Source organism: Streptomyces daghestanicus (assembly GCF_020521275.1).
Taxonomy (GTDB): Bacteria; Actinomycetota; Actinomycetes; order Streptomycetales; family Streptomycetaceae; genus Streptomyces; species Streptomyces griseoviridis.
The window spans coordinates 57,672-115,342 of sequence record NZ_BNDX01000009.1; the positions used below are offsets into that span (position 1 = coordinate 57,672).

The 57,671-nt window shown below is 73.0% G+C and carries 41 protein-coding genes and 2 pseudogenes (2 of these 43 cut by a window edge); 22 read left to right on the top strand and 21 right to left on the bottom strand.

Annotated elements, in window-relative coordinates; genetic code table 11:
• From Sdagh_RS18410 to Sdagh_RS18495, 18 genes and pseudogenes are all read left to right on the top strand, one after another.
• A protein-coding gene (locus tag Sdagh_RS18410) for a glutamate ABC transporter substrate-binding protein (RefSeq protein ID WP_226535404.1) crosses the window boundary here: on the top strand, nt 1–38 show its end. 910 nt of this gene lie to the left of the window's left edge; the window shows 38 of its 948 coding nt (coding positions 911–948); the start codon falls outside the window, past its left edge; the stop codon is at nt 36–38.
• A 3-nt stretch (nt 39–41) separates the two neighbouring features.
• Nucleotides 42–689 carry an amino acid ABC transporter permease gene (locus Sdagh_RS18415; RefSeq protein ID WP_190078235.1) on the top strand — a complete coding sequence of 216 codons (648 nt, stop codon included), beginning with the start codon at nt 42–44 and terminating at the stop codon, nt 687–689.
• Complete coding sequence (locus Sdagh_RS18420; protein ID WP_190078234.1) at nt 686–1,675, top strand: amino acid ABC transporter permease; 990 nt, start codon at nt 686–688, stop codon at nt 1,673–1,675. The genes Sdagh_RS18415 and Sdagh_RS18420 overlap by 4 nt, the downstream gene beginning before the upstream one ends.
• Nucleotides 1,676–1,846: 171 nt before the next feature.
• Nucleotides 1,847–2,602, top strand: coding sequence for a class II glutamine amidotransferase (locus tag Sdagh_RS18425; protein ID WP_189422232.1), 756 nt, complete (start codon nt 1,847–1,849; stop codon nt 2,600–2,602).
• Nucleotides 2,603–2,646: 44 nt separating this feature from the next.
• Nucleotides 2,647–3,267 carry a helix-turn-helix transcriptional regulator gene (locus Sdagh_RS18430; protein ID WP_189422231.1) on the top strand — a complete coding sequence of 207 codons (621 nt, stop codon included), beginning with the start codon at nt 2,647–2,649 and terminating at the stop codon, nt 3,265–3,267.
• Nucleotides 3,268–3,514: 247 nt separating this feature from the next.
• Nucleotides 3,515–4,477 (top strand): hypothetical protein, encoded by a 963-nt coding sequence (locus Sdagh_RS18435; RefSeq protein WP_190078233.1) that lies wholly within the window; start codon nt 3,515–3,517, stop codon nt 4,475–4,477.
• Between the two features lie 165 nt (nt 4,478–4,642).
• Nucleotides 4,643–8,578 carry a type VII secretion protein EccCa gene (gene eccCa / locus Sdagh_RS18440; RefSeq protein ID WP_308288751.1) on the top strand — a complete coding sequence of 1,312 codons (3,936 nt, stop codon included), beginning with the start codon at nt 4,643–4,645 and terminating at the stop codon, nt 8,576–8,578.
• A 56-nt stretch (nt 8,579–8,634) separates the two neighbouring features.
• Nucleotides 8,635–10,035, top strand: a complete 1,401-nt coding sequence (gene eccD, locus Sdagh_RS18445) for a type VII secretion integral membrane protein EccD (RefSeq protein WP_190078231.1) — start codon at nt 8,635–8,637, stop codon at nt 10,033–10,035.
• Between the two features lie 9 nt (nt 10,036–10,044).
• A complete protein-coding gene (eccB, locus tag Sdagh_RS18450) occupies nt 10,045–11,415 on the top strand; it encodes a type VII secretion protein EccB (RefSeq protein ID WP_190078230.1) in 1,371 nt (456 codons plus the stop codon).
• Between the two features lies 1 nt (nt 11,416).
• Entirely contained in the window at nt 11,417–14,380 is a 2,964-nt protein-coding gene (locus tag Sdagh_RS18455; RefSeq protein WP_190078229.1) for a collagen-like domain-containing protein, read from the top strand.
• A gap of 46 nt (nt 14,381–14,426) precedes the next feature.
• Nucleotides 14,427–17,756 (top strand): right-handed parallel beta-helix repeat-containing protein, encoded by a 3,330-nt coding sequence (locus Sdagh_RS18460; RefSeq protein WP_190078228.1) that lies wholly within the window; start codon nt 14,427–14,429, stop codon nt 17,754–17,756.
• A 151-nt stretch (nt 17,757–17,907) separates the two neighbouring features.
• On the top strand, nt 17,908–18,246 hold the full coding sequence (locus Sdagh_RS18465) for a WXG100 family type VII secretion target (protein ID WP_264201193.1): 339 nt from the start codon (nt 17,908–17,910) through the stop codon (nt 18,244–18,246).
• 10 nt (nt 18,247–18,256) lie between these two features.
• Nucleotides 18,257–18,547 (top strand): hypothetical protein, encoded by a 291-nt coding sequence (locus tag Sdagh_RS18470; protein WP_189422223.1) that lies wholly within the window; start codon nt 18,257–18,259, stop codon nt 18,545–18,547.
• A 2-nt stretch (nt 18,548–18,549) separates the two neighbouring features.
• Nucleotides 18,550–19,230, top strand: coding sequence for a hypothetical protein (locus Sdagh_RS18475; protein ID WP_189422222.1), 681 nt, complete (start codon nt 18,550–18,552; stop codon nt 19,228–19,230).
• Between the two features lie 109 nt (nt 19,231–19,339).
• Nucleotides 19,340–23,026: a WXG100 family type VII secretion target gene (locus tag Sdagh_RS18480; RefSeq protein WP_226535406.1), complete on the top strand. Its 3,687-nt coding sequence runs from the start codon at nt 19,340–19,342 to the stop codon at nt 23,024–23,026.
• 63 nt (nt 23,027–23,089) lie between these two features.
• Nucleotides 23,090–23,593 carry an SseB family protein gene (locus Sdagh_RS18485; RefSeq protein WP_190078724.1) on the top strand — a complete coding sequence of 168 codons (504 nt, stop codon included), beginning with the start codon at nt 23,090–23,092 and terminating at the stop codon, nt 23,591–23,593.
• Between the two features lie 138 nt (nt 23,594–23,731).
• A pseudogene (locus Sdagh_RS37010) lies at nt 23,732–24,112 on the top strand (cysteine/serine endopeptidase inhibitor); the annotation flags it as partial.
• Nucleotides 24,113–25,171: 1,059 nt separating this feature from the next.
• Nucleotides 25,172–25,942 carry a polysaccharide lyase family 7 protein gene (locus Sdagh_RS18495; protein WP_190078727.1) on the top strand — a complete coding sequence of 257 codons (771 nt, stop codon included), beginning with the start codon at nt 25,172–25,174 and terminating at the stop codon, nt 25,940–25,942.
• A 58-nt stretch (nt 25,943–26,000) separates the two neighbouring features.
• On the opposite strand, the gene Sdagh_RS18500 is transcribed toward Sdagh_RS18495, so the two are convergent.
• The 14 genes from Sdagh_RS18500 to Sdagh_RS18565 form a co-directional block, all read right to left on the bottom strand.
• The gene (locus Sdagh_RS18500) at nt 26,001–27,176 is read right to left on the bottom strand and encodes a sugar ABC transporter substrate-binding protein (RefSeq protein WP_226535408.1); all 1,176 of its coding nucleotides are present in this window, start codon (nt 27,174–27,176) and stop codon (nt 26,001–26,003) included.
• Between the two features lie 177 nt (nt 27,177–27,353).
• Nucleotides 27,354–28,118: an alpha/beta hydrolase gene (locus tag Sdagh_RS18505; RefSeq protein ID WP_226535409.1), complete on the bottom strand. Its 765-nt coding sequence runs from the start codon at nt 28,116–28,118 to the stop codon at nt 27,354–27,356.
• Between the two features lie 82 nt (nt 28,119–28,200).
• On the bottom strand, nt 28,201–30,951 hold the full coding sequence (locus Sdagh_RS18510; protein WP_226535411.1) for a helix-turn-helix transcriptional regulator: 2,751 nt from the start codon (nt 30,949–30,951) through the stop codon (nt 28,201–28,203).
• Between the two features lie 186 nt (nt 30,952–31,137).
• On the bottom strand, nt 31,138–32,241 hold the full coding sequence (locus Sdagh_RS18515) for a helix-turn-helix domain-containing protein (RefSeq protein ID WP_189422217.1): 1,104 nt from the start codon (nt 32,239–32,241) through the stop codon (nt 31,138–31,140).
• Nucleotides 32,242–32,364: 123 nt separating this feature from the next.
• Nucleotides 32,365–33,207 (bottom strand): fumarylacetoacetate hydrolase family protein, encoded by an 843-nt coding sequence (locus Sdagh_RS18520; RefSeq protein ID WP_189422216.1) that lies wholly within the window; start codon nt 33,205–33,207, stop codon nt 32,365–32,367.
• A 43-nt stretch (nt 33,208–33,250) separates the two neighbouring features.
• A complete protein-coding gene (locus Sdagh_RS18525; RefSeq protein WP_190078721.1) occupies nt 33,251–36,178 on the bottom strand; it encodes an FAD-binding and (Fe-S)-binding domain-containing protein in 2,928 nt (975 codons plus the stop codon).
• A gap of 131 nt (nt 36,179–36,309) precedes the next feature.
• Nucleotides 36,310–37,035, bottom strand: a complete 726-nt coding sequence (locus Sdagh_RS18530; protein ID WP_190078800.1) for an alpha/beta fold hydrolase — start codon at nt 37,033–37,035, stop codon at nt 36,310–36,312.
• Nucleotides 37,036–37,120: 85 nt separating this feature from the next.
• The gene (locus tag Sdagh_RS18535) at nt 37,121–37,996 is read right to left on the bottom strand and encodes an alpha/beta fold hydrolase (protein ID WP_189425187.1); all 876 of its coding nucleotides are present in this window, start codon (nt 37,994–37,996) and stop codon (nt 37,121–37,123) included.
• A 166-nt stretch (nt 37,997–38,162) separates the two neighbouring features.
• Nucleotides 38,163–38,438 carry a WhiB family transcriptional regulator gene (locus Sdagh_RS18540; RefSeq protein WP_306887966.1) on the bottom strand — a complete coding sequence of 92 codons (276 nt, stop codon included), beginning with the start codon at nt 38,436–38,438 and terminating at the stop codon, nt 38,163–38,165.
• A 6-nt stretch (nt 38,439–38,444) separates the two neighbouring features.
• Entirely contained in the window at nt 38,445–38,816 is a 372-nt protein-coding gene (locus tag Sdagh_RS18545; RefSeq protein WP_189425183.1) for a dehydratase, read from the bottom strand.
• Between the two features lie 181 nt (nt 38,817–38,997).
• Nucleotides 38,998–39,483 carry a DUF1269 domain-containing protein gene (locus Sdagh_RS18550; protein ID WP_189425182.1) on the bottom strand — a complete coding sequence of 162 codons (486 nt, stop codon included), beginning with the start codon at nt 39,481–39,483 and terminating at the stop codon, nt 38,998–39,000.
• 128 nt (nt 39,484–39,611) lie between these two features.
• Nucleotides 39,612–41,933, bottom strand: coding sequence for a helix-turn-helix domain-containing protein (locus Sdagh_RS18555; protein WP_308288752.1), 2,322 nt, complete (start codon nt 41,931–41,933; stop codon nt 39,612–39,614).
• 153 nt (nt 41,934–42,086) lie between these two features.
• A complete protein-coding gene (locus tag Sdagh_RS18560) occupies nt 42,087–44,444 on the bottom strand; it encodes an ATP-binding protein (protein WP_226535413.1) in 2,358 nt (785 codons plus the stop codon).
• A gap of 229 nt (nt 44,445–44,673) precedes the next feature.
• The gene (locus tag Sdagh_RS18565) at nt 44,674–45,072 is read right to left on the bottom strand and encodes an SsgA family sporulation/cell division regulator (protein WP_190012285.1); all 399 of its coding nucleotides are present in this window, start codon (nt 45,070–45,072) and stop codon (nt 44,674–44,676) included.
• 412 nt (nt 45,073–45,484) lie between these two features.
• Between Sdagh_RS18565 and Sdagh_RS18570 the strand changes: the two genes are divergently transcribed.
• Nucleotides 45,485–46,477, top strand: a complete 993-nt coding sequence (locus Sdagh_RS18570) for a helix-turn-helix domain-containing protein (protein WP_190078736.1) — start codon at nt 45,485–45,487, stop codon at nt 46,475–46,477.
• 80 nt (nt 46,478–46,557) lie between these two features.
• On the opposite strand, the gene Sdagh_RS18575 is transcribed toward Sdagh_RS18570, so the two are convergent.
• The 5 genes and pseudogenes from Sdagh_RS18575 to Sdagh_RS18595 all read right to left on the bottom strand — a co-directional run bounded on the left by Sdagh_RS18575 (nt 46,558) and on the right by Sdagh_RS18595 (nt 50,772).
• The gene (locus Sdagh_RS18575) at nt 46,558–47,979 is read right to left on the bottom strand and encodes an MFS transporter (protein WP_190078735.1); all 1,422 of its coding nucleotides are present in this window, start codon (nt 47,977–47,979) and stop codon (nt 46,558–46,560) included.
• 130 nt (nt 47,980–48,109) lie between these two features.
• Nucleotides 48,110–48,946: a PrsW family intramembrane metalloprotease gene (locus tag Sdagh_RS18580; RefSeq protein WP_226535415.1), complete on the bottom strand. Its 837-nt coding sequence runs from the start codon at nt 48,944–48,946 to the stop codon at nt 48,110–48,112.
• A 107-nt stretch (nt 48,947–49,053) separates the two neighbouring features.
• Nucleotides 49,054–49,245, bottom strand: a pseudogene (locus Sdagh_RS18585) (ClpB D2-like domain containing protein); the annotation flags it as partial.
• An 85-nt stretch (nt 49,246–49,330) separates the two neighbouring features.
• Entirely contained in the window at nt 49,331–49,681 is a 351-nt protein-coding gene (locus tag Sdagh_RS18590; protein WP_189425171.1) for a UBP-type zinc finger domain-containing protein, read from the bottom strand.
• Nucleotides 49,682–49,800: 119 nt separating this feature from the next.
• Entirely contained in the window at nt 49,801–50,772 is a 972-nt protein-coding gene (locus tag Sdagh_RS18595) for an alpha/beta hydrolase (RefSeq protein WP_226535417.1), read from the bottom strand.
• A 339-nt stretch (nt 50,773–51,111) separates the two neighbouring features.
• On the opposite strand from Sdagh_RS18595, the gene Sdagh_RS18600 reads away from it, so the two are divergent.
• Nucleotides 51,112–52,071, top strand: a complete 960-nt coding sequence (locus tag Sdagh_RS18600) for a cation diffusion facilitator family transporter (protein WP_189418094.1) — start codon at nt 51,112–51,114, stop codon at nt 52,069–52,071.
• Nucleotides 52,072–52,077: 6 nt separating this feature from the next.
• Here Sdagh_RS18600 and lplAB read toward each other — a convergent pair whose 3' ends face one another.
• On the bottom strand, nt 52,078–53,142 hold the full coding sequence (gene lplAB, locus Sdagh_RS18605) for a lipoate-protein ligase LplAB (RefSeq protein ID WP_189418095.1): 1,065 nt from the start codon (nt 53,140–53,142) through the stop codon (nt 52,078–52,080).
• 129 nt (nt 53,143–53,271) lie between these two features.
• Nucleotides 53,272–55,209 (bottom strand): glycerophosphodiester phosphodiesterase family protein, encoded by a 1,938-nt coding sequence (locus Sdagh_RS18610; protein ID WP_226535418.1) that lies wholly within the window; start codon nt 55,207–55,209, stop codon nt 53,272–53,274.
• Between the two features lie 234 nt (nt 55,210–55,443).
• Between Sdagh_RS18610 and Sdagh_RS18615 the strand changes: the two genes are divergently transcribed.
• Both Sdagh_RS18615 and Sdagh_RS18620 read left to right on the top strand, forming a co-directional pair.
• Complete coding sequence (locus tag Sdagh_RS18615; RefSeq protein ID WP_189418097.1) at nt 55,444–56,292, top strand: inositol monophosphatase family protein; 849 nt, start codon at nt 55,444–55,446, stop codon at nt 56,290–56,292.
• 720 nt (nt 56,293–57,012) lie between these two features.
• On the top strand, nt 57,013–57,671 hold the 5' end (the start) of the coding sequence (locus Sdagh_RS18620) for a phytoene desaturase family protein (protein WP_189418099.1). The gene runs 751 nt beyond the window's last position; 659 of the gene's 1,410 nt are visible here — the first part of the coding sequence; its start codon is at nt 57,013–57,015; the stop codon falls past the right edge of the window.

Consider the following 57,671-nt stretch of genomic DNA (forward strand, 5'->3'; position numbering starts at 1 on the left):
TGCCCGGACCGGTGCCCACCCCGCCCGCCATCGGCTGAGCCGTGCACGTCCTCACCTCCCACCCCGGCGTCTTCGCCCACGGCCTGCTCGTCACCCTGCACCTCAGCGCCGCCACCTTCCTGCTCGCCACCGCCGTGGGACTGCTGCTGGCCGTGTGCCGGATCTGCCCGGTGCGCCCCCTGCGCCTGTTCGCCGCGCTGTACGTGTCGGCGGTGCGCGGCGTCCCGCTCCTCGTGCTGCTGACCCTGTTCGTGTTCGGGCTGCCGGAGATCGGCGTCGTCTACTCGCTGTTCTGGACCGTCGTCACCGCGATGGGCCTGTACTGGGCGGCGTTCCTCTGCGAGACCGTGCGGGCCGGCGTCCGGTCGGTGCCGCCCGGCCAGACGGAGGCGGCGCGCGCCCTCGGTCTGACCTTCGGCCAGGTACTGCGCTGTGTCGTCGTCCCCCAGGCACTGCGGGCCACGGTCCAGCCGCTGGCGTCCCTGCTGATCGCCGTGGTGCTCAACTCCTCGCTGGCCGCGGCCGTCGGCGTCACCCAGGAACTCACCGGCCAGACCGTGCTGCTCGACCAGCGGTACGCCCAGCCCCTGTTCACGTTCGCCGCCGCCGCCGCGTGCTACGTCCTGCTCACCCTCGCGATCGGCCGCACCGCGGCCGTTCTCGAACGACGACTGGCGGTACTGCGATGACCTCGTCCCTGCGGGAGCCGCGTACCGAGCACCTGTACGGCGAGGACGCGTACCCGGACCGCCCGCCCCGCGCGCGGTCCGGCACCACGGCGGCCGGCCGGGGCACCCGGCAGCGCCTCCCGCACCGGCTCTCCGCCGCCCTGGACCACATCGACGGTGACGACCTGCGGCTCTTCGACGAGCCCGGGCCGCGCGCCAGGCGCCGTGCCGCGGTCCTCACGGCCGCCTCCCTCGTCCTGTTCACGGCCCTGCTCGCCTGGGTGCTGCGCCAGTTCGCGGCGCACGGCCAGCTCGACCCCGCCAAGTGGCGGCTCTTCGGGCAGTGGCCGGTGCTCCGCTACCTGCTCGACAGCCTGGCGGCCACCGTCCAGGTCACCCTGGTCAGCGGGGCGATCGCCCTGCCCCTCGGCATCCTGCTGGCGCTGGCCCGGCTCAGCGGCACCGGCTGGCTGAGCCGCCCGGCCGCCACGTACGTGGAGGTCCTGCGGGCCGTTCCCCTGCTGCTGCTGGTCTACGCCTTCCTGCTCGGCCTGCCCGCGGCGGGCCTGCGGCTGCCGCTGTTCTGGCAGTTGGTGTGGCCCATCGCGCTGACCAACGCGGCGGTCTTCGCGGAGATCTTCCGGGCCGCTGTCCGGGCCCTGCCCGCCGGACAGCGGGAGGCCGCCCTGGCGCTGGGCTTCGGCCACGCCCAGACCCTCAGGCTGGTCCTGCTGCCGCAGGCCGCGCGGCAGAGCGCGCCCGCGCTCGTCAGCCAGTCGGTGCGGCTGCTGAAGGACTCGACCCTCGGTTACGTCGTCAGCTTCCTCGAACTGCTCAACGCGGCCAAGGTACTGGGGGAGTTCAACCACACCGTCATCCAGAGCCACCTGGTGGTGGCCCTGGTCTTCGTCGTCGTCAACGGGGCACTGGCCCACGGCGCGGCCCGCCTCGAACGGCGACCGGCCGGCCGCCGGACCACTGCCCGGGCGGCGCGACCGCCCGGCTGACCCTCCTCCGGGCACCCGCCCGGACACCCCGTCCCACCCCACGTCCGACTCCCGGGCGTGGCCGTACCGCCACCGGCGGCGGCCACGCCACCGGGCGGTCCGGCCTGCCCGCGCACCTCCCGCGCCCGGCCGCCCCTCCCGGCCCCACGTCCCGCCAAGGAGCAGCCCGCCATGTGCCGACTCATCGGCGCCGTCTCACGACAGACCTTCCCGCTGCGCGACCTGTTCGCCGACGACCTCGAACCGTTCCTGGAGCTGGCCGAGGAACACGGCGACGGCTGGGGCACGGCCGTCCGCGTGCCCGACGGCACGGTCGAGGCGGTGAAAGCCCCCGAACGCGCCCACGACGGACCGCTGCTGAACACCGTCCTGAACCTGTCGGAGTCCGACGCGGCCCTGCTGCACCTGCGCATGGCCAGCCCCGGCCTGCCCGTCGACCGGACCAACACCCACCCGTTCGGTGACCGGGACATGGCCTTCGCCCACAACGGCGACTTCGTCCCCGTCGACGTCCTCGACACGGTCATCGGCCCCGACCTGCTGGCGTCGGCCCACGGCACCACCGACAGCGAGCGCTTCTACCTCGCGGTGCGCCGGCGCGTCGACGACGGTCTCGACCCGGTCAAAGCGCTGATGCAGGCCGCCGACGACATCCGCGCCGCCGCCGAACGCTCCGCCAGCCTCAACTGCCTTCTGCTGACCTCCGAGGCGCTGTACGCCTACACCGAGCACGACCCCCACTCCGTGGTCATCGACCGCCGGGGCACCGGCTACTTCGGCCTGCGCTACCGCACCACCGAGGACGGCCGGGCCGTCGTCGCCTCCACGGGCTGGCCCCAGCCCAGCCCCGAGTGGACCCACCTGCCGGAACGCCATGTGCTGCGCATGAGCCCCGGCACCCTCGACCTGACCGTCCACGGCCGATGACCGCCCTGCCCCGGCACCACCCCGCCCCGAGAAGGGACTCCGCCATGCCCGACTCGACCGATCCCGGTGACGGTACGACCGTCCCGGCACCGTCCGTCGTCGTCCTCGCCGACGACCCGCTCACCCGCGACGGCACCCACGCCTTCATGGCCGCACGCGGCCACGTCGAGGTACTGGCACGCGACCGGCTCCGGGACGCCGACGTCGCCGTGCTGATCACGCCCCGGATCACCGGGCAGACCCTGGCGGCGCTGCAGGACATCTCCCGGTCCACGGGCGGCCGGGCCAGGATCGTGCTGATCGCCGACAGGGCGAGCGCGGGCCAGCTGGCGATCGCCGCCCGGCACGGCGTGGTCACCTTCCTGCTCCGGCAGCACACCAGCTTCACCCAGATGGAGAAGGCCGCGCTCGCCGCCGCCCGGGGCGAGCCGGTCCCCGGCACCAGGGCCACCCCCGACACCTCCGACGCCCCCGCGGGGCTCGCGCCGCGCGAGATCGACGTACTGCGCCTGCTCGCGGAAGGCCGGGACGTGGCGGAGATAGCGGGTGAACTGAGCTACTCCGAGCGGCTGATCAAGAGCGTCATCCACAGCGCGGTCAAACGGCTGGGCAAGCGCAACCGCACCCAGGCCGTCGCCCACGCGATCCGCACGGGCATCCTGTGACCGCGCGGGACTCCGGAGCGGGAGCCGGGCCGCCCGCGCGGGAATCCGGAGCGGAAGCCGGGCCGCCCGCCCGGCCGCCCGTCACCGCGCTCGCTCGCCGGAAAGGGAAACGTGTCCGTCCGTCCGGGCACGGAACGCGGGCGTGCCCCGCTCCCGTCCGCGCCCCCTCCTACGATCACGCCCGGGCGCTCCGGCACCGCACACGGTCACCCACCCGTGCGCCCTCACCACCGAGAGAGGCGCTCACGTGGCACAGCAGCAACCGGGCACCGGCCGTGTCCCGGGGCCGGCCTCCCCGGAGGACGGCCCGGCCGGCGATCCGGTGTGGCGGCGGTCGCTGCCGTGGCAGCAGCGGCCGCTGGGCGACGCGGGCGAACGGGACACCGGTGCCGACAGCGACAGCGACACCGGCAGCGACACCGGCGCGACGCGGACACCGCCACCGGCCGGAATCGCCCTCCTCGCCACCGGCACCCCGGACGACGACCGCATCGAGCCGGACACCCGCTCGTCCCTCGGCGGCCGCCTCACCAAGCACCTGCTGGCCGGTGCCGTCGGGCTCAGCCTCCTGGTCCTGGTCCTCCCCGTCCTGCTGCTCGACGAGTCCCGCACGCCGCACCGCTCCGAGGCGGACGGCCCGGACCGGGACTTCACACTGGACCGCCCCTCCGCGCCCGCCGGCCCGGAGGCGGCACCCGGGCCCGGGAGGAGTCCCGGCGCCACCGCGACCCCGCGCGCCACGCCCACCGACGACTCCCGACCCACGCCCGCACCGGGCGGCGGGACCGTCCCCGTGCGCCTCGCGGCACCGCGGACCGCTCCCACCCCGGCCGCCACCCCGGAGAGCACGGCCGGCCCGACCACTCCCGCGCGGCGCGCGACGGCCGCCGTGGTACGCGGCACCAGCGTGCTGGACCCCGGCCAGGCATGGACCGGCGGCCAGACCGTCCTGGACTTCCAGAGTGACGGCAATCTCGTCCTGCGCACCGCGCGAGGAGACACACGCTGGGAGTCCGGCACCGCCGGGGAGGGGGCCAAGACGGTCTTCCAGGCGGACGGCAACCTCGTCGTCTACACCGCCGGCATGCGCACCGCCTGGTCCTCACGGACCGACGGGCACGACGGTGCCGTCCTCGTCCTGGAGGCCGACGGGCACGCCACCGTCCGTCACGCGGGCGCCGTCCTGTGGACCACCCGCACGGGCGGGTGAGAAGCCGCACCGTGACATCGGGCAGTGGTCGTGTCCGAGCAGGCACGTCCGCCGGTCCGTCCTGGCCCGCCGGCGGCCCGCCTTCCTAGATTCGCCTCACCTTGAGGCTTGTCGCCGGCTGGAGATGCACTTATGAACACCGTGGTCGTGAAACGTCCACCGCGTGTGTCAGGGCCCGAAGTCCCCGAGACCCGGATCGAGCTGGCCGAGCCGCCCATCCTCGGGGAACCCGCCTCCGCCGACCTCGGCTCCGTGATGGTCGTCCTGCCGATGGGCATCGGCTTCGGCGCGATGGCCCTCATGTTCACCGCCGGCGGTTCGACCTCCACGTACATGATGTCCGGGATGATGGGCATCGGCATGATCTCCATGAGCATGGGGCAGATCGGCCGCGCCGGACTGGAACGCAAACGCCGCATGCGCTCCGAGCGCCGTGACTACCTGCGCTACCTCGCCCAACTGCGCACCCAGGCCCGGCAGACCGCCGAGGCCCAGGTCGCCGCGTCGCTGTGGGACAACCCGCCGCCGGACCGGCTGTGGTCGGTGGTGGGCTCCACGCGGGTATGGGAACGGCGGGCCGCGCACGACGACTTCGCCAAGGTCCGGATCGGACTCGGCACCCGGCGCGCCGCCCTGGAACTCGTCGCCCCGGAGACCAAGCCCGTCGAGGACCTCGACCCGCTCGCCGCGATCTCGCTGCGCCGTTTCACCGCGGCCTTCCAGACCGTGCCCGACATGCCCATCCCGGTGGGCCTGCGCAGCTTCACCAGTGTGGAGCTGGCCGGAGACATCGAGGACGCCCTCGGCCTGGTGCGGGCCGTCCTCGGCCAGCTCGTCACCCTGCACTCGCCCGACGAGCTGCGTGTCGCCGTCCTCACCGACGAGACGGGCCGCGCGGAGTGGGAGTGGGTGAAATGGCTGCCGCACAACGCCCACCCCAAGGAGTACGACGAGGCCGGACCGCTGCGTCTCCTCGCCACCGAGCACGCCGAACTCACCGACCTGCTCGGCCCGGACGTCTTCGACCGGCCCGACCACGACCCGCACGCCACCCCCAGCGCCGCCGAACCCTTCGTGGTCGTCGTCGCCCACCGCACCGCGCTGCCCACGGGCTCCCGGCTGCTCGGCGCCGGTCTGCGCAACGTCGTCCTGCTGGACGTCACCGGCGCCATGCACGGCGGCACCGGTGTGCTCCGGCTGACCACCGAGGACGGCCGGGTCTCCTTCCCCGTCGCCGACGCCACGGCCGACGCCGCGGCGGACTTCCTCAGCCGGGGGCAGGCCGACGGCCTGGCCCGGCTGCTGGCACCGCTGCGCACCAGCGGCACCATCGACCTCACCGACAACCCCTTCGAGTCGGACTTCGAACTGACCACCCTGCTCGGCATCCGCGACCCGCGCGCCTTCGACGTGGCCGCCCAGTGGCGCCGTCGGCTGGACCAGAGCACCCGGCTGCGGGTGCCCATCGGTGTCACTGAGGACGGTGAGGTGGTCGAACTCGACCTCAAGGAGTCCGCGCAGACCGGCATGGGCCCGCACGGCCTGCTCATCGGCGCCACCGGCTCCGGCAAGAGCGAACTGCTGCGCACCCTCGTCATCGGCCTGGCCGCCACCCACTCCTCCGAGGTGCTCAACTTCGTCCTGGTCGACTTCAAGGGCGGCGCCACCTTCCTCAACATGGAGAAGCTGCCGCACACCTCCGCGGTCATCACCAACCTCGCCGACGAACTCCCCCTGGTCGACCGCATGCAGGACTCCATCGACGGCGAACTCATCCGCCGTCAGGAACTCCTGCGCGCCAGCGGCCACGCCTCCCTGTACGAGTACGAGAAGGCCCGGCTCGCCGGAGCCCCCCTCGCCCCGCTGCCCTCCCTCCTCGTCATCGTCGACGAGTTCTCCGAACTCCTCGCCAGCAAACCGGAGTTCACCGATCTCTTCGTCACCATCGGCCGGGTGGGACGCAGCCTCGGCGTCCACCTGCTGCTGGCCTCCCAGCGCCTGGACGAGGGCCGCATCCACCGCGTCGAGGGTCATCTGTCGTACCGCATCGCGCTGCGCACCTTCTCCTCCATGGAGTCCCGCAGCGTCATCGGTGTCGCCGGCGCCTACGAACTGCCCTCCGTGCCCGGCAACGGCTTCCTCCGGGTGGACACCACCAACCTGGTGCGCTTCAAGGCCGCCTACGTCTCCGGCCCCTGCCCCGAGAGTCCCTCGGGTGAGGACGCCGACCGTCCGGACCTCTCCACCGGCCATGAGATCGTGCCCTTCGGCCTGGACCAGCGCCCCGCCGCCGAGCAGCCGCCCGCGCAGCCGGAACAGGCCGAGGAACGCCCCGCGCCCCCGGCCTCGCCCGCGAGCCCGGCCGCCGAGAGCGACGAGACCCTGCTGGACGTCCTCATCGAACGGCTCACGGACGCCGGGCCGTCGGCCCGCCAGGTGTGGCTGCCGCCGCTCGCCGACCCGCCCAGCCTGGACCAGCTGCTGCCCGGCATCGTGCCGGACCCGGCACGGGGCATGACCGCCGCGGAGTCCGCCCTCCTCGGCACCCTGCGGGCACCGCTCGGCATGGTCGACAAACCCCATGAGCAGGCCCGCGAACTGCTGGTGGCCGACCTGTCCGGGGCCGGCGGACACGTCGGCGTGGTGGGCGCCCCGCAGACCGGCAAGTCGGCCCTGCTGCGCACCCTGATGATGTCGCTGGCCCTCACCCACACCCCCGAGGAGGTCCAGTTCTACTGCCTGGACCTCGGCGGCGGCGGCCTGGTGTCGATCGCCGGGCTGCCCCACGCCGGCTCGGTCGCCACCCGGCTGGAACGCGACAAGGTCCTGCGCACCGTCGAGGAGCTGTCCCAGCTCCTCGAACGGCGTGAGCAGGTCTTCACCGAGCGCGGTGTGGAGTCCATGGCCGGCTACCGGCAGCAGCGCCGCACCGGGGCCGTGGACGACCCGTACGGCGACGTCTTCCTGGTCGTCGACGGCTGGGGCACGCTGCGCCAGGACTACGACGAACTGGACGACCGCGTCACGGCCCTGGCCGCCCGGGGCCTCTCCTTCGGTATCCACCTCGTGGTCTCCGCCGTGCGCTGGTCGGAGATCCGGCCCCGGCTGCGCGACCTGCTCAGCACCAAGCTGGAACTGCGGCTCGGTGACTCCATGGAGTCCGACATCGGCGCCCGGCAGGCCGCGGGCGTGCCCCAGCAGCCCGGCCGCGGCCTGACCAGCTCCGGACACCACTTCCTGTCCGCGCTGCCCCGCCTGGACAGCTCCTCCGCCACCGACGACCTCACCGCCGCCACCAAGGTCGCCGCCGCCGAGATCGGCACCTTCTGGACCGGCCGCACCGCCCCCGGCGTACGGCTGCTGCCCAGCCGGCTGCCGGTCTCCCGGCTGCCCGCCGCCGAGGGCGACCTGCGGGTCGCCGTGGGCTGGGACGAGCAACGGCTGCAACCGGTGTGGCACGACTTCTCGGCCACCGCCCATCTGCTGGCCTTCGGGGACGGCGAGACCGGCAAGACCAACCTGCTGCGTCTGATGGCCCGTGCCATCACCGCGCGGTTCCGTCCCGAGGAGGCGCGCATCCTGCTCGGCGACCCGGACCGGAACCTGCTCGACGTCGTCCCCGAGGAGTACCGGGTCGGCTACGCCGTCGACAACCAGGGACTCAGGGAGCTCGCCGGCAACACCGTGGTGTCCATGAGCAAGCGCCTGCCCGGCAGCGACGTCACCCCCGAGCAGCTCGCCCGGCGCGACTGGTGGCAGGGACCGCGCCTGTTCATGCTCATCGACGACTACGACATGTTCGCCAGCACCTCGGTGGACAGCCCGATCGCTCCGCTCGTCCCCCTGCTCGCCCAGGGCGCCAACATCGGCATGCACCTGGTGGTGGCCCGCTCCACCTCCGGAGCGATGCGGGCCATGATGGACCCGGCCCTGCGCCGGCTCTGGGAGCTGGGCAACCCCGCCCTGGTCTTCTCCTACCCCAAGGAGGAGGGCAAGTTCATCGGCGAGGTCAAGCCCCGCACCCTGGTCCCGGGCCGCGCCCAGCTCGTCACCCGCCGGGGGATCCGCCTCATCCAGACCGGCCTGGTGGAACCCGAGTGACCCGCTCCCCGTCCCCCGGTGGGCGCACCGCGCCGACCGTCCCCCACAGGAACGCCATGACCTCCTCCAGCATCGTGTCCCACTCCGACTCGCCGGTGGTGTGCCGCCTCACTGTCGCGGGGCCGGAGCGCAGCGTCGACTTGGCGGTCCCCGGCGGCGTCACGGTCGGCGCCCTGCTGCCGGTGCTGGCCGACCGGCTCGGCGACCAGGACGACCCGGGCGGCGTGGGACACGTCCTGCAAAGACTGGGCGAGGAACCACTGGACCCCGACGCCACCGTCGAGGCCCTCGGCCTGCGCGACGGGGAGGTACTCCACCTGCGCCGGGCCGACGAGGCCCTCGCGCCCATGATCTTCGACGACCTGGCCGACGGCGTGGCCGCCGTCATCAACGCCCGCCCCGACCGCTGGCGCCCCGAGCTGACCAGGCGGCTCTTCACCGGTCTGAGCTGTCTGACCCTGCTGGCGCTGGCGGCGGTCGTCCTCACCTCACCGGCCGGACTGCACGTCGCCGCCGAGTGCGGTGCGGTCGCCGTGGCGCTGATCGCCGCGTCCCTCGTCGTCGGCCGCGCACCGGCGGCCGATCGCGGCTCCGCCCTGGTCACCGGAGTGGCCGGCTGGTGCTTCGCGGCCCTGGCCGGACTGACCGCCCGCCACGGGACGGCGGCCCTGCCCCTGCCGGACAGGCAGGAGCTGCTGACCGGCGGTGCCTGCGCGGTCGCGGCGGCCCTCGTGCTGCTCATCGCCGGCAAGGTGTCCGCGCGGGTCTTCGGCGCGCTCCTCGTCGTCGCCCTCGCCACCGAGAGCGGCGCCGGCCTCGCCCTCGGCTTCGACTGGGACGCCACCACCGCCACCACCGTCGTGGCGGTCACCCTGTTCGTGCTCAGTGCCGTCGCCCCCCGCCTGGTACTGCGCCTGGCCGGCCTGCGCGTCCCCCAACTGCCCCGCAACGCAGATGAGTTGCAGCAGGACACCGAACCCCGTACCCAACGGGAACTGGACCGGCGGGTCGCCGACGCCGACACCTACCTCTCCCTGTTCACCGTGGGCGCCTCCGCGGTGTACGCGACGGCCATGGTGCTGCTGACCCGGGACAGCGGCTGGTTCGAGTGGCTCCTCGCCCTCACCCTGGCCGCCGCGGTGACCCTGCGCTCGCGCGGCGTCACCGAGACCGGCCAACGGGTGGCGCTCGCCCTGGCCGGCACCCTCGGCCTGATCCTGGCCCTGGTGTGGCTGTTCGTCCCCGGAGGGCCCGTCGGCCATGTGAGCCTGACGGTCGTCCTGCTGGCCGCCGCGGCACTGCTCCTGCTCGGCGCCCTGCGCCTGCCGACGATCCGGCTGCTGCCCATCTGGGGGCACACCGCCGACATCCTGGAAATGGTCACCGCCATCGCCCTGGTGCCCCTGCTCCTCCAGCACCTGCACGTCTACTGGTACTTCCGTTCGCTGGCCGGCTGAGGGGACACCGTGCAGAGCCGTCGTGACCACGTCCACGCGTATCAGTTCGCCACCGGGCGGCTGGCCGCCGCCCTGGTGACCGGCGAACCGGCCACGGGCGAGCCACCGGCCCGGCGCAGCGTCGTCGGCGTCGTCATCGGGGCCGTCCTCGCCGTCCTCGCCTGCGCCGGATTCGCCGTGTACGGCCTCATCAGGCCCGGTGGCAACACCTCCTGGGCCAAGCCGAACGCCATCGTCGTCGAGAAGGAGACCGGCACCCGCTTCCTCCATCTCGACGGAGTGCTCCACCCGGTCGCCAACTACTCCTCCGCGCTGCTCGGTGCCGCCGGCTCCCCGGCCGGCACGAAGGTGTACACCGTCTCCCGCAATTCCCTGAAGGACACCCCGCGCGGCGTCGAGGTCGGCATCACCGGCGCACCGGACTCCGTGCCCCCGGCCGCGGCGCTGCTCACCGGGGAGTGGTCGCGCTGCCTGACGCCGGGACGCGGCACGGGGGAGACCGTGGACTTCGCCCCCGAGGAGGGCCGTGCGGCGGGCCGGCGCCGCATCCTGGTCACCGACGGCGACGGCACGCCCTACCTGCTCTGGGACGGCCGCCGCTACCGGATCGCCGGCCGCTCCGCGCTGGTCGCCCTCGAACTGGACGGACAGGACCCGCTCGTCGCCCCCGCGGCCTGGCTGGACGCCCTGCCCGCCGGACCGACCGTCGCCGCCGCCTCCGTACCCGGCCGTGACAAGCCCGGCGCCCGCATCGGCGGACGGCCCGCCGAGGTCGGGGAGGTCTTCACCACCGCCGCCGACGGGACCGGACCGGCCCAGTACTACGTGCTGCGCGACGACGGTCTCGCCCCGGTCAGCCAGACCGAGTACCAGCTCCTGGCCGCCGGCTCCGGACAGGGCGCCGGCCGGCAGGTGACCCGCGCCGACGTCGCCGCCGCCCCCGGCTCAGAGGACCGCACCCTGCTGCACCGGCTGCCCGACTTCCTCTCCGGCCCGGTCGCCCGCCCGGGTGAGGAGACGGTCTGTCTGCGGCAGCGCACCAAGGGCAGCGAGGTGCGTACCATGCTCGCCTGGGAGGAACCGCCGGCCGGGGACCCGGTGCCGGTGGGCACCGGGCTGCTGCTGACGCCCCTGCCGCTGCCGGCCGCGGGCGCGCCCGCCACCACCTATCTGGTCACCGAACTCGGTGTGAAGTACCCGCTGGCCGACAGGGACGCCCTCACGGCGCTGGGCTACAGCGCCGGCCAGGTCCGCCCCGTCCCGCCCGCCGTCCTCGGCCAGTTGCCCACCGGCCCCACCCTGTCCCGGCAGGGCGCCCTCGTCCCGGTACCCGTCGTACCCGGCCCTTCCCCCTCACCCTCCGCCTCGAAGGACGGCTGAGATGGCACTCGGACTCGGACCACGCCGGGCCGGGGAGAGACTGCACCTGGACGGCCGCCGGGTGGGCCACGTCCTGCTCGTCCACGCCCGGGGCCGCGTGGACCCGCAGGCCCTCGCCTTCGCCGGCGGACTGCCCGAGGACCCCGACCACCGGCTCGTCGTCCTCGACCTGCCCACCGAGCTGCCCGAGGCGTCGTGGCCCGCCCTCGCCCGGCTGCTGGGCCGACGCGACGGCGGCCTCCGGCTGGTCGCCGGCCGCCGGCCCAGGGGCGGGCTGCTGCCGCTGGGGCAGTGGCTCGCGGACCACCTCGACCGCACCGTGCTGGTCGGCGACGGCGACGTGGTCCCCGCGGCCGGAGGCGTCCTCTACATCCCCGGTGACGGCGGCTCCGGGTGGGTACGGCTGAAGCCGGGCCGGCCCGCCGTACCGGTCTCCCGCCGCTTCCCCGCGCCCATCTGGGAGTTCTCCGTCGCCGACCGCCCCTGGGACACCAGCGACCGGGCGGTCGCGGACCCGCTGCCGAGCGGTGTCTGGCTGCACCCGCGCGCGGGGGAGACCGTGCTCGGCGACCACCGCGGCAAGCTGGAGGCCCGCCTGGCCTGCCAGCGTGACCTGCTCACCGTCGTCCTCGGCTGCCCGGGCACCCCGGAGCTGCCGCTGGACGACATCTCCCGGTTCTGGGGCTCCGTCCTGCCCGGCGCCCGCTCCCAGGTGCGCTTCGTGCGGTACGGGCCGCTCGCCGTCCCCGGGAACGACGCGGACGGCCAGGTGCTCGCCGACCGGCTGGACTCCCCGGTGGTGGTCTACAACGGGCTGCCGGTCGGCCGCGCCCTGTGGGAACCCCCGCGCACGCACACCGTGGACGACGAGGGCATGCTGGGCTGGGCCACGTACGCGAAGGAACTGTGCTATCTGCCGGTCCGGATGACGGGTGGCCGGCCGACCGCGCCCACCGTGCTCAGCCACCGACCGGTCCTGGCGGACGTCCCGGAGATCGCCCCCGGCGTCTACCGGTACGCGCGGGACGCCGTCCTGGAGGTCGTGCCGAGCGGGCTGTGGATGCGGCCCGCGGAGGAGCCGGCCGAGGCCGCGGTGATCCGCTCGGCCGCCGCGGACCCCCGGCATCCGCGCATCGTCCACGGGACGGCCGCGCGGGCCGCCGGGCGGATGAGAGAACTCGCCGAGAACCTGCTCAGCCGTCTCGACCCGGTCACCCGCGGCCTCACCCGCCTGGTGCCCGCGTCCCATCTGGCCCGTGACGCCGGGGCCGAGAGGCCGGCCCGGACGGCCGTGCCCGAGGCGGAGCGGTCCGTGCCCGCGCCGCGAGCCGGGACACCGGCACCGGTCCGCCCGGGGTTCCTCGCCGCCCTCGCGACCGAGGTCACCGGCCCCGCCACGGCACCGGTCCCCCCGGCCGTCCCGGCACCGGCCGCACCCGTCCCGCCGGCCGCCGCGCAGGCGCGTGCCGCTCATGCCACGGCAACGGCCGGCACGGCGGGGGGAACGACCGAGCCGGGGCCGGCCGGGGTTGCCTCCGGGCACTCCGAGCCGGGGCCCGCCGGGGTTGCCTCCGGGGACTCCGAGCCGGGGCCGGCCGGGGTTGCCTCCGGGCACTCCGAGCCGGGGCCCGCCGGAGTTGCCTCCGGACACTCCGAGCCGGGGCCGGTCCGGGTTGCCTCCGGGGCCCCCGCCCCGCCGGCCCCGACTCCCTCCGCGGCCTCCGCGCCGGGCGAGGCCGGACAGCCGTCCCGGGCCCCCGCGGAACCCCCCGCCCAGGTGCGTCCTCCGCAACCGCCGTTGCCGCCGGCCGCCTTCGGTCCCGAACCCGCCGAACCTCCCACGGCCGCCCCGCCCCCCGCGCTGCCCGACGGCCCCGCCACACCCGGCGGCACCCCGCACCCCCCTCCGGCCCCCCGCCCGGACCGGAGCGAGCCCCTCGCTCGTCCCGCGCCGCCCGTGCCCGCGCTCCGCCTGGTGTCCGCGCCCGCCCCCGGCGGAGGCGCACCCGCACCCGCCCCACGCCCCGGCGCCGCCCACGCCCAGTCCGCGGCGACCGCGCCGCCCCCGGCGGAACCGGCGCCCGCGCGGGAGCCGACGCCCGCGCGGGAGCCGACGCCCCGGCCCGCCACGTCCGGTACCGGGCCCGCGGCCCTGGCGTGTCCTCAGCCGGTGCCGAGCCCGGCGGCCTGCGCACTGCCGCCCGCCAAGGGCCTCGCCCGTGAGCGCGCCTGGCTGCGCGGTGCCTTCCGGCAGCAGTACAACGACGCCGCCGGCACGGTCGCCCGTGTCCTGTCCCAGGCACCCGGCCTGCGCGGCACCGGGGAGACCTCCACCGAGGACGTCGTGACCGACCTGGTCGCGGCCCGGCTGTACCTCCGCGGTGACGGCGCCGGAGCCCCCCTGGACCAGGCGGTCCGCGGCGCCACCGTCGGCCCGCACGTGCCGCTCGCCCGCTGTGTCACCGCCGGACTGCGCCGACTGCCCTCCTACCGGGGCGCCACCCTGCTGCGGGCCCGCCTGGACGACGCCGGATGGGCCTGGTACGGCAGCCGCCGCCTGGTCACCGAGTGGGCGTTCTGCTGGGCGCTGACCTCCGTCACCGCCGCACTCCCGGGCGACGCCGACTTCCTGATCTGGTCGATGACCGCCCGGCGTACCGCCCTCCTGGACCCGGAACCGGCCGACCGGGTCCTGTTCCTGCCCGGCACCAGCTTCAAGGTCCTGGCGGCCCGCGACGGCGACCGCCGCACCGTGCTGCTGCGTGAACTGTCCGCCTCGGAGATCGGCCCCGACGGCAAGGTCGACGTACGGACCACCCCCCTGGACGAGATCGCCCTGTCCGGCCTCGACCAGGCCCACCGGATCTGGCAGGACGCCGAGGCACAGTCCGCGCCGGAACTGCCCGAGGCCGTGACGGACCGGTTCGGCGCCCCGCCGGGCCTGCTCACCACCCCCGGCGCCTGATCCCCCCTGTCCATCCCGGCCCCCTCCGCGAATCGAGGACGACATCATGAGCCGGCAGGTCTTGCTGGTCTCCCAGGACGGCTCCGCGCCCCACCGGACCATCGGCGCGGCCCTCGCGGCCGCCACCGACGGCGCGCTCATCACCATCTCCCCGGGCACCTACCAGGAGTCACTGGTCGTCAGCCGGGTCGTCACCCTGGCCGCCGGTGCCGCCGGTGTGGTGATCGACGGCGCCGGGGAGAGCGCCGTCGTGATCGACGCCGAGGCGGCCCGGCTCTCCGGTCTCACCCTGACCGGCGGGGGCGAGCAGACCCCGGTCGTGGAGGTCCGCCGCGGTGAGGCCGCGCTGGAGGAGTGCGCGGTCTCCGGCGACGCCTGGGCCGCCGTACTCGCCTGGCACCAGGGCATCCTCATCGCCCGTTCCTGCCGGGTGTCCGGTCCGGGCGGCGCCGGCATCGTGGTGACGTCCGGCGGACCCAACGTGGTCGAGGGCACCACCGTGGAGCGGACCCGCTCCTCCGCGATCGTCGTCACCGAACGCGGGCGCCTCACGGTCCGCGCCTCCCGCCTGGACGACGCCGGAGGCAACGGCGTCTGCGTCAACGGACAGGCGTACGGCACGGTCGAGGACACCGCGATCACCGGCAGCGGCCAGCCGGCCGTGGTCGCCGAGCAGCACGGCCGCCTCGACCTGCTCCGGGTCACCGTCTCCGGCAGCGCCGGTCTCGACGCCTACCTGACCAGCGCCGCCGACACCACCCTCACCGACTGCTCCTTCACCGGCTCGGGCGGCGAGTCCGTGCTCGTCGCCGGCGGCGCCCGGCCCGCGCTGCGGGGCTGCGCCCTGTCCGGCGCGGCCCGCGACGGCCTGCGGATCACCGAGGCGTCCGCACCGCTCCTGGAGAACTGCACGGTCACCGCCACCCCCGTCGGCGTCCTGGTCGACGGCGGCAGCCGCCCCGTGCTGCGCGGCCTGACCGTACGCGACACCGACCGCGGCCTGCTGGCCGGCGACGGCTCCACCGTCGAGGCCGAGCGGCTGACCGTCACCGCGGGCACCGCCGGTGTCCTCGCCACCGGCGGCACGGAACTCGTCGTCCGGGAGTCGGAGGTGACGACCGACCGGCAGGGAGCGGCCGTCGAACTCACCGAGGGCGCCACGGGCCGCCTGCACGAACTCCGGCTGCGCGCCACCGGCGGCCCCGCCCTCGCGCTGACCGGCGCCACCGCTCTCGCCGAGTCCTGCGTCCTCACCGACTCCGGGGTCCTCGTCGGCGCCGACGCCCGGCTCGACCTGAAGGACACCGAGGCCGGCGGCTCCGACGCCGACGGCCTGCGGGTGGCCGGCGGCGGCCGGCTCACCGCGGTCGGCTGCCGGGTGCACGGCGCCCGCGGCCACGGTGTGCACCTCCAGGCCACCTCCCGAGCGGAACTCGACCACTGCGTGGTGTTCGACAACGCGGGCGACGGCATCCGCGTCAACACCGAGGAACCGGTCCGCGTCCAGAGCTGCGAGATCCGCGACAACGGCGGCCAGGCCCTGCACCGGATGCGGTCCGAGGCACGGCTCACGGTCATCGACGTCACCGGCGCGGACCCCTCCGACGACCCCGGTCCCGGTGCCGCCCGCGACCGGGCGCCCGGTCCCGGACACCCCGCGCCGGCCCCCGCCGCGCCGGACGCGTCCGCGCCGCCGGGACCACCCGCCGCCCGGCACACCGGCACCGGACCGCTCGCCGAGATGGACGCGCTGGTCGGACTGGAGAGCGTCAAACAGGAGGTCACCGGCCTCATCAACCTCAACAAGATGACCCGGCTGCGCGAGGAGATGGGCCTGCCCATGCCCCCGATGAGCCGCCACCTGGTGTTCGCCGGCCCGCCGGGCACCGGCAAGACCACCGTGGCCCGGCTCTACGGCGCCGTCCTCGCCGAACTCGGCATCCTCAGCCAGGGACACATCGTCGAGGTGTCCCGCGCCGACCTGGTCGCGCAGATCATCGGCGGCACCGCCATCAAGACCACCGAGGTGTTCAACCGGGCACTCGGCGGTGTGCTCTTCATCGACGAGGCGTACACCCTGACCAACCAGTCCAAGGGCACCGGTCCGGACTTCGGTCAGGAAGCCGTCGAGACGCTGATGAAGCTGATGGAGGACCACCGCGACGAGATCGTGGTCATCGTCGCCGGGTACAGCGCGCAGATGGACCAGTTCCTCGCCTCCAACCCGGGCATGGCCTCCCGGTTCTCCCGGACGGTGGAGTTCCCCAACTACACGGTGGACGAGCTGGTCACGATCGTGCGCGGCCTGTGCGGCAAGCACTACTACGAGCTGACCGACGACGCCCTGGAGGCGGTGGGCCGCTACTTCGAGCACATCCCCAAGGGCCCCACCTTCGGCAACGGCCGTGTCGCCCGCCAGCTCTTCGAGACGATGATCAGCAAGCAGGCCTCGCGCCTGGCGACGTCCGCACCGGAGCACAACTCCGAGCTGAGCCGCCTGACCGCGGCGGACGTGGAGACGGTCCCGGACACCGGGGCGGGGGAGACCGCCGGGGCGGCCACCCCGGACGGAACCGCGCCGGGCACCGGCCCGGCGAGCCGCGCGCTGCGGCGCATCGCCGCCCTGATCGGCCTGGACGACGTACGACAGGCACTGGAACTGTGCCTCACCGCGCTGGCGGACGCCCACCGCACCGGCACGTGGCCGGCCGGATCGGCCAATCTGGTGCTCGCGGGAACCGAGGGCAGCGGCCGGGACGCCGTCGCGGTGCTGTACGCGAAGGCCCTGGCCGAGCTGGGCGTCCTGCCCACCGGGACGGTCCACCGTGTGGCGCTGTCAGCAGTGCCGGCCCGCTGGTCCGGACAGGCGGAGGCCTACACCGCGTATCTCTTCGGCGAGGCGGCGGGCGGCCTGCTGCTGACCGAGGCCGACCCGTACTTCCTGCAACGTCCCGACGAGGAGCGCACCGCCGTCATCACCGCGCTCACCGAGGAGACTCCCCGGCACCCGGATGTCGCCCTCGTCCTCTCCACCGATCCCCAGCTTCTCTCCGGTCTGCTGGCCGACCCCGCCGGGGTCCGGCTGGCCGAACTCTTCGCGCAGCGGCTGGACTTCGCGTCCTATACCCCCGAGGAGCTGGCCCGGCTCACCGTCCGGCGGCTCGCCGCCTCGGGCTACGAACCGGCGGAGGGCACGGTGGCGGCCCTCACGGAACACTTCGCCGCGGTCCCGCCCGGCAGGGGGGCGTTCGACGCCCACTGGACCGCGGACCGGCTCGCCGACGCGGCCCTCACCCGCACCATCGCCGTCGAGGACCTGCCGGCGACCCTGAGCGAAGCGGACGCGGACCGGGCCGATGTCGCGGCGGTGGCGTGACCCGTGGGCGTGACCGACGCCGGGCGGGCAAGGGCCGTGTCACAGAGGGCAGTACGGGCCCGTCCCACTGTCGGCCGTGGCGTGGGACGGGAAGGATGACGAGCACGGAGCGAAGCCTTCATCGCCCCGACATCCAGTGAAGGAGAATGGTATGGCTTCAGGAGTCGAGTCAGTAACCCTTGAGGGGATGGCGACATCCGGCAACGTCCACCTCCAGACCGCCGAGCACGTCCGGACGTCCTACAAGACGATGGAGTCCCTGGCGGAGCAGGCCAAGGCCGGCTGGACCGGAGACGCGGGTGCCGCCTTCGGCAAGGCGCTCGACGCCTGGATGGCGAACTACAGGGTCGTCGCCAACGTTCTCGACCAGATGCACGAGCGCATGGGCACGCACACCAAGGTGCTGACCGCCACGCACGATGCGACGACCCAGGCGACGATGCAGAGCGGCGCGATCGTGGCCGAGCCGGTCGGGCTCACGGGATTCTGAGGAGAAGATCATGCCTACGTACACGGTCAACTGGGCCGCCTTCAACGAGGTTCTGGACCAGCTCTCGGTGCTCCAGAAAGAGATCAACACGCTGAACGCGCAGTACAGCTCGGGCAACAGCTCAGCGCTGCAGGAGTGGACCAGTGAGGCGCGGGACGCCTTCCACGCCAGCGAGCTCCAGTGGACCACCGCCGCGTCGTCGATGGAGCAGCAGGCGGCCCTGGTACAGCAGACGGCGGACAAGTGCCGTGACGAGTACCAGCACGCTGTCCAGTACGGTACTCAGCTCTGGAGCAAGTAGCCATGGCCGAGGCTCCGCTGACCGTGGACCCCTCAGGTTCCAGCACCGGGGACCCCTCCGCGACACCGCAGGCGTGGGACCCGACGAGCGTGCACCGTCCAGCGGTCGTGTCCGACCCGGTCACCGGGGGAGTTCCGGACCCGCCACCGGTGCCCAAGGGCGGGGGCGGCGGCTCGGGCAAGGAGGTCGTGGACACGGCTTCGCTCGACCTGTTCGCCCAGAACATCGAGAAGCTGGTGCCCACGGTGGTGGCGGCCCGTGACCGCATGCGGGCGGGCACGGCCACGGTCGTACAGCCGGGAGCGTTCTACGACGCCTATCAGCTGCGGTCCCAGACCTCGGGACCCAACGGCGGCAACGGTCTCCAGGAGCGGTACTACAAGACGCTCGCGGATCTCGCCGAAGGGCTCGCGGACATCAGCCGCGGTGCTCAGTTGATGAGCAAGAAGTACACCTCCACGGAGGAGCTCAACAAGATGAAGTCGAGCGACCTCCAGGAACTGCTCAGCGACGCGACGGCCGACTTCCAGAAACTGGCGGACGACAGCGGAGCGTCCGTGTCGACCACGGGTGGGACCACTAGCTCGACCCACAACACCACCAGTGGCTCGACCAATGGCTCCACCAACGGCTCGACCAACGGTTCCACCAACGGTTCCACCAACGGTGGCAGCAACGAATAGTTCGACAAAGGCTCTTCGCCGCGCGTCGCACTGCCGCCGGCGGTACCGGACGACCCGGTGCCGCCGGTAGCCGTGCGAGCCTCCCGGGGACTCAGGAGAACGCAGGACCATGCCCGACTACAACCAGGGTGGATTCCGGCAGGACGACAGCGGAATCTACGGCGACCCGACCGTCCAGGGTTCCACCGCGGACTACGACAGTTGGGACTGGAAGCAGATCATGGCCGCCATCACCGGCGGCTCCAATCTGACTCCGGGAGCCGGTGGTGAGAACCGGGCGTCCGGCGTGGCCGCTCCGCAGACCCTGATGACCGCGGCCAACGACTTCCAGTACGTGCAGCAGGTCCTCACGATGGTCGCCCAGAGCCTGGACGCCCAGGCCAAAGCACTGGCCGGAGGAAATGGGGCGCCCTGGCAGGGGGCCGCGGCCGACGCGTTCGCGGACACCATGGCGACCTTCTCCAAACAGGTCGCTTCCACCGCCGAGGCACTCGCGGGTGGTACCACGGGCAGTTCGGTCGCCCAGAACCTCGTCTGGAGCGCCAACGCGCTGACCGTCGCACAGTCGAACATCCATGCCATCGACACCTGGTACGCCGGGCAGGCGATGAAGGTCGGGGTCAAGCCCATGGCCAACGGGCTCATCCCGGTCAGTCAGCGGCCCGACATCGTCGAGATGATGACGAACGACATGCGGGCCGAACTCAAGAAGCTCGCCTCCAACTACGCCCAGGTCAGCCAGTCGCTCGGCCAGGTCCAGCCCAAGCCCGTCGTCTCGCCCGTCCGGGACCCCGGCAGCGCCAACGGCAACGGCGGCACGGGTGGCGGCAGCGGCGGCACCGGCGGGCCGGATCTGAACACCAACACCGGCACCGGCGGCGGTGGCGGAACGGGCGGCGGTATCACCCCTCCGGATGTGTCGACATTGGACACCGGGGGCGGTGCCGGCGGCACCGGTGGGACGGCCTCGCCCTTCGGCGGCGGGACGGCGTCACCCGAGCTGGGTACCGTCGGCGGTACCGGCGGTGGCAGTGGCCTGAACACGCCGGAGCTGTCGGTCCCCGAGACCGGCGGTGGCACGGCGTCGCCGTACACCGGCGGCGTGGCCTCGCCCGAGCTGGGCACCGGTGGCGGCACCGGTACGGGCGGAGTGGCGGCCCCGTACACCGGCGGCGTGGCCTCGCCCGAGCCGGGTACCACCGGCGGCGGCAGTGGCCTGAACACGCCGGAGCTGACGGTCCCCGAGACCGGCGGTGGCACGGCGTCGCCGTACACCGGCGGCGTCGCCTCGCCCGAGCTGAGCACCACCGGCGGGACCGGCACCGTCCCCGCGTACACCGGCACCCTCGACCCCACGCTCGACGACGTGCTCAATCCCTCGGCCGGTACGACGGGCACGCCCACACCCACCGCCCTTCCCGTGGGTGCGCTCGGCAGTGTCCCGCCCACCTCCGGCGGCGGTACGGGAGGCGCCGGCACGACCGGCTCCGGACAGGGCCTCAGCGAACTGCCGGACACCTGGACCGGCGGGTCCTCGGTGCCCGATCTGCCCGGCAGCACGGCGACCGGCCTCCCCGACACGGCGACGACGGGACTCCCCGACACGGCGACGACGGGACTCCCCGACACCAGTACGGGCATCACCCCCAGCGCGCTCCCCGCCTCCAGCCTCGTCTCCACCCCAGGTGTGGGCGAAGGCGCCACCGGTTCCGGCATGCCGATGATGCCGATGATGCCGGGTTCGGGTGCGGCGGGTGCGGGTGCGGGTGCGGGTGGGGCTGGTGCGGGTGTGGAGCGTCCTGATGCTGCCGGGTTGTTGGGTGGTGAGGGGGTTGTTCCGTGGACGGGTTCGGGTGCGGCTTCGTTGGATGACGTGCCGGTGGCCGGTGCGGCGAGTGGTGGTGCGGGTCTGACGGGTGCGGGTGCGGAGGTGGGTGCGGTGCCGGGGTCGGCGTTGTCGTCGGCGGGGATGCCGATGATGCCGATGGCGCCGGGTTCGGGTGCGGCGGGTGCGGGTGGGGCTGGTGCGGGTGTGGAGCGTCCTGATGCTGCGGGGTTGTTGGGTGGTGAGGGGGTTGTTCCGTGGACGGGTTCGGGTGCGGCTTCGTTGGATGACGTGCCGGTGGCCGGTGCGGCGAGTGGTGGTGCGGGTCTGACGGGTGCGGGTGCGGGTGCGGAGGTGGGTGCGGTGCCGGGGTCGGCGTTGTCGTCGGCGGGGATGCCGATGATGCCGATGGCGCCGGGTTCGGGTGCGGCGGGTGCGGGTGCGGAGCGTCCGGACGCGGCGGGCCTGTTGGGCGGTGAGGGTGTCGTTCCGTGGACGGGTGAGGGTGTCGGTGGTGTGTCGGAGGGGGCGCCTACGGCTGGCGCGTCCGCCGGTGGTGCGGGCCTGTCGGGTCTCGGCGCCGGCGTCGGTGCCGTTCCGGAGGGCACTGCGGCGACCGTGGCCGGTGCGGGGATGCCGATGATGCCGATGATGCCGGGTTCGGGTGCGGCGGGTGCGGGTGGGGCCGGTGCGGGTGCGGAGCGTCCTGATGCTGCCGGGTTGTTGGGTGGTGAGGGGGCTGTTCCGTGGACGGGTGAGGGTGTCGGTGGTGTGTCGGAGGGGGCGCCTACGGCTGGTGCGTCCGCCGGTGGTGCGGGCCTGTCGGGCCCCGGCGCCGACACCGGCACCGTCCCGGACGGCACCACGGCGACCGCCGCCGGCGCGGGGATGCCGATGATGCCCATGATGCCCGGCATGGGACCGGCGGCCGGCGGCGCCGGAACCACACGGGGTGAGAGCGGCGAACGACCGGACAGTGCCGGTCTGCTGGACGCCGGCACCTCCTCGTGGGTCCCCGACCCGTCCGAGGTGGCCACCGGCGCACTCGCGGCCGGTGCCGCGGCCGGGGGCGCTGTCCTGCACGGGTCCTCCGGCGCGGCTGCCACTCCCGCCGCACCGCCCGTCGACCCGGAGAACGGCCGGTCCGACGAGACGGCACCGACGACTGACGTGACCGGCGCGGAACAGCAGGCATCCGTACCCGGCGCACCCGGCGCACCCGGCACCGCCGCGGGCGTGCCCGGTACCGCCCTCTGGGCGGCCCCACCGGCCGTCGCACCCCCGGCGTCCGGGACCGGCCGCGGCCGGCAGGGCGAGACCGCCCGACCGGCGACGGCCGAGTCCGGGAGCACCCCTCACCCCGAGCCGGCCTGGGCGGACGCCGCCCCGGGCGCCACCAGCGCCAGTGCTCCCGACGGGGCGGCGCCCGTGGCGGCCGTCGCCCCCGCGGCCCCGCCCGACGACCGGGTGCCGGTCATCGCGTCGGACGACGACGGCGACGACGTCTCCGCCTGGGGAGTGGCCGCCGCGGGCGCCACCCCGCTGCTGTTCGGCCTGGCCGGCCGGGCTGCCGCGGCCGGAGCCGGCGGGGACCGCGAGACCTCCCGCTACACCGTCGCCGCCCCCGCCCTGTGGGACGCCGAGGAAGGGGACGCCGCACGGCGGGCCGAACACGCCGTCGCCCCGCCCACGGCCGCCGTCGACGACCGACCCGAGCTCACCACCTGGCGTCCCGCGCAACGGCCCACCCCGTCCGCGCCCGCCCTCGCCCACGCCGCCGCCGGACCGGCGCGCTCCGGCGACGGAGGCGATCCACCGCCGGAGGACCCGGCCCCGGCGGGCAAGGACCGTACGGAGGGAGACGACGACGAGGAGGAGACGGAGGAGAGCAGCGCCGTCGACCTGTTGCGCCAGGACGCCTCCACCTGGGGCGGCCCCCGCAGCCCCGCCATCCCGGACTCCATCGGCTAGCCGGGGAGGTCCGGCACCAGACGTCCGCCCGGTTCGCTGTGGGGGTGACCAGGGCGGACCGCGGTGCGGCCTTGCGCAGGGCCGCACCGCACCCCTTCTTCCACGGCACGGAGCACCGGATACGGCTCCGCCGACACGGTCCTGCGGGCCCTGGCCGGCGCCCACCTCGCCGTCCTGGCACGGACCGACGGGAGCCCGGTCACCGCCGCCACCGCCGAAGGCACCGCCGTGGTCCCCGTCTTCACCGCCCGGCCCCACCTGGACGCGATGGGAACCCTGGCGCACGAGGTCATGCCCTGCTCGGACCTCGTGGACCGGCTCCCCGCAGGCCATGCCCTCCACCTCAACCCGGCCGGCCCGGCGCCCATGACCGTGCACGTGGAGCCCCTGCTGGCCGTCCTGGCGACGGTGGCACCGCCACCCACCGAGGAAGGGCCCGTGGGCAACGGCACCCCCGCGGTGCCCCGGGACGGTACGGGCAGCCCGGGGCGTCGTCCCCCGCACCCGCTGGCCGAAGAGGCGGAGTCGGTGGCTGACCGGGCAGACGCCCCGGCGAACGCCACCTGACACCGTCCGCGTCTCCCATGATCGGCCCTGCGCGGCATCCGTCCCTCCCGCCGACGGGACACCGGACGGGGCCGGAGGCCGCCCCGCGGGTTCCGAGCCGAAGCCGATCCACCACCATGGGACCGACTAGGAGAATGCGTGTCCATCCGGAACCGGATCATCGCGGGCGGCGCCGTCGCCGTGCTGTCCGTCACCGTGGGTACGGTGTCACTCGCACTGGCCGACGATCCGATCAGTACCCAGACGATCTCCGGCCAGATGACGTACTACAACGACAGCGGGTACGGCGCCTGCGGCAGCCAGATCGACGCGTCCTCCCAGGACCTCGTCGCGGTGTCCCACGAGTGGTGGACATCGGCCAACCCCAACGAGGACCGGCTCTGCGACGGCGTCGACGTCCAGGTCAGCTACGAGGGCAAGACCATCACCGTGCCGGTCAAGGACATGTGTCCGTCCTGCGACTCGGGCCACCTCGACCTGAGCCAGTCCGCGTTCGAGCAACTGGCGCCCCTGGAGAAGGGGTTGGTCAAGGGCGTCACGTGGAAGTTCGTCACCGACGGCGGCGAGGCCATCGCCCTGCCCGACGCCTCCGCGTCCTCCGGCACCACCGGGGCCGCCCCGGCGTCCAGTGCCGCCGGCTGGCCGTCGCGGTACGCCGCCCCGTACGTGGAGACCTGGGGTTCCGCGTCGGACCTGGACCGGGCCCGGCAGGCCGGCCTGCGCCACGCCACCCTCGCCTTCGTCCTGGACGGCGGTGGCTGCAAGGCCACCTTCAACGGCAACCAGCCGGTGACGGACGAGAGTTGGCTGGCGGCGGTGCAGAGCCTGCGTGCCGCGGGCGGTGACGTGATCGCCTCCTTCGGCGGTGCCTCCGGCACCGAACTCGCCCTGGCCTGCGATTCGGCCGAGGCCCTCCAGGAGCAGTACCGGACGGTCGTCGACGCACTCGGCCTCACCCGCCTCGACTTCGACATCGAGGGCGCCGCACTGGCCGACACCGAGGCCAACCACCGCCGCAACCAGGCGCTCGCGGCGCTCCAGAAGGAGTCCGAGGCAGCGGGACACCCGCTGGACGTGCAGTACACGCTTCCGTCCGGCACCAAGGGCCTGGAAGCCGGCGGTGTGGCGATGCTCAAGGACGCCGAGAGCACCGGTCTGCGGGTGACGCTGGTCAACATCATGACCATGGACTACGGGTCGGCCGTGGACGACATGGGACAGGCCGCGATCGACGCGGCCACCGGCCTGCACGACCAGCTCGGCCAGATCTGGCCGGGCAAGTCGTCCGAGGAACTGTGGGCGATGCAGGGCAACACCCCGATGATCGGCGTCAACGACACCCCGGGTGAGACCTTCACCACCGAGGACGCCGAACGCCTCGCGGCCTTCGCCATCGAGAAGGGCATCCAGCAGCTCTCCTACTGGGCCGTCGGCCGGGACAGGGCCTGTGACCGCGCGGGCCAGCTCTCGGAGTCGTGCAGCGGCACCGAGCAGAGCGACTACCAGTTCCTCAAGACCTTCAACACCGTCACCACCACGAGTCCCGGAAACCGGCTCACCACCGAGGCGGTCACGGGACTGGCGACCGGCAACAGCGCGAGCCCGTCCCCCTCCGGGAGCACGGCGACCGGGGACCCGGACCGTACGGCCACCGGCAGCGCGGCCCCGAAGGCCGCGGCCGGCGGCGGCCGCAGCGGCATCGACCTGTCCATCTGGCAGCTCCAGGAACCCGTCGGCTCCTCCGGTTCCCCGACCACCATCGGCCCCTCCCAGCTCCAGGGCGGCTACGAGGACGACTACTTCTACACCGACACCGACGGCGCCCTGACCTTCTGGTCACCGGAGAAGGGCGTGACGACCCCCAACTCCAAGTACCCCCGGTCGGAGCTGCGGGAGGTGGAACCGGGCGGCGGCAGCGCCAACTGGTCCCTTGAGGGCACCCACCGGATGAGTGCCACCCTGCGCGTGGTGTCGGTGACCTCCAACGTGTGCGTCGGCCAGATCCACCTGGGCGAGGGCGGCGGCTCCACGAAACCCCTGCTGGAGCTGTACTACCGTGCCAGCGGCGACATCGTCCTGGGCACCGAGAACTCGCCCGAGGGCGGCCAGACCCTGCACGACGTGGGACACGTCCCGGTCGGCGAGAAGTGGAGCTACACCATCGGTGTCTCCGGCGGCGACACCATCGACCTCACCGTCAACGGGAACACCACGCACTACCCGATCGCCGACTCCTTCAAGTCGTACAAGCAGTACTTCAAGGCCGGGGCCTACAACCAGTCGGCGTCGGACAGCAGCACCCAGGGGGCCAAGGTGGCGTTCTACTCGCTGGACGTCTCGCACAGCTGATCGCACCTGATCCGGCAGGGGCCCGGCGTCCTCGGGACGCCGGGCCCCTGCCGCAAGGTCACGGCTCCCGCCGCCGCGCCTCCGCCAGCGCCTCGGCCGGCGTCTTCTCGCCGGTCAGCGCCAGCTGGATCGCCCGGTGGATGCGGTCCGCCACCTTCGGCCAGGCGGTACCCACCCGCGCCGTACGGGCACGGGCGTGCTCGACGGCGTCCGCGAAGACGGCCATCGACGGCTTGTGCTCCACGTACTCCTCGGCCACCGCCGTCCGGGCGGGCACCGTGGAGTACTGCCCGGCCACGGTGAGCATGGTGTCCCGGCCGGTCAGGCAGTCGATCACCTCGGCCGCCTTCGCCTGCCGGGCGGGGGAGGCGGTCGTCGGCACCGTCCACAGCTCTCCGCCGAGCGCCGTGACGACGCTCTGCCCCCGTTCCCGCACGGGTATCGGGGCGGTGCCCCACCGGATGTCCCCGGCCTTCTCCAGCGCGGAGATGCGCCAGGGACCGTTGATCATCATGGCGGTCCGGCCGGCCGCGAACTGGTCGTGCACATCGGCCTGGTCCCAGTTCAGCACCGACCGGGACATGGCTCCGCTCCTGACGAGGTCGGTCCAGAGACCGAGGGCCTGAGCCGCCCGCGGGTCGCCCAGGTCGGTCTCCTCGCCGCCGTTGGACCACAGGAACGGCAGGAACTGCCAACTGCTCTCGGCGGTGTTCCCGGCGGACACGGCCATGCCGTACCGGCCGGGCCGGGTGAGCCGCTGCGCCGCCGCCTTCAGCTCGTCCCAGGTGCGGGGTACGGCGACACCGGCCTCGTCCAGCATGTCCTTGTTGTAGAAGAGGACGGCCGCGTTGACGGCGGGCGTCACCCCGTAGACCTTCCCCCGGTACGTCCCCGCCGAGGCGATGCCCGGGGAGTAACCGCCGGTGTCGACGCCGAAGTCGCTCAGCGGGGTCAGCGCGCCGGTCTCGGCCACCTGCTGCACGTCGGCGTTGTCCAGCATCAGCACGTCCGGCAGCTCGCGTGCGGACGCCTGCCGCAGGACCGTCGGCACCAAGGACGGCCCCGGCACGCTCCGGTGCTCCACCCGCACGCCGGCCGACCGGCCGCAGGCGCTCAGCAGCCGCCCCCACTGGGTGTGCTCGCTCTTGTCGGTGTAGTAGTCCAGTGCCGTGATGGTCGTGACCGCGCCCGAGGCGGCGTTGTCACCGGCACAGCCGGACCCGGCCGTGAGCACGGCCGTCACTGTCAGGAGGGCGGCGCCCCGCCGCACCCCGTTACCGCACCCTGGCCCCATGTCGTGCCCTTTCCGGTACTGCGTTCGCACGCCGCGGCGGTGACGCGTGTCACCCCGGAGCGCTCGAACAGATACCCGGTCATCGTAATCGGGGACGGGAATCGGGGACGGGGACGCTCAGCGTGGTCGGGACGTGCTGGTAGTGACTGCTCCGGGCCCCCGTAAGGCGGCCTCCATGATCATCGCCGCCACCGCGGCGGGCTGGGACAGGAGAGCCGCGTGCGAGGCGTCCAGCAGGTGCTCATGGGCCGCCATGCGCTGGGCCATGAAGCGCTGGGCACTGGGGTTGAGCATCTGGTCGGCGGCCGCGACGGCGTACCAGGAGGACGTGCGGGCCCACGCGGGCGGCCCCGAGCGGTCGGTCAGCGCGCGTGGCGCGAGGGAGCGCTGCGCGCGCGCCCGTTCCGTACTCGCGCGCGGGGGCAGATCATCGGCGTAGGCGTGGCCGAACCGGTGCGTGTCCAGTATCAGTTCCTGCCGGACACCGGTGTGCGCCGAACCGACGGCCTTGACGGTGAGGGCCGCGTGCACCCGGCGCATGGGTGCGAAGCGGTCGGTGATGTCGAGCAGGCACTCGCCGGCGTCGAGGCCGAACCCCGCGACGTAGCACAAGGCGACGACATGATCGGTGCCGGCCGGCACCTGGGTGATCACCGCTCCGCCGTATCCATGGCCCACCAGGACCACCGGCGCGTCGATGCGGTGCACGACGTCCATCAGATGACGGGTGTCCGCGACGAGGCCCCGCAGCGGGTTCGTCGGGGTGTGGACCACGGCACCCGCCCTGCGCAGCAGGAGCGCGACCTCCGCCCACGACGAGGTGTCGGAGAACGCCCCGTGGACGAGCACGACGGCCGCTGGCACGAGGCGTGTCAAGTGCATGTCGATGACCTCTGCGTACGGAGGGCCTCAGTCAACCCCCTGCGCGCGCCCGCCACCTCGCGCGAACGTACCAAACCGGGGATCAGTCCTCGTCGGAGGCCAGGACCACGTGCGTGAGCTGCACCCGGGACCGGACGGACAGTTTGCGGAAGATCGAGGACAGATGGGTGTTGACGGTGTGCGGCGAGACGACCAGCAGATCGGCGGCCGCGCGGTTGCTGTGCCCCGCGGCGACGAGACGCGCGACCTTCCGCTCCGACGCGGTCAGGGCCTGCCAGCCCTGGAGCGGACGCGGGTTCCCGGACCCGCGTCGGACCCGCGTCCCCGCACCTCCCAGCAGGCCGTTCGCCCGGGCTGCCGCGGCGTGCGCCCCCGACTCGGTGAACACGGCCCGCGCCTCGGTCAGAACCTCGGACGCTTCCGCCCGGTGGCCGGCGCTCACCAGTGCCGCTCCGAGGTCGGCCAGGGCCTCCGCCAGGTTCAACGGCCGGGGACCGTCGCGGTGCAGAGCCACGGAAGACCGCAGCAGGCCGATGTCGTTCGAGACCAGCCCGCGTGTCCGGGCCGCCAGGCCGGTGGCGGTGGGCACCCCGGGATTGCGGGCGGCGTGTGCCTCGGCCTGCGCGGTGAGATCCTCGGCCAGCTCGCGGTCACCCCCTCTCAGGGCGATGCGGACCGCCTCGTCCACCCACGGGCGCAGCAGGCGCCACCGCATGTAACCGTCGTGCCGCTGGACCTCCCGCAGATGCTCAAGGGCCAGGGCGTGATCGTCCATGGCATCGGCGTGCAGCGCCTCCAGGTAGCGTACGGCTGCCGTATTGCCCGGATTCGGGTGGGGCACCAGCCGCTCGCGCGCGGCGAGCAGATCCTGACGGGCCGCCGTGCGGTCGCCGCGCAGCAGGCCGATGCGTGACCGGATGACGCGCGCGTTGACCTGCTGGACCGAGGCTCCGACCTCGTCCTCCAGCCGCTCCATGGTGACGAAGTCGGTCTCGGCGTCGTCGAGCCGCCCGAGGCCCAGCCTCTGCTGTCCCTGCGCCCACTGAAGCATGGCCTCGCGGCGAGCGCCTTCGCCCTGGCTCGTCGCCCGGCCGAGCAGGCGCTCGGCACGCGCGAAGTCGTCGAGGTGCTGGCAGGCGACGATCTCCTCGGGCAGATAGGCGGGGTCGACCGAGCTGAGCGCCATGAATCGTTTCTGCGCATCGGCCGTATCGCCGGCGTTGAGTGCCGTCTCGCCCAGTCCGAACAACGCCTGGACGTGGGCCTCGCGGTCGCCGGTGGTGATGGCCTGTCGGAGTGCCGTCTCGCCGGCCTCCCGGGCGGCGGCGAGGTCGTCGCCGCGTGACAGGGCCAGGGCCCGCAGGGCCGTCAGCCGCGCCCGCGTCCGCGGACGGGCGCCTTCGACGGCGAGCGTGGTGTCGACCAGGCGCCGCAGATCCTCCGCGCGGTTGAGGTTCCACAGGGTCGCGCCGATCGCCGCCTGGATGCGGCTGTACACGTCCAGCGGGGGATGCCGCGCGAGCAGCACTTCCCCGGTGGCCAGCGCCTCCTTGTCCCGTCCGGCCCGGGCCAGGGCGACGATCGCTCGTTCCCCGACGTCGAAGCCGACGGGTCGGTGCGCGGGAATCAGTTCCACGGCGCGCGTGAGCAGGTCGGCGGCGAGACCGGGTGCCACCGCCAGTACGTCGTCGGCGGCCCGTCCCAGCAGCAGGCCGGCCTCCTCGTCACCGGGCAGCGCTCCGGTGAGCAGGTGGGAGACCGCCTCGATCGGCTGACGGCCCGCGTCGACGAGGTGCTGGGCGGCCGCCCTGTGCAGGGCGCGGCGAGCGGAAGGCGGGATGTCGGCGTAGACCGCCTGGCGCAGGAGGTCGTGCCGGAAGATCAGCGACTCTCCCTCGTCGGCGAGCACATGGGTGCGGACCGCCTCGTCCAGCGGACCGATCATGGCCGCCGGGGACCGTCCGCTCAACGCGGCCGCGTCCTGGAACCGGAACCGACGGCCCAGTACCGCGCCGATCCGCAGGAAGTGCAGGGTGTCGGCGGAGAGCGTCGACAGCCTGCCGCGCACGCCGACCACCAGTCCCGAGGGAACGGACCGGCCCGTGGACTCCGCGGACCGCAGCCCCGCGAGCATCTCGGCCGCCAGGAAGGGATTGCCCCCGGCACCCTCGAGCAGGTCGTGCACCGAATCGTCCACGGCCGCCCCCAGGGCGTCGGCCGCCATCTGCTGGATGACAGCCGCCGGCAGCGGTCCCAGGTGCACGTCGGCCGTCGTCAGCGCCCGGGACGCCGCGGTGAGCGTCTCGTCCGCATCCTGGGGAGGCCCTTGGCGCTTGGTCAGCAGCCACAGCACGGGCAGGGCGCGCACGCGCGTCGGAAGCTGGGTCAGCACGAAGACGCTGAGGGGGTCAGCCCACTGGAGGTCGTCCAGGCCGATGAGGACAGGGGCGCGCGCGGCCAGCGTCTCGATGTGTTCCGCCAAGCGCTGCACCAGCCAGATGCGGTGGTCGTGGCTCTGGGGCAGCTGAGCGAGGGCCTTGTCCGGGAGCAATGGCCGGCCACCGGGGGTGAGGCAGGTGAGCAAGGAGGAGAGCGGCACGAGGTGATGCAGTTCGTCGGCCTTGCCCAGGCCCACCGAGTACCCGGCCGCGGCCGCGTGCTCGGCGGTGTCCATGAGGAGCACCGTCTTGCCGATGCCCGCCTCACCCCTGATCAGTGCGAGCGCCGCGCTGCCCGTGCGCGCCACCGAGGCGACCAGTGACCGAAGTCGTTCCCGCTCGGCTTCCCGGCCACGCAGACCGCTGCCGGACAGCGCTTGTCCCGCCGCCGTCACAGGCGTTCCTTCCGTCCGCAAGCACCCGGCCGAGAGCCAGGCCATACCACACTGTCCGGTACGTGCACCAAGCGCCACGCGCCGAAATACCACTATCGCACGCGCGGGTTGCGTTTGGCTGAAAGTATGCGGATGACCGGAATGCTGTGCTCGATCGGGGAGTGACGGAAGGCGGGGGAGGGGCAGTCAGGCCGCCGCGGGTCCGGGCGGCCGTCGCAGGGACAGGGCGCTCAGGAGCGGCATCCGTGTTCCGCGCTCGGCCGTCCCGGTGGCCGTCTTCCTGGTCTGGACCGGCTCGCTCTCGCGCAGCACCTTCTCCCGCCACTCGGCCGGGGACATCCCGTAGGCGCGGCGAAAGGCGCGACTGAAATGCGCGGCACTGGAGAAACCGGACTGCCGGGCCACGCTGGAGATGGTGAGGGTGGCGGACTCCTGGCGGGCCAGCTCGTGCCGGCACCGCTGCAGTCGGCGGCGCTGGATCCACCGGCTGGCCGTGGTGTCCTCGGACTCGAAGAGTTTGTGCAGATAACGGACCGATATGTGATGGGCCCGGGCTATGGAAGCCAATGACAGAGCGGGGTCGCCGAGCCGCTGGTCGATGTACGACTTGATGCGGCTCAGCAGGTCCTGGGAGGCGGGGGAGGAGGGGTGATCCGCGGGCAGTGGCTCCTCGGCGACGACGGAGAGCAGTCCGACGACGTGACGCAGCAGCACCTCGCCGCTGCCGGGCGGGAGCTTCGGCACCGTCTCCCCGAGGCCGGCCAGCAGCGGCCACAACAGCGACGCGGAGGGCGCGCACCTGCTGATCGGCGCCCCCAGCACACGCCGCAGGTGTGTGTCCGGCAGTCCGATCAGCGTCCGCGGGAAGATCAGGCAGGCGACCCGGAACGCGCTGGTGAAGTCGATGCGCATCGGCCGGGCGGAGTCGTAGAAGACGGTCTCACCGGGTCGCACGGGTGTCACCTGACCGCCCCGCGTCACCACGGCGGTGCCGTCGAACAGTGACATGACCATGAGGCAGCCGTCGGGCCGTGACCCGGCGGGCTGGGCGGGCCGATTCATGGCCATCGGCGCGCCCTCCACGGTCACCACCTGTACGAGGCCGAGCAGGGATGCCTGAACGGTGCCCCGGCAGCCCTCGTCCGCGACCGGGACCTCGACGCCCCCGAAGACACGGGTCAGGGCGTCGGACCAGTAGGCCGCCCGGCGGTGCTCGGCCACGTCATCGGTGGAGAAGCGAGCGGTGGTCGGTTTCCTGGTCCTGTCCGGTGTGGCCGCGTCCGACGACATGTGTCCTGCCCCTCGAGCTGTCTTCCTGAGGACACCGTGCCAGCCGCTCGCTCCCGGTACATCACGTGAACGCGTCAGATGCCCTGTGTCACCATCGGTGACACAGGGCATCTGACGCGTCGGTCACTCCGCCACGAATCGCTGGCGCAGTTCCCCGATGCCCTCGATGGAGCTGATCAGTCGGTCCCCGGGGGACAGCCACCGCTGGGGATTCCGTCCCAGGCCGACGCCGGACGGTGTACCCGTGTAGATCACGTCTCCCGGATACAGCTCCAGGACCTCCGACAGCTTCGACACGAGCGCCGGTACCGGAAAGATCAGGTTCCGGGTGGAGCCGTGCTGCACTTCCTCGTAGTTCACGCTGCACCGCAGCTGGAGGTCGTCGGGGTCGTCGAACTCGTCGGGGGTGACCAGGCAGGGCCCCATGGGGGAGAACCCCGGGAAGGACTTGGCCAGGCCGAACTGCGGGGCGGGACCGCTCATCTGCAGAACGCGCTCCGACAGATCCTGTCCGACCGTCAGACCGGCCACGTGACGCCACGCCTCGGCCTGCGGAACCCGGCGCGCGGTCCGGCCGATGACGACGACCAGCTCCACCTCCCAGTCCGTGTGCCCCCCTTCCGGAAGCACCACATCGGTGACCGGACCGGTGATGCTGGCGGCGAACTTGGTGAAGACCGGCGGCATGCCCTCGGGCTGGGTGAAGCCGGCCTCGTCCACGTGCTCGCGGTAGTTCAGGCCGACGGCGAAGAGCTGACGGGGAGCGGGCGCGGGCGCGCCCAGAGCGGCCGGGTCGTACGGGACACCGGGTGCCGTGCCGGCGTCGGCCCACGTGCGGAACTCGTCCCAGCGCTCGTAGACGGCCTGGGGGTCGGACGGGAAGCGGCCGCCACTGGCGTCGTGGACGTCCACCGCCCGCCCGCTCTTCAGCAGCGTCAGACGTCCGGACAGGTTGGCGATGCGCATGACGGATTCTCCTGGACAGGGGGAAAGGACGGGCGATCTCGCGTCAGGCGGGCCTGGTGACCCGTTCGAGAAGAAGCAGCACCGACTGGTAGGGGCGGCCGGTCACGTGCTCCATGCCGATCTCGCAGGTGCGGTTCGCCGAGAGGTACGCGTCGTACTGGCCGGCGACGACCTCCTCGGCCTCATGGGCCGTGGCCGACTCGGTCAGTTCCCTGTGCAGCATCCCGCGGTCACCGGCGAAACCGCAGCACTCCGCGTACACCGGCACGGTCACCCGGTCGGCCACGAAACGCGCCAGCGATTCCAGCTGGGCCACGTCACCGAGGTGGTGCATCGAGCAGGTCGGATGGATCACCGCGCTGCCGACCGTGGTGACCGCGACCAGGCGCGGCAGCAGTTCCTCGGCCGCCCAGACCAGCGAGTCGACCACCTTCAGCCGCTCATGACGGAGCTTGTTCTCGGGGGTGAGGTACGGAACGATCTCGTGCCCGATGCCGAGGGCGCAGGACGAGGCGTCGACGACCAGCGGGAGCGTACCGCCGTCGGTCCATTCCCAGGCCCGTTCGACGGTGCGGTTGGCCATGAAGGCGTTGCCGTCGTCGTAGCCCTTGGAGTGCCAGATCGTCGCGCAGCAGGAGCCCGTCAGGTCCGACGGCACCCACACCGGGCGGCCGGCCCGTTCGGACAGGGCGACCACCGCCTCCGGGAGGGAGAGGTCCTCGCCCCCCTCCGGTCCCGCGAAGATGCGGTTGACGCAGGCGACGAAGTACACGGCGGCGGCACCCTCGCGGCGGGTGTGCGGCAGCCGTTTGCCGGCCGGGCCGGGGATCGCGCTGATCCACTCCGGCATCAGATCGGGCGAGACCGCTTTGCGGGCGAGTGAGGTGACGCCGTGCAGGAGGCGGTCGTCCACGTGCTCGGCCACGCCGAGCGCGGCACGTACCGAGGTCTCCACGGCCGCGAAACGCTCGGCGATCCGCTCCGCGTTCCGCTCGGCGCGCCGCCCGTGGCGCTGGTGCCGGAAGTGCTTCATCATCGCCCCGGTGTCGATGCCGACCGGACACGCGATCTTGCAGCTCGAATCGCCGGCGCAGGTGTCCACGGCGTCGTAGCCGTAGGAGTCGAGCAGGTGGTCGGTGACGGGCGAGTCGGACTCCTGCCGCATCATCTCGCGCCGCAGCACGATCCGCTGCCGGGGTGTCGTGGTCAGGTCCCGGCTCGGACAGACCGGTTCGCAGAAGCCGCATTCGATGCACGGGTCCGCGATGGCCTCGATCGTGGGGATCGTCTTCAGGTGCTTCAGGTGTGCCTTGGGGTCGCGGTTGAGCACCACGCCCGGGGCGAGTACGCCGTGCGGGTCCAGCGCCTGTTTGACGCGCCACATCAGTTCGGTGGCCCGCGTCCCCCACTCCGCTTCCAGGTACGGCGTCATGTTCCGGCCGGTGGCGTGCTCCGCCTTCAGCGAGCCGTCGAACCGGTCGACGACCATGGCGCAGAACTCGTCCATGAAGGCCGCGTACCGCTCCACCTCCTCGGGCCGTGCGGCGTTGAAGGCGAGCAGGAAGTGCAGGTTGCCGTGGGCCGCGTGACCCGCCACCGCAGCGTCGTAACCGTAGCGGCGCTGCATCTCCAGCAGCGCCTCACTGGCCTCGGCCAGCCGGGACGGCGGGACGGCGAAGTCCTCCGTGATCAGGGTCGTCCCGGTCGGCCGGGCCTTGCCCACGGCCGTCATGAACGCCTCACGGGCGTGCCAGTAGGTGTGCACGGTGCCCGGATCGGTGACGAAGGCGTCAGTGACCGAGGGCACGGGAGCGACCAGGTGCAGCCCTTCGGCGACCGCCCGGGCGGCTCGCTGGTTCGCGAGGTGGTCCTCCGGGGTGGACGCCCGGAACTCGACGAGGAGTGCCGCGTTCTCCTGCGGTATGTCCCGCCAGTCGTCGGGCACGCCCTCGACGGCCGCGCAGGCGCGCAGGGTGTTGCCGTCCATGAGTTCGACCGCCCGTGCCCCGGCGTCGTTGAACAGGGGCACCGCGGCCGCCGCCGACGGCAGGTCGGGGAAGAACAGCAGCGCGGTGCAGGTCAGCCGGTCCAGGGGGACCGTGTCGAAGACGGTCTCCGCGATGAAGCCCAGCGTGCCCTGGGAGCCGACCATCAGGCCGCGCAGGATCTCGACGGCGGTCGCCCCGTCGAGGAAGGCGTCCAGCCGGTAGCCACTGGTGTTCTTCAACTCGTACTTGGTGCGGATGCGGGCTGCCAGCGCGCTGTCCGCCTCGATCTCCGCCTTGAGTTCCAGCAGCGTCGCCACGAGGTCCGGCTCGGCCGCGCGCAGGCGTTCCTCGGCATCCGGGGCGGCGGTGTCCACGATCGTTCCCGAGGGCAGCACCACGGTGAGCGAGGACAGCAGCCGGTAGGAGTTGCGGGTGGTGCCGGCGGTCATGCCGGAGGCGTTGTTCGCGACGACGCCACCGACCGTGCACGCGAGGGAACTGGCCGGGTCCGGACCCATCAGACGCCCGTGCCGGGAGAGCGAGATGTTGGCCCGCCCGATCGTCGTGCCGGGTCCGATCCGCGCCCGGACCTTGTCGTCGAGCATCTCCAGACCGGTCCAGTGACGGCGCACGTCCACCAGGATGTCGTCGCCCTGGGCCTGGCCGTTCAGGGAGGTGCCGGCGGCGCGGAACACCACGTGACGGCCGTGCTCGCGGGCGTGCCTGAGTACGGTCGAGACGTCGGTGGTGGTCTCCGCGACGACGACCACGCGGGGCACCAGACGGTAGGGACTGGCGTCCGAGGCGTACCGCACCAGATCCGAGATCTTGTGCAGCACCTTGCCCGGACCCAGCGTCGCGACCAGGGCGTCCCGCAGGGCGTCCGGGGTCCCAAAGGCGCGCTCGTCGGGCACCCGGTCGACGGCGGGACCGTCCACGGGGTGCGGACGCAGCGCAGCCGGTTTCGGATCGAGCAGCGGCATGAAAGGTTCCTTTCCTGCCGCGCCGTGCCGTCCGGTCTGCCGGACGCCGAACCGGCCGTGTGGTCCAGCGGCGGGGGACGGGCGGCGCGGCGTGGCGTACGGGGCGCGGTGGGTTCCCTGAGGACGTGGTGTTACTTGCTGGTGGCGTCGATGGCTTCTTCGATGAGGGCGATGACGCGTGCGGGGTGGGCGAGCATGACGAGGTGGGAGGAGTCGACCTCGGTGACGGTCATGCCGGCGCGCTGGTAGCCGAAGCGTTCGACGTCGGGGTTGATGGTGTGGTCGGAGGAGGAGACCAGGCCCCAGGAGGGCTTGGTCTTCCAGGCGGCGGCGGGGGCGGCGTCGGCGAAGGCCTGGGCGGCGAGGGGGCGCTGGGAGACGGCGAGGACCTTGGCGGTGTCGGGGTCGACGTCGGCGGCGAAGATGGCGGGGAACTTGTCGGGTTCGACGGAGACGTCGGTGCCGGGGGTGTCGGAGCCTTCGATGGGGAAGGGGGTGTAGACGAGGGCGGCGGCGAGGTCGGAGTCGGGGAAGCGGCCCTGGAGTTCGCCGAGGCTTTCGCCGACTTCGAGGGCGTAGCCGGAGAGGTAGACGAGGGCCTGGACGTTGTCCTCGACGCCGGCGACGGTGATGACGGCGCCGCCGTAGGAGTGGCCGACGAGGATGACGGGGCCGTCGATCTGGCGGATGACGGAGGCGATGTAGGCGGCGTCGCCGATGAGGCTGCGGTTGGGGACGGCGGGGGCGACGACCTTGAGGCCGCGCTTGAGCAGGCCGGGGATGACACTGGCGTAGCTGGAGGCGTCGGCGAACGCGCCGTGGACCAGGACGACGGTGGGCTGCTGCGAACGGGACATGAACGAACTCGCTTCTCTTGCCGGGGTGGTGCGCGGTGGGGCGGGAAACGGGGGAGGAGGCGGAACGGCGTAGACGTCCGCCAGGTCAGCCGTTCCAGCCGTCCAGGAAGGCCAGCAGTTCGGCGTTGACCACCTCGGGCTTCTCCTCCTGGCAGAGGTGACCGCACTGGGGGATTCCGACGCCGCGCACCTCGCGGGCCATGCCCTTCCACACGTCCAGGACGTCGTAGGCCTGGCCGACGGCGCTGAAGTCCTCGCCCCAGATGGTCAGCACCGGGCAGTCGATGGGCTGGTCCTCGTCCTCGCGGTCCTGGGCCACGTCCACGGGGGCGGCCCGGTAGTCCATGCACGAGCCGCGGACCGCGCCGGGCTGCCGGTAGGCACGGACGTAGACGTCGATCTCCTCGGGCGTCAGCATCTCCGGGTCGTAGGACCAGCCGCGGTAGAAGTGCGTCAGCCAGGTCTCCTCGTTGCCGGCGATCAGCGCCTCCGGCAGATCCGGGACCTGGAGGAAGGTGAAGAACCAGTACCCCTGCCGCGCCATCGCCACGTCATAGGTGTCGGCGATGACCCGGGTCGGGATGTTGTCCATCGCGACGAACCGGTCGATCCGGTCCCGGTGGTCCTTGGCGAAGCGGGTACCCACCCGCGCGCCCCGGTCATGACCGACGAGCGCGATCCTCTCGTGACCGAGGTGGTCCATCAGGGCGAGGACGTCCTGGGCCATCGTGCGCTTGTCGTAGCCGGCGGCCGGCTTCTCCGTGTCCCCGTAGCCGCGCAGGTCAGGCGCGATGACGGTGTACTTTTCGGCGAGGACCGGGATCTGCTTGCGCCAGCCGTACCACGTCTCGGGGAAGCCGTGCAGCAGGTAGACCGGAGGCCCCTGGCCCGCACTGACCCAGTGCTGGTTGATGCCGTTGAGCACCTTCGTGTGGTGCGTGATCTCCGTGGTGGCTGTCATGTCGACTCGCAAAGGTCGGAGGAACGGAAATGAGTGCCCGGCTCCCGGCAGAGGTGTCGGACACCCTTCGTCGGGGCGGGCCGAGCGCTACCACTGCCCATGGTGGGCCGGTCGCCCGGATCCGCCTTGCCCGACAGCGCACGCCCATCTGCGCTTCCGCGCCTGCTCAGTGACCGGGCCGGGGGGCGCGGCGCTGGCGTTCGGTGGCACCGCCCCAGACTCCGTAGGTCTGCCGGGATGCCTCGGCGAACGATCGGCACTCCGGCCGCACCGGGCAGTCGCGGCAGACGGCGACAGCGCGCGCTTCCCTGTGTTTGCGGGCGGAACCCCGCTCGCCCGGAGGAGAGAAGAAAACCGAGCTTTTCATGCCTCGGCAAGCGGCCTCGGCCTGCCATTCCCAGACACGCAGCAGTGGCTTGGTGGTGGATTTCACGATTCTCACCGTCTTTCAGCGACGCAGGAGGTACTTGCGCTGCCCGGACAGGACGAGTTCCCGGTTCTGGTTGTGAATGGTCGCCCGCGTGGTGACGACACCGTTGATGCCCAGAGGTTGCAGGGCCGTCACGATGAGCAGCGGATACAGCGTGTCGCCGGGGTTCACTCGGGAAGCCAGGAATCGGCACGACACTTCCAACTGGCTGACGAGTACGTCTCCGGCGAGCCGGGGTATCGGGTGGCCTTCCGCCACCACCGTGGTGAAAACGGCGGCATGCGCGGGGGTCAGTGTGAGACACGGCGCCCTGAGTATGTCTCCCACCCGCAACTCGTCGAACGAACGGGTCGGTACGACCGAATGTGCGTGGGCGGATGTGGTCTCCATCTGACCCCTTCGCGGTCGAAGCGGAATGATGTGCAGCCTAAATTCATGAACGCCGTTCCTCTTGCTTGTAGACGCCTTGGTTCTTGCCTGAGGAGGACCGGGCGGCCGCACATGCCAAAGGCCGTCCGACGCCATGCGCGTCGGACGGCCCCGGGCGGGAGACGTCGGGTGAGGTGCGGGGTCAGGCCTCGAAGACCTCGCGCAGCCTGGCCTCCTGCTCCCGGTCCAGGTTCGAGCGGATCAGTGCCGCGTGCTCCGCCGGGAATGCCTCCTTGACCCGGTCGAGGACCTCGTCCCGCGTGAGCAGGAACAGCGCCGACGTACCGGGGGTCACCTGGGACTTCACCGAGTCGATGAAGTCGTCGTCGATGCCCACGTCCGTCAGCTTGCCGCCCAGCGCGCCGGCGGCGGCCCCCACCGCGGCACCCAGCAGCGGCATGAGGAAGATCAGACCGAACAGCAGCCCCCAGAACGAACCGGACAGCGCACCCGCCCCCACCAGATCGGTGAGCTGCTTCGTCCTGGGCTTCTTCGCCCCCTCGGGCCAGCTGACGGTGGCGGCGTCCACCACGGTGATCAATTCCTGCTTCTGCAGACCGAGCAGTTTCTGCTCCACCTGCTGCGCGCTCTGCGGCGCGTCGAATTTCCAGACCGTCAGCGTGGCCATCGATATACCCTTCCGTTCGCGGTTGTGCGCGTCCAGTAAAGGGCCGCTCGCGGCGATCTCCCAGGTCCGTCCGGTCCGGCGTGCGGTATCAGCACAGAGCGGGGCACGCAGAGGCAGAAAGACCCTCGTCACTGTCCTTCGCGCAGGCGGAGCAGAAGCGCACGCGCGTCGGCGATGCGCTGTGGGTCGGCCCCGGGAGCCAGCGTCACGCAGGCGTGCAGGGCCTCACGGGCCTCGTCCCCCCGGCCGGCGGCGATCAGCACCTCCGCCAGGTGCACCAGGTGCCTGCTCTCCGCCGCCGTGTCCCCGCGTTCCGCGCAGTGGCGCACGACCGCTCGCATGCGCGCGATGGCCTCCTCCCAGCGCCCCAGCAGGGCCAGGCTGCGCCCGACGCCGGACGCGATACCGATCCGTGTCGCCGCCGCGATGTGCGGCTCGACGGCGGCACCGGCGGCCTCCAGGAACACCAGTGTCTCCTCGAAGGAGGTGAGGGCGGCGGCAGCGTCCTTCCTGAGGAGCAGGATGTGGGACTGGCCGTGCCGAGCCTGCAGACTGCCGTGCACGTCGCCGGCCGAGGCGAAGAGGGCCGCTGCACGTCCGAAATGCTCGGTGCCCCGCACCAGTTGATTCAGATTCCGATAGGCCCAGCCCTGGTAGAAGTGGGCCCACGCCTGCTGCGCGACATCGGCAGCCCGCGTGGCCACCGCGTGTGCCTCGGTGGATATCGGCAGACTGTCCGCGGGACGCCTCTCGCACACGATGAGCGTCCAGGCGCAGTAGTTCAGGTGCCGTGCACGAGCGGCGTCGTCGCCGAGCGTCTCGGCGCTGTCCGCGGCCATCCTGAAGACCTCGGGCCAGTGGCCCCAGAAGATCCATTGGTCGGAGAACCAGTGCAGTGACTCCGCCACTTCCACCACGACGGCGTGGTCGCCGGCGTCGGCCGCGGCGCGCAGAGCGGCCAGCCAGTTGGTGCCCTGGCTCCGCAGCCACTGCCGGGAGAGGGCGGTGGAGGACAGGTCGACCAGCCCCTGGTAGGACGGCGAAGGAGCGCCGTGCCCGGGTTCGAACCACCGGCCGGCGACGACGGTGGTGTCCAGCAGCCAGCGGTACAGGCCGGTGCGCACCGCTTCGGCGCCGTCCTCGCCCTCCTCGGCCTCCAGACGGCTGTGCGCGTACAGGCGCAGCAGATCATGCATGCGGAAGCGGTCGCCGATGATGTCGAGGAGTCCAGCCTCCACGAGTTCCTCCAGCACGTCCTCCGCCGACGGCAGGTCCCGGCCGAGCAGGTGTGCCGCGCAGGCGGCGCCGGCGTCCGGGCCGGGGACGGCGGACAGCCTCCGGAACAGCGTGGCGGCGTCCGGGGTGAGCTGCTGGTAGGAGAGATCGAAGGCCGTGGAGACCTTTCTGTCACCGGCCACCAGGACGTCCAGCCGGCGCTTGTCCACCGCGAGCCGGTCGGCCAGCCGACGCACGGTCCAACCGGTACGGGTCGCCAGCCGGCTTCCGGCGATGCGAAGGGCCAGCGGCAGGTAGCCACATCTCGACGCCACCTCGCTGAGGGCGGATGCCTCTCGCCGCGCACGCTCTTCACCGATCATCCCGCCGAGGAAGGTGATGGCCTCCTGGGGGGACAACTCACGCAGACTCATGCGGTGGACGCCCTCCAGGGCGGTGAGCACCTTGCGGCTGGTCACCAGGCACATGCTGCTGCCCCGCCGGGGCAGCAGCGGAGCCACCTGGGCCTCGTCGCGCGCGTTGTCGAGAATCAGCAGACAGCGCCGGTCGAGGAGGAGTTTCTCGTAGAGGCCGGCCTGCCCGGTGGCACCGGCCTCGACGATCTCCGTGTCCGCGACGTGGAACGCCTTGAGCACGTGCAGCATGATCTCGGTCGCGGGAGGCGGGTCCTCGTCCGTACCACGCAGGTCCAGCACCATCTGACCGTCCGGGAAGCGGTCCGCGAGTACGCGGGCCGCCCGAAGTGCCAGGGCGGTCTTGCCCATCCCGGGCGGAGCCGACACGGCCACGACCGTGGGGCCGGCACCCGCTCCGGCCGCTCCGGCCGGGCCGGCCGGCGAGCCGGGGCCGGCTGCCTCGGCGGCCAGCCCCGCCAGTGTGAGCAGCTCGTACCGCCGTCCGACGAAATCCTCGATGCCGCGCGGGAAGGTCCGGACGGACAAGGGGGCCGATGGGCGCGAACGGTCCTCGCGTGCCGCGGCGAACAGGCGATCACACTCGTCGGCGTCGAGCCCCAGACCGGCCGCGAGAGCGGCCACGGTGCGTCGTTGAGGAGCAGCGCGCCGGCCGCGTTCGAGGTCCCCTATGCCACGGACGCTCACCCCCGAGACCTGCGCGAGCCCTTGGATGGTCAGGAGCCGGTCCGTCCGGAAGCGACGCAGCAGTGTGCCGAACTCCTGTGTGCCGCCGTTCACTCTCGCCGCTCCCTTCGTCACCCGGTGAACCCTGCTCCCGGCTTCGAGGAACGTTCGCAGCCGAACTGGGAGCGCTTGATCGAAGTGCACGGTCGGACAGGGAATCGCCGGCTCGGCAGCAACTGTAACCTCTGTCCGCTTTCTCTGGATCTGCTCCCGCCGTGGGGGTGGCCGTCAGCACGGCTGGTCGGTCTCGACCAGGGACAGGCCCCTCGCGGCTGTCTCGTCGGCGTCGAGAGCGTCGAGGCGGACGGCCGCGTCCCGGGCGCACTGCGGGTCGGCCGCCGACCCGAGGGTGACGATCCGTGCGAAGACGGCCCGGGCTTCCGCAGAGCGCTTCATACTAAGGAGAAGGGTGCCCAGACGGTACAGTTCGCGGCTCTGCACACCGATGTTGTTGCTTCGACCGCTCAGGTCGACGGCGATGCGCAGCTGGAGAACGGCCTCCGCGGCCCTGCCCAGTTGTTCGAAGCAGTAGGCCATGCCGCTGTGGAGGCCGATGCGGGCGAAGTCGACGGCGTGGGGTTCCAGGCGGTCCCGCTCCCGCTCGATGTATTCCAGGGCCCTGTGAAAGGCGGCGATCGCCTCCTCGCCGTGGCCGGACTCCGACAGGATCAGGGCGATCCCGTGCCGGGCGGTGAGGCCGCCTTCGGCGTCACCCACCCCCTCGAAATGGCGGCCGGCCCGGCTCATGTGGTCCGCCGCCGTACCGTACTGGGCGAGCTTGCGGTGCGCCCAGGCGATGTAGAAGTGGGCCCACGCCTGTTGCCGCTTGTCGTCGGCGTCCCGCGCCAGGGCGAGGGCGCGGTGAGAGTGGACGAGGCTGTCGCGGTAGCGTCCTTCGCAGGCGAGCCGGGCCCAGGCCAGGTAATTGAGCTGGGTGGCGTGCGCGACCGCGTCGCCGGTCCGCTCCGCGCTGCCGGCGGCCAGGGCGAAGACCTCCGGCCAGTGGCCCCAGAAGATCCACTGGTCGGAGAACCAGTGCAGCGCCTCCGCCACGTCCACCACCGTCGCGTCTCGGCCTTCCGCCGCGGCGGCCCGCAGTGCCGACAGCCAGTTCGCGCTCTCGTCCTGCAGCCACGCCCGGCCCTTGTCCGCCGTCGACAGGTCCACGTCCCCGTCCCAGCCGTCGGGCGGCGCACCGAAGCCGGGCTCGTACCAGCGGCCCGCCACGATCGCGGTGCTCAGCAGCCAATCGTGCAGGGCCTTTCTGGCGCGCGCGGTACTCCCCGCGTTCTCTTCCGCGCGCAGCTTGTTCCCGGCGTGGATCCGCAACAGGTCGTGCATCCGGTAGCGGTCCCGTTCGACGGCCAGCAGGCCCGCCTCCACCAGTTCCTCCAGGCAGTCCTCGGCGTCGAAGAGCGGCTGCCCGCACAGCCGTGCCGCCCCCGCGGCGGAGATGTCGGGGCCGGTCACCAGCGCCAGTCGCCGGAACATGCGGCCGGCCGGCTCGCTGAGCTGGCGATAGGACAGGTCGAAGGTCGCGGACACCCGGACGTCCCCCGCGACCATGCTGCCCCAGGGTTCCGCGGTGGGCGCCAGCCGATCCGCGAGGTCGGCTCCGGGCCAGGTCCGGCCCGTCGCCAGCCAGTGTCCCGCCAGGTGCAGGGCGAGTGGCAGGCATCCGCAGAGCAGGGCGATCCGTCGCAGTTCCGCCGCGGCGGCCCTCGAGGACTCGGTGCCCGCCAGGCGCGTCAGCAGGGCCGTGGCCTCGGAGGCGCTGAGGTTGTCCAGCGGAATACGGTGCACGCCCTCCAGGCCGGTGAGCATGCGCCGGCTGGTGACGATGACCATGCCTTCGCCGACGCCGGGCAGAAGAGGGCGTACCTGCGCCTCGTCCCGGGCGTTGTCGAGCACGAGCACGAAGCGGCGCTGCGCCAGGGTCTGCCGGTAGAGGTGGACATGCCCCTGGGGCCCGGCGTTCAGCACCTCACGGTCGGCCACGCGCAGAGCGCGCAGGACACCGAGCATGAGCTCCACGGGTGTCGGCGCCTCCTCGTCCAGACCCCGCATGTCGACCACGATCTGACCGTCCGGGAAACGGCCGGCGAGCCGGTGCGCGGCCTCCAGCGCGAGCGTCGTCTTGCCGACACCGGGAGCACCGGACACCGCCACGACCACCGGCGGCGCGCCGGCGGTGGACGCGTCGCCCTCACCGCCCCGTACGCGCCGCCCGGCCAGCGACACCGCCAGCTCCGTGAGCCGGGTCAGCTCGTGCTCCCGGCCGACGAAGTCGGACGAACCCCGCGGGACGGCCCGGACACCGACCGGGGTATATCCGTCGTCGCGTCCGGCGCGGGCCGCGTCCAGAAAGCGTTGCAGACCGGGTCCGGACAGCCCGAGGCCACGGGCGAGGGCGGCGACCGTGCGTCGTTGCGGTGCCGTACGGCGACCGCGCTCCAGATCGCCGATGCCCCGGACGCTCACTCCGCTGGCCTCGGCCAGCCCCTCGAGGGTGAGTGAGGCTGCCAGACGCAGCTCCCGGAGGACGGAGCCGAAGGCCGGTTGTGTTTCCGCGTTCACTGGTTCCACGGCTGTCACGCTCGCTGTACCTCGCCACTGTCTGCTGACCGAAGTTCGACCAGATGAAGTGGCACCGAGTGGCCCTTCCTCGCGCCACTGATGCACGCACAGGCTATGCCAAGGTGAAGCCCGTCCGCGGGCGGGAACGTCCTGAGCCGGGAAGAGTACGCGCTGGTGCAACTGGCGGTGCGCTGATGGTCAACCGGAACCACCGGGGGCGGGCCGAGCGGACCCCGGCTCAGCCGTTCGGCCCGGCGAGACGTGCCAGGCAACCGTCCAGATCGATGTGCGTGCCTTCCGCTCCCGGGGCCACCAGGGCGTAGGTGTCGTGGAGGAACGCCGTCACGAGTGACGCCGGTATCTCCAGCAGCGCGGCATCCGCGGGAGAGCGCAGGACGATGCGCATGGTGTCCGGCAGACACCGGTGCCGGGGGAAGACCAGGACGGCGCCGGCGCCCGCCGCCCGTCGCATCCCCTCGGCCAGCAGGTCCCGGGCGAACACCCAGGTGACGCTCTTCGCGGGTTCTCCCAGGGACAGGCACACGGCGTACGGGTCGTCCGTGTGGTAGACGAGCCGCGCGGGCAGCGGCACCCGCTGCTCCTCCGCGACGCTGACGAGAGCGGTGGCTGTGCGCATGACCGATGTGGGGTGATGACTCATGAGGTCTCCCGACTGACGTGTCATGACCGGATGGTTGCCGACGACCGTAGGGTCACCCGCCCCCCGTGCTTCTCCGTTCAGCGCATGCGCGGTTGCCTCTGGACGAACCTCATCGGGGCGGGGGAGGCATGGACATCGCGCGGCCGGGTACCGGGGGCTCACACACCCCTCACGTCCGTTATTGCCTCTTCTGCCTCCTTAGTGCCTGGTGATCGCCGAGGCACGGTGCTTGGCTGTCCGGGGGCGGGGACACAGGCCGCGAGGTCGCTGCCTGACTCCCGGCGCCGGATGGCGACGGGAACATGCGGGCAGGCGGCCTGGTCACCGGCCCGCACCGCGGTCCGCCGTCCGTCTCCGCCGGTGCCATGTGCTTGAGGAGGAGTATCGGATGAGCCCTGTGTTGACGACGTCCTTGGTGCCCGACGAACGGAAGGGTGCCTACTGGCGCGACGCCCTCGGGCAGATACCGGTGCCCGTGAGCGTCGTCCCGTACAAGGAGCATTCGTTCCGGGGACGACTCGTCACCGACCGGATCGGCGGACTGCGGGTGGCCACCGTGGAAGCCGACGCGCAGCAGGTCCGGCGGACGGCGGCGCACATCAAGCGCTCCCCGGGGGATTTCGTGGTCGTGGGCGTCCAGACGACGGGCCGGACCGTTCTCGTGCAGAACGGGCACGAGGCGACCGCCGTCACCAACGACCTCTTCGTCTACCGCACGTCGAGCCCCAGCCTCATGGACCACCCCGAGCCCTTCTCCCTGCGCATGGTGTACATCCCCCGCCGCATGCTCGCGCTCACGGACGACGAGCTGAACAGCGTCACCAGCAGGGTGACCGCCACGGGCCGGGGGTGTGCCGCGGTTCTGAGGCCGTTCATCCTCACGGTGGTGGCTTCCGCCCACCACTACGTGCCCGCCGCCTCGGGCGGGCTGGCCAATACCCTCATCGACCTCTTCTCCACTCTGGTGGCGGAGCAGGTGGCGGAGAAGGGCGACGGCGACGGCCGCACCCGCAACTTCCTCGTCGGCCGCGTGCGCGCGTTCATCGACCAGAACCTGAGCGACCCGACCCTGTCACCGGAGTCCGTGGCCAAAGCGCACAACATCTCGGTGCGCTATCTGCACCGCCTCTTCGAGGACGAGGGCATCACGGTCAGCCGGCTGATCCAGCGGCGCCGACTGGAGGAGTGCGCCCACGAACTGGCGCGGCGCAGCCGTACCGCGCCCACCGTGTCGGCCATCGCCCAGCGGTGGGGCTTCGTCAACCCGACGCACTTCAGCCGCGCGTTCCGCGGGGCCTACGGACTGTCGCCCCGCGAGTGGCGCAGCCTCCGCCTCCAGGCCTGGCGGGAGGAGGCTCCGGCCGGGATCGGAGCCCAGTAGGCGGGGTGGCCGCCCGCGGGACCACCGGACCCGGCGCCCCCCCCGCGTACCTGTGGACGCTGAGGACGCCGGTGCGCGGGTCACCGCCGCTTGCCCTCCCGCAGGACGGCCAGGACCACGGCTGCCAGCAGTGACAGCGCGGCCGACACCACCAGCGCCACGTCGGCTCCCCGCGCCTCGGTCCCGGCCGACGCGACGAGCGCGATCGTGAGGGCCACTCCCGCGCATGAGCCGATGTAGCGGGCGCTCTGCTGCGCTCCCGACCCCATGGCGGCCCGTGCCGCGGGCACGGAGTCCACCGCGAGCAGGGGCAGCGCGGCGTTCAGCAGCCCACTGCCCACACCCGCGACCACCAGACCGGGCAGCAACCGGTGCCAGGAACCGGCGTCCAACGCGCCGAGCATGGCGAGCACTCCGACGGCGTGCAGGACGAAGCCCAGGGTCAACTGGTGGCGGTGGGAGAGACGACCGTTCAGAAGACGGGCGAAGAGCGCCACCACGAAGGACAGCCCGGACCAGAGGAAGAACAGCCAGGCCGTGCCGATCGGCGACAGCCCCAGCGTCCGCTGCAACAGGGTCGGCAGGAAACTGAACAGGCCGATCACCGCGAAGCCGGTGAACAGCCCGCCGACGGAGGAGGCGAGGAAGAGCGGACGCCGCAGCAGCGTGAGATCGATCATCGGATGCCGCACCCGCCCCTCCACGAAGGCGAAAGCGGCCGTCAGCAGGGCCGCCGCCGCGAGCAGCAGCAGAACGGGTGCCCTCAGCCAGCCCTCCCGGCCGAGAGTGAGGGCCGCGACCAGCGCGGTCAGCGCGAGGCCGAAGGCGGCCGCTCCGGCCAGGTCGGGCCGGCCGCGGTGCGCGGAGCGGGACTCCGCCAGCCCGCGTACGGACAGGGCGGCCACGATCAGTGCGGCACCGCCCAGCACGGCGTAGGCCAGGCGCCAGGACGGCAGGGCCCCGGCCAGCAGCGGACCCACCGCGATGCCGCCGCTGACGGACGCGCCCCAGACGCCGCTCGCGTGCAGGCGGCCGCGCGACGTGGTGAAGGCGTGCACGATCAGACCGAGGCTGCTCGCGAGGAGGGCCGCGCTCGCCGCGCCCTGCGCCACCCGGGCGAGGGTGAACAGCAGGGTGGAGTCCGTCAGTCCGCCCAGGGCGGTGGTGACGCCCAGGACGCAGGTGCCCCAGACGAAGATCCGGCGCCTGCCGTAGTCGTCCGCGAGGCTTCCCGCCACGAGGAGCAGGGCGGCCAGTCCCAGAGGCGCACCGTTGAGCAGCCAGGCCTGGGCCGAGGGCGCGGTGCGCAGGTCGGCCGCGGTCCGTGCCAGCGTCACCATCGGCGCCGTGTACGCCATCAGAGCCAGGGCGGTGGCCGCACTCGTCAGGGCGAGGGTGACACCGGGGCGTGGTCCTCGGGCCGGCCGGGGTACCGCGAGGGCGGGTCCGGCCGCGCCGCCGATGTCCTCCTCGGCAGTGCGGGAACCGGTTGTGTCGCTCATGAACCGTCCGTTCGTCACCGGGCCGCGCAGGACCCGTGGATGTGTTCGGCGGGGCCCCGCCCGGAGCGGTGGACCGCCCGGCCCCGCCGGAGGAGGGACACGACCGGCCCGGCCGGTCCCGCCGACGTGCTCAGACCACCGGCGCGAGCGGCACCCGCGCGGCCCGGGCGGAGGCGAGCAGATGGGTGCTGACGACCAGCAGAGACAGGCTGATCGCGCCCAGGACCACGTACGCGCCCGTGGTGGCGAACCCGTCCCACGCGGCGTGCAGGGCGACCGTGACCACGAACACCCCGGCGAAGACGACGAACCCGCGGCCCCGCCGCGCCCCGGTCGCCGCCGACCACAGGGCGGCGGAGGTCAGTCCCGTCCACGCCATGTGCGCGGCCGGGCTCAGCACTCCCCGGATCACCAGCAGTCCACTGACCGCCGCCAGGTCGCCCCCGGAGTCGACGAGCGCCACGAACGCGTACCCCATGGTCTCCAGGACGGCGAACCCGGCGCCGGCGGCGACGCCGACGAGCAGCCCGTCCGCGGGGTGACGGTCCTCGACGGCCAGAAGCACCAGCAAGGGCATCAGGAGCTTCGCCGCCTCTTCGATCAGGCCCACCACGACGACCGGCAGGACATGGGTGGCGAGCAGGGCCCGGTATTCCAGTACGCCGGCCGTGGCGACTCCGAGCACCCCGCCGACCAGGGCCGTTACCGCCGCGATCCCGGGGCCGACGCCGAAGTCCAGCCGTCGTCCGGCCACGAAGGTGACGAAGGCGACGGGGACCACCGCGGCGCCGAGGAAGATCAGGGAGGGCACCAGGTTGGGGTTGCCCGTCGATATCAGGGCCACCCGCAGCAGCCAGAACAGGGCCAGCCCGACGCCCAGCACGGCTGCCCAGCTCCAGTGACGGCCGGCGGCGGCCAGGGACCGGTCGGCCCGATGGGTGGCGTTTCTTGCGCTGGACGCGGACACGGGTGACCTCCGTGGGAAGGGCGGGGACAGGGGGGGCGCGGCCGGCACCGTCCGTCCGGCACCGGTCCGCGTCACGTGCTCGGGGCCGCCGGTGCGGCGGCCGTCTCTCAGTCCTCGGGGGCGGGGTTCTCGGGGGCGGAGGCGGCCCGGTCGTCCTCGGCCCTGTCGACGCCGACGGTGATCACACCGTCCACGGCGTCCACGTGTGCCTCGTCACCGGCCTCCAGCTCACCCGCCAGCAGCAGGTCGGCAAGACGGTCGTCCACCTCCGTCTGGAGGGTGCGGCGCAACGGGCGTGCCCCGAAGGCCGGGGGTGGTCATGTGCAGGGCCCTTCGGTACGCGAGGTGCTTCGTACGGGACGGGTGAGGGGAACGGGAGCAGGGTCAGCCCAGCCGGTCGGTCCAGTCGGCCGGTACGCGTCCCGCCGGGCCGGGAACGGGCTGGTCGGCGGGGTGGCTGTGCGGGGGCGCGAGCCGTGGCCCGGACTCGTACAGGGTGGATGTGCCGTAGTCCCAGAACCAGTCCTCGCCGGGTTCGTAGCTCTGGATGATCGGGTGCCCGCTGGCGTGGGCGTGGGCGGTGGCGTGTTTGGCGGGGGAGTCGTCGCAGCAGCCGATGTGCCCGCAGTTCGCGCAGCGTCGCAGGTGGAACCACCAGGCGCCGGTGGCCTCGCATTCGACGCAGCCGTTGCCGCTGGGCGGGGTGTCGGGGTTGATGCCGTCGATGGTCGTCACTGTGTCTCCGCGGGGTGTGGTCGGAAAGGGGGCGGGCGGGCCGGACGACGGAAGGCGGCCGGCCGGGTGCCGGCCGCCTTCTCCTGCGGGCGGAGCCTGCTGCGTGGGGCGTCGCCGTGTCAGCTGGTGTGCAGGGCGGCGTGGAGGGTGCGGGTCGCGGTCGTGATGGCGGCCTCGGCGCCGTGGGTCTCGCGCAGGGCGTTCAGCATCACGAAGTCGTGGATGACGCCCTCGACGCGCAGGGCGGTGACGGGGACGCCGGCCTGGCGGAGCTTGGAGGCGTAGGCCTCGCCCTCGTCGCGCAGGACGTCGGCCTCGGCGGTGATGACGAGGGCGGCGGGCAGGCCGGCGAGCTGCTCGGTGGTGGCGCGCAGCGGGGAGGCGGTGATCTGGGCGCGCTCGGCCTCGTCGGTCGTGTACTGGTCCCAGAACCACTGCATGCCGTCGCGGCGCAGGAAGTAGCCCTCGGCGAACTGGTGGTAGGAGCCGGTGTCGAAGCTCGCGTCGGTGACCGGGTAGAACAGCACCTGCTGGACCAGGGACACGTCGCCGCGCTCCTTGGCCATCAGGGTGAGGGCGGCGGCCATGTTGCCGCCGACGGAGTCGCCGGCGACGGCCAGGCGGGAGGCGTCCAGGCCCTGGGCGGCGCCCTCCTGGACGATCCACCGGGCGACGGCGTAGTTCTGCTCGATGGCCACCGGGTAGCGGACCTCGGGGGAGAGGTCGTACTCGGGGAAGACGACGGCGGCGCCGGCGCCGGTGGCGAGTTCGCGGACCAGGCGGTCGTGGGTGTGGGCGTTGCCGAAGACCCAGCCGGCGCCGTGGATGTAGAGGACGACGGGCAGGGTGCCCTCGGCCCCGGCGGGCCTGACGATCCGGGCGCGGACGGAGCCGGTCGGGCCGCCCTCGACGGTGATCCACTCCTCGTCCACCGCCGGCTTGGCGATGTCACCGGACTGGACCTCGTCCACCGTCTTGCGGCCCTCGACCGGACCCAGGTCGGCCAGGTACGGGGGCGTGTTGGTCGCCTCGGCGAACGCGGCAGCGGCGGGTTCCAGCACCGGCTGCACCGGCTCGTACACGTAGGACATTGCGAACTCCTGATACCTCGTGGGTGTGCCGGTCGGTCCGGCGTGACTGTCCGAAGGTGCGAAACCCGCTGGACGGCGGCCACGTTAGGACGCGGGAACAGCACGTGTTTGCGTGCGTGCGCACTCGCTCTGACCACACAGCGCACAGCCGGACGGGCGGCGAAGGCCCGTGCGGTGTCTTACGAGGCAGTCCCGCGCCGACCGGGCGGCGCACCGGCCGCCGTCGTGCGCTGTCGGCGCAACCGCCGTGCGCTCAGCGGCGATTCCCGGCATGCCGGTCGAGGCACCCTGGCCCGGCCCTGGCATCTTCCCGCGCGCAGTCCACAGGAATCCGAGGCCATGCCCGAACCAGTACACCCCGCGGCGGGAAACGGCGAGAGTCTCTCCACCGTGATCATCGCCGCCCTCGCCAACCTGGGCATCGCCCTGGCCAAAGCGGTCGCCGGCCTGATCAGCGGTTCCAGCGCGATGGTGTCGGAAGCCGCGCACTCGGTCGCCGACACGGTCACGGAGGTGCTGCTGCTCACGTCCCTCAGACGCAGCGAGCGCCCCGCCGACGAGGAGCACCCTCTCGGCCACGGCCCGGAACGCTGGGTCTGGGCCCTGCTCGCCGCCGTCGCCACCTTCGTCGGCGGTGCCGTCTTCTCCCTCTACGACGGCGCCCACACCCTGATCGCGGGCGAGGATCTCGGTGACCCACTGGTGTCGTACATCGTCCTCGCCGTCGCCTTCCTGCTGGAGGGTTACTCGCTGCGGACGGGTCTGAGGCAGGCACGCGGGGAGGCGGCCCGGTTCGAGGTGCCCGTCGGACGCTTCCTGCGCCGCACTCCCGACACCGCCGTCAAGGCCGTGGTGCTGGAGGACTCCACGGCCCTGATCGGCCTGCTGCTCGCGGCCGCCGGTCTGCTCGGGGGACAGCTCACCGGCCAGGCCGCCTGGGACGGTCTGGCCTCCCTGTGCATCGGGGCGCTTCTGCTGTACGTGGCCTGCGTGCTGGGCCGGTCCAACGTCGAATTCCTGATCGGGCGCGCGCTTCCCGCCGACGTCAGGCAGCGGATACGCGCCGAGCTGCTGCGAGTCGAACACATCGAGAGCGTCCTGGAACTGACCACGCTCGTGCAGGGGCCCCAGGAGGCGCTGGTCGCGGCCAAAGTCGATTTCCATGGATCGGCGACAGCGGCGGACATCGAACGGTCCTGTGAAGAAGCCGAAGGACGACTGAGAACACTGCTCCCCGCGGTCAAACGGCTCTACCTCGACCCGACGCCCGCGTTCGGACGGGCCGCGCGAAAGAGCTAGCCGCCATCAGGGCACGCGGGCGGTCCACTCCGGGTCGCTGAACTTGCTGTCGGCGAGTTCCTTCGCGCGGGCCATCTCCTCGTCGGTGACGCGGCCCTCGGCCAGCCCGTAGCGGCCGCGGAAGGAGGCGAGCATCCGCTCGATGACAACCTCACGGGGCAGGCCCGTCTGGCGGCGGAGCGGGTCGACGCGCTTCTTCGCGCTCCTGGTGCCCTTGTCCGACATCTTCTCCTTGCCGATGCGGAGCACCTCCAACATCTTGTCGGCGTCGATGTCGTAGCTCATGGTGACGTGGTGCAGGACCGCGCCGGGGCCGCCGCCGGTGCCGACCACGCGCTTCTGGGCGGCGCCGCCGATCTTGCCGGCCTCGGTGGCGATGTCGTTCAGTGGCTGGTACCACGCCTTGATGCCCATGTCGCCGAGGGCGCCCAGCACCCAGTCGTCGAGGTAGGCGTAGCTGTCCTGGAAGGACAGGCCCTGCACGAGTGCCTCGGGCACCGAGAGCGAGTACGTGATGGTGTTGCCCGGCTCCACGAACATCGCACCGCCGCCTGAGATCCGCCGTACGACCTCCACACCGTGCCGGGCGGCGCCCTCGGGGTCCACCTCGTTGCGCAGCGACTGGAAGCTGCCGATGATCACCGAGGGGGAGGCCCACTCCCACACGCGCAGCGTCGGCGGACGCCGGCCGGCGGCGACCTCAGCGGTGAGGACCTCGTCGAGGGCCATGTGCAGGGCGGGGGACTGGGGCGCCTCGTGGATGAGCTGCCAGTCGTAGTCGGTCCAGTCGGTGGCGTGCGCGAGGGCCCGGCGCACGGCGACGGCGACGCCTTCCGCGGTCAGCCCGTACATCACGGTGCCCGGCGGGAGCGCCGCGTCGATCCGGGCGGCGAGTCCGGCCGCGTCGGTGTCGGCCGGGGCGCCTTCCAGCGCGCGGTTCAGCGCGTCCAGCGCCTCGTCCGGTTCGAGGAAGAAGTCGCCCGCCACGCGCGGCCGGCGCAGCACGCCGTCCTCGACCTCCACGTCCACGACGACCAGCTTGCCGCCGGGGACCTTGTACTCACCGTGCACCGATCCGCCTCCGTGTTCCCGTACAGGCGTGTTTCTCCGCAGATTCCTGATACGAAGCGGGAACGCCGGGCACGACCCGGGTGTTCCCGGCCCCGCGCGACGGTGCTGCGCCGGGCCGGGAACGGCCGGTCAGCGGTGGCCGGCCGCCGCCTGGAGCCACCGGGCGTCGGCGGCGACCAGCCGGGCCGCGCCGGCGGGCAGGTCACCGCGCCGGGCCGCCTTCTCGGCCTCCGCCGCCAGCTTGCCGTACGCGCCGCGCGCGAGGCGGTCAAGGAGACCGGCGACGGTCTTCGGCTGCCCGCCGGAGGCCAGGACGAGGTGGCCGAGCCCGGCCGGGTCCGCCCGCACGGTGAACGTGCTCGTGGTGGTCGCCGTACCGCCCGCGCCGAAGACCGCGACGCGCACGGTGTGCCGCCCGGCCGTCAGCTTCGCCGCGTCCAGGGTGTCGCCGGCCGCGCGGCGCACTCCGTCCACGGTGATCTCGGTCCTCGACGCGTCCGCGTGCTCGGTGCCGACGGCGAGGACCGGCCGCTGGGCGCGGTCAAGGACGGCACCGTCGGCCGGGGAGGCGACCGTCGCGGCCGGCGCGGGCACGGGGGCCTGCCGGCCCTGCGCCTGGTTCCAGCCGGACAGCTCGGCCGGACGGTTGGTGATGACCGCGTCGACGCCGTAGCCGTCGTAGGTCTTCCACCGGTCCGCCGAGTCCACCGTCCACACCATGGTGGCCACGCCGGCCGCGTGCAGCGCGTCCACCACCTCGGGGCGGGTCTCCAGGGCGGCGCCGCTCGGGTTGTACGAGGTCAGGCCCAGCTCCTTCGCCACGGCGACGGGGTCCGCGTCGAGGGTGCCGACCAGCAGGCCGAGCGGCAGCTCCGGCGCCAGCTCGCGCACCCACCTCAGGTGGTCCCGGCTGAAGCTCTGCACGAAGACCCGGTCGGTCATCCTCTCGGCCCGTACGACGTCGAGCATGGCCGCGACCTGCGCTTTGCTGTCCGCCCGCTTCACCTCCAGCAGCAGGTCGCCGCCCCGGGTCCGCAGGTCGGCGAGCTGCTCCCGCAGCGTCGGGACGTGCGCGCCGGCGAAGGCCGGGGCGAACCAGGAACCGGCGTCCAGCCGGTCGATCTGCGCGGAGGTCAGGGTGGTGATGTCACCGCTGCCGTCGGTGGTGCGGTCGACGGTGTTGTCGTGCATCAGGTACGGGACGCCGTCCGCGCTGAGCTGGACGTCGTTCTCGATGAGGTCCGCGCCGCCGCGCCGGGCGACCTCCTGGGCGTCCATCGTGTTCTCGGGGGCCGCCGAGGAGGCGCCCCGGTGGGCGACGACGGTGAGCGGGGCGCCCTCGGGGCGGAGGTAGCCGTTGGGGGCGAGTGCGGTGACCTTCACGTCGTCGAAGGAGACCTCGGCGCCGTTGACGACCAGGGCGAGACCGCCGTCGGCGGAGCGCTGGAGCCGGTTGGTCCGCATGAGCTGCCGCCCGTCCAGGAACCAGGCGGCCCGGTGGCCGTGCACCTCCACGCGGACCTTGACGTCCCGGCCGGTGGCGGCGGCGCGCGGGGCGGCGGCGGTGTCGGTGACGTTCCAGGCGCCGGCCGGGGTGAGCTGGGCGAACTCCACGCCGTTGGCGGCGGTGCTGCCGCTGCGCAGGGTGGCGATCCACCAGGGGGTCGCGCCGGAGGCGGGCACGTCCAGGCCGAGGGCGAACCAGCGGGTGGCCTCGGCGACGGACTCGAAGCGGGCGGTCGCCTCGAAGCGGTAGTCCGCCAGATGCGGACCGAACGTCAGCTTCTTCGTGCCGGAGGCGGCCCTGCCGACCAGCCGGCCGTCCCTCACCTGCCAGTCACCGTCCACGGCACGCCAGTTCGCGGGTATGCCACCGGAGTCGAAGTCCTCGGAGACGACCACGTCACCGGGGCGCGGCGCGGCGTCCTCGGCGTGTGCCGCGGCGGGGGCCAGGGACAGCAGGGCGAGGGAACCGGCGGCGGCGAGCGCCGTGGCGAGACGGCCGCGCGCGGAACGGGGTCTGCCGGACGGTGAGCCGGCCGGGGTTTCCATGGTGGAAGACGTCATGGCAGCGGAGGCTAGGCGCGCCCGGCCAGCGGAAGGCGACCTGATCATGAAGGCCGGGGGAATCCCCGGGAAGCGGCGAGGTGCCGGCCCGGGCAGACCGTACGGCGGTCCGCGCAGGACCCGGCACCCCATGAGGGACGGCGGGCGGGCGGACGCACCTCGTGTTCGTCCCGCTGCCACCCGGCGTGCACCCGCCCGGCGGGCGCTGTCAGTGGCGCGTGCTCTCATGGAGGCATGATCGAGCACGACGGAACCATCGACGAGTTTCTCAGCCGCCACGCCGACGAGGTGGAAGAGGCCGTCCGCAAGGCGGCCGCCCAGGAGATCATGCCGCGCTGGCGCCGGCTCGCGGCCCACGAGATCGACCAGAAGACCGGCCCGCACGACCTGGTGACCGACGCCGACCGGGAGGCCGAGCGGTATCTCACCGAGGCGCTGGGCGCCCTGCTCCCCGGCTCGGTGGTGGTCGGCGAGGAGGCGGTGCACGCCGACCCGGCCACCTACGACGCGGTGCGCGGTGACGCGCCGGTGTGGATCGTCGACCCCGTCGACGGGACCCGGCAGTTCGTCCACGGCGACACCGGTTTCTGCACGCTGGTCGCGCTCGCCCACCGCGGCGTCCTGCTCGCGTCCTGGACCTACGCCCCCGCCCGCGACCAGTGCGCCACGGCGGTCCGCGGCCGGGGCGCCTTCCTGGACGGCGAGCGGCTGTTCGCCGGGGTGCCCGAGCCCGGCCGCGACCTGCGCGTCGCCACGTCCCACCCGGACTTCACCACGGACGAGGAGAAGCGCGTCCTGCGGGCCCTCGACGTCCCCGGTGTCGCACCCCGCCCCTGCGGCTCGGCCGGCCTGGAATACCTCGCCGTCGCCCGCGGCGAGCTGGACGGCACGGTGTTCGGCTGGGAGGCCGCCTGGGACCACGCCGCCGGACTGCTCCTCGTCGAGGAGGCCGGCGGCACCCAGCTCACCGTCACCGGCGAGCCGTTCCGCACAGCCGGGGGCAACGCCCTGCCGTTCACCGCGGCCCGCGACGCGGCCACCGCCCGCCGGATCGTCGCGCTCCTGTCGGGCACGGCCGCCTGACACCGGCCCGCCGGTGGTTGCCGGGCTGTGCCCACGCCCACCGGCCACGGGGCCTGTGCCACGCCGGCGGCTGCTGGGCTTGGGCCCACACCCGGAGGCCGCCGGGTTTCGACCTGCGTCCGGTGGCCGGCCGGCCCGCGCGCATGCCCGGTGGTCACCGGCCTTGCCCCGCGTGCGGTGGCTGCCGGTCCCGCACCCGCGTGCGGTGGTCACCGGTCCTGCACCCGCGTCCGACGGCCGCCGGACCCGCACCCACGCCCGGTGGTCGGCCGGGCCGCGCCCACGTCCGGTGGTCACCGGTCCTGCACCCGCGTCCGACGGCCGCCGGACCCGTACCCACCCTCGGGGGTCGCAGTCTCCTGCTCTCGTCCGGTGTGCGCCGGGCCTCCACGCGTGCCCGGGGCCGCCGGGCCCGCACCTACCTTCGGGGGTCGCAGTCCCCTGCTCTCGTCCGGTGTGCGCCGGGCCTCCACGCGTGCCCGGGGTCGTCGGGCCCGCACCTACCTTCGGGGGTCGCAGTCCCCCGCTCTCGTCCGGTGTGCGCCGGGCCTCCACGCGTGCCCGGGGCCACCGGACCCGTACCCGCCCTCGGAGGCCGCAGAACCCCCCGCCCACGCCCGAAGGCCACCGGCCCCGCCCACGCCCGGCCCCCGCCGAAACGCGGGCCCTATCCTGGTCCCCCTGGCCATCGGCTGACGAAGGAGTCCGAAGGTGCCGTCGATGCTCGATGCGGTCGTGGTGGGTGCGGGACCGAACGGACTGACCGCTGCCGTGGAGCTGGCCCGGCGCGGCCTCTCCGTCGCCGTCTTCGAGGCCCGTTCCACGGTCGGCGGCGGCGCCCGCACCGAGGAACTGACCCTGCCCGGCTTCCGGCACGACCCCTGCGCCGCGGCCCACCCCCTCGCCGTCAGCTCACCGGCCTTCCGCGCCCTCCCCCTGGACCGCTACGGCCTGCGGTGGCTGCACGCCGAGCTGCCCATGGCCCACCCCTTCCTCGACGGTTCGGCCGCCGTGCTGGCCCGGTCGGTGGGCGCGACCGCCGCCTCCCTCGGCCCGCGTGACGCGGGCACCTACCGCCGCCTGGTCGCGCCGTTCCTGCCCCGCTGGGACACGCTGGTCCGGGACTTCATGTCCCTGCCGCTGACCGCGCTGCCCCGCGACCCGGTCACCCTGGCCCGCTTCGGCCTCGCCGGACTGCCCCCGTCGACCTGGCTGATGCGCCGCTTCCGCGACGAGAAGGCCCGGACCCTGCTGGCCGGACTCGTCGCGCACGTCATGGCCCCGCTCGGTGGCTTCGCCACCTCCGCCATCGGCCTGGTCTTCCTCCTCGCCGCGCACGCCCGGGGCTGGCCGGTGGCGCGCGGCGGCTCCCAGGCGAT

Coding starts and splice junctions, on each gene's coding strand:
- Sdagh_RS18430 (WP_189422231.1), top strand. CDS start 2,647: ATGCCCGACTCGACCGATCCCGGTGACGGTACGACCGTCCCGGCACCG.
- Sdagh_RS18615 (WP_189418097.1), top strand. CDS start 55,444: ATGATCGAGCACGACGGAACCATCGACGAGTTTCTCAGCCGCCACGCC.
- Sdagh_RS18460 (WP_190078228.1), top strand. CDS start 14,427: ATGAGCCGGCAGGTCTTGCTGGTCTCCCAGGACGGCTCCGCGCCCCAC.
- Sdagh_RS18595 (WP_226535417.1), bottom strand. CDS start 50,772: ATGTCCTACGTGTACGAGCCGGTGCAGCCGGTGCTGGAACCCGCCGCT.
- Sdagh_RS18505 (WP_226535409.1), bottom strand. CDS start 28,118: ATGCACTTGACACGCCTCGTGCCAGCGGCCGTCGTGCTCGTCCACGGG.
- Sdagh_RS18520 (WP_189422216.1), bottom strand. CDS start 33,207: ATGCGCATCGCCAACCTGTCCGGACGTCTGACGCTGCTGAAGAGCGGG.
- Sdagh_RS18535 (WP_189425187.1), bottom strand. CDS start 37,996: ATGACAGCCACCACGGAGATCACGCACCACACGAAGGTGCTCAACGGC.
- Sdagh_RS18425 (WP_189422232.1), top strand. CDS start 1,847: ATGTGCCGACTCATCGGCGCCGTCTCACGACAGACCTTCCCGCTGCGC.
- Sdagh_RS18565 (WP_190012285.1), bottom strand. CDS start 45,072: ATGCGCACAGCCACCGCTCTCGTCAGCGTCGCGGAGGAGCAGCGGGTG.
- eccD (WP_190078231.1), top strand. CDS start 8,635: ATGACCTCCTCCAGCATCGTGTCCCACTCCGACTCGCCGGTGGTGTGC.
- Sdagh_RS18530 (WP_190078800.1), bottom strand. CDS start 37,035: ATGTCCCGTTCGCAGCAGCCCACCGTCGTCCTGGTCCACGGCGCGTTC.
- Sdagh_RS18575 (WP_190078735.1), bottom strand. CDS start 47,979: ATGAGCGACACAACCGGTTCCCGCACTGCCGAGGAGGACATCGGCGGC.
- Sdagh_RS18525 (WP_190078721.1), bottom strand. CDS start 36,178: ATGCCGCTGCTCGATCCGAAACCGGCTGCGCTGCGTCCGCACCCCGTG.
- Sdagh_RS18480 (WP_226535406.1), top strand. CDS start 19,340: ATGCCCGACTACAACCAGGGTGGATTCCGGCAGGACGACAGCGGAATC.
- Sdagh_RS18545 (WP_189425183.1), bottom strand. CDS start 38,816: ATGGAGACCACATCCGCCCACGCACATTCGGTCGTACCGACCCGTTCG.
- Sdagh_RS18465 (WP_264201193.1), top strand. CDS start 17,908: ATGGCTTCAGGAGTCGAGTCAGTAACCCTTGAGGGGATGGCGACATCC.
- Sdagh_RS18570 (WP_190078736.1), top strand. CDS start 45,485: ATGAGCCCTGTGTTGACGACGTCCTTGGTGCCCGACGAACGGAAGGGT.
- Sdagh_RS18455 (WP_190078229.1), top strand. CDS start 11,417: ATGGCACTCGGACTCGGACCACGCCGGGCCGGGGAGAGACTGCACCTG.
- Sdagh_RS18470 (WP_189422223.1), top strand. CDS start 18,257: ATGCCTACGTACACGGTCAACTGGGCCGCCTTCAACGAGGTTCTGGAC.
- Sdagh_RS18610 (WP_226535418.1), bottom strand. CDS start 55,209: ATGACGTCTTCCACCATGGAAACCCCGGCCGGCTCACCGTCCGGCAGA.
- Sdagh_RS18550 (WP_189425182.1), bottom strand. CDS start 39,483: ATGGCCACGCTGACGGTCTGGAAATTCGACGCGCCGCAGAGCGCGCAG.
- Sdagh_RS18600 (WP_189418094.1), top strand. CDS start 51,112: ATGCCCGAACCAGTACACCCCGCGGCGGGAAACGGCGAGAGTCTCTCC.
- Sdagh_RS18475 (WP_189422222.1), top strand. CDS start 18,550: ATGGCCGAGGCTCCGCTGACCGTGGACCCCTCAGGTTCCAGCACCGGG.
- Sdagh_RS18420 (WP_190078234.1), top strand. CDS start 686: ATGACCTCGTCCCTGCGGGAGCCGCGTACCGAGCACCTGTACGGCGAG.
- Sdagh_RS18515 (WP_189422217.1), bottom strand. CDS start 32,241: ATGTCGTCGGACGCGGCCACACCGGACAGGACCAGGAAACCGACCACC.